At 50.7% G+C, this 57671-nt stretch carries 50 protein-coding genes and 1 tRNA gene (2 of these 51 cut by a window edge); 35 read left to right on the top strand and 16 right to left on the bottom strand.

Features of this window, described 5'->3' with window-relative positions; all coding sequences use genetic code 11:
• The 4 genes in view from tadA to LLG46_05635 are tightly spaced (at most 42 nt apart) and all read right to left on the bottom strand, a layout consistent with a single transcriptional unit that may run on beyond the window.
• Nucleotides 1–1598 carry the 5' portion of a Flp pilus assembly complex ATPase component TadA gene (gene tadA / locus LLG46_05620; GenBank protein ID MCE5322781.1) on the bottom strand. It extends 118 nt beyond the left edge of the window, so only the first 1598 of its 1716 coding nucleotides appear in the window; its start codon is at nt 1596–1598; its stop codon lies off the left edge, out of view.
• The gene (locus LLG46_05625; GenBank protein ID MCE5322782.1) at nt 1582–2229 is read right to left on the bottom strand and encodes a CheB methylesterase domain-containing protein; all 648 of its coding nucleotides are present in this window, start codon (nt 2227–2229) and stop codon (nt 1582–1584) included. The genes tadA and LLG46_05625 overlap by 17 nt, the downstream gene beginning before the upstream one ends.
• A 42-nt stretch (nt 2230–2271) precedes the next feature.
• On the bottom strand, nt 2272–2442 hold the full coding sequence (locus LLG46_05630) for a DUF3006 domain-containing protein (GenBank protein MCE5322783.1): 171 nt from the start codon (nt 2440–2442) through the stop codon (nt 2272–2274).
• Nucleotides 2439–3311 (bottom strand): hypothetical protein, encoded by an 873-nt coding sequence (locus LLG46_05635; protein MCE5322784.1) that lies wholly within the window; start codon nt 3309–3311, stop codon nt 2439–2441. The genes LLG46_05630 and LLG46_05635 overlap by 4 nt, the downstream gene beginning before the upstream one ends.
• A gap of 189 nt (nt 3312–3500) precedes the next feature.
• Here LLG46_05635 and acpS point away from each other — a divergent pair, with 189 nt between their 5' ends.
• The 11 genes from acpS to LLG46_05690 all read left to right on the top strand — a co-directional run bounded on the left by acpS (nt 3501) and on the right by LLG46_05690 (nt 18247).
• Entirely contained in the window at nt 3501–3857 is a 357-nt protein-coding gene (acpS, locus tag LLG46_05640) for a holo-ACP synthase (GenBank protein MCE5322785.1), read from the top strand.
• Nucleotides 3858–3860: 3 nt separating this feature from the next.
• Nucleotides 3861–5471, top strand: a complete 1611-nt coding sequence (locus LLG46_05645) for an NAD(P)H-hydrate dehydratase (protein MCE5322786.1) — start codon at nt 3861–3863, stop codon at nt 5469–5471.
• Between the two features lie 51 nt (nt 5472–5522).
• Complete coding sequence (locus LLG46_05650) at nt 5523–6737, top strand: FHA domain-containing protein (protein ID MCE5322787.1); 1215 nt, start codon at nt 5523–5525, stop codon at nt 6735–6737.
• A 243-nt stretch (nt 6738–6980) separates the two neighbouring features.
• Entirely contained in the window at nt 6981–8519 is a 1539-nt protein-coding gene (locus LLG46_05655) for an FHA domain-containing protein (protein ID MCE5322788.1), read from the top strand.
• Between the two features lie 63 nt (nt 8520–8582).
• Nucleotides 8583–9938, top strand: a complete 1356-nt coding sequence (locus LLG46_05660; GenBank protein MCE5322789.1) for a VWA domain-containing protein — start codon at nt 8583–8585, stop codon at nt 9936–9938.
• Entirely contained in the window at nt 9935–10966 is a 1032-nt protein-coding gene (locus LLG46_05665; GenBank protein ID MCE5322790.1) for an FHA domain-containing protein, read from the top strand. The genes LLG46_05660 and LLG46_05665 overlap by 4 nt, the downstream gene beginning before the upstream one ends.
• Complete coding sequence (locus LLG46_05670; GenBank protein ID MCE5322791.1) at nt 10966–11865, top strand: Stp1/IreP family PP2C-type Ser/Thr phosphatase; 900 nt, start codon at nt 10966–10968, stop codon at nt 11863–11865. The genes LLG46_05665 and LLG46_05670 overlap by 1 nt, the downstream gene beginning before the upstream one ends.
• 6 nt (nt 11866–11871) lie before the next feature.
• Nucleotides 11872–13560, top strand: coding sequence for a protein kinase (locus LLG46_05675; protein ID MCE5322792.1), 1689 nt, complete (start codon nt 11872–11874; stop codon nt 13558–13560).
• Nucleotides 13561–13862: 302 nt separating this feature from the next.
• On the top strand, nt 13863–15197 hold the full coding sequence (locus tag LLG46_05680; GenBank protein ID MCE5322793.1) for a family 10 glycosylhydrolase: 1335 nt from the start codon (nt 13863–13865) through the stop codon (nt 15195–15197).
• 186 nt (nt 15198–15383) lie between these two features.
• Nucleotides 15384–16964, top strand: coding sequence for a phosphoglycerate dehydrogenase (serA, locus tag LLG46_05685; GenBank protein MCE5322794.1), 1581 nt, complete (start codon nt 15384–15386; stop codon nt 16962–16964).
• A 68-nt stretch (nt 16965–17032) separates the two neighbouring features.
• Entirely contained in the window at nt 17033–18247 is a 1215-nt protein-coding gene (locus tag LLG46_05690) for an MFS transporter (GenBank protein MCE5322795.1), read from the top strand.
• Nucleotides 18248–18309: 62 nt separating this feature from the next.
• Here the strand turns inward: LLG46_05690 and LLG46_05695 are convergent, their stop codons facing one another.
• The 3 genes from LLG46_05695 to LLG46_05705 all read right to left on the bottom strand — a co-directional run bounded on the left by LLG46_05695 (nt 18310) and on the right by LLG46_05705 (nt 22469).
• Nucleotides 18310–18642: a general stress protein B gene (locus LLG46_05695; protein ID MCE5322796.1), complete on the bottom strand. Its 333-nt coding sequence runs from the start codon at nt 18640–18642 to the stop codon at nt 18310–18312.
• 526 nt (nt 18643–19168) lie between these two features.
• Nucleotides 19169–22225 carry a DUF4981 domain-containing protein gene (locus LLG46_05700; GenBank protein MCE5322797.1) on the bottom strand — a complete coding sequence of 1019 codons (3057 nt, stop codon included), beginning with the start codon at nt 22223–22225 and terminating at the stop codon, nt 19169–19171.
• 170 nt (nt 22226–22395) lie between these two features.
• Nucleotides 22396–22469 (bottom strand) — tRNA-Gln (locus LLG46_05705).
• Between the two features lie 451 nt (nt 22470–22920).
• Here LLG46_05705 and nusA point away from each other — a divergent pair.
• The 9 genes from nusA to LLG46_05750 all read left to right on the top strand — a co-directional run bounded on the left by nusA (nt 22921) and on the right by LLG46_05750 (nt 30758).
• A complete protein-coding gene (nusA, locus tag LLG46_05710; GenBank protein ID MCE5322798.1) occupies nt 22921–24057 on the top strand; it encodes a transcription termination factor NusA in 1137 nt (378 codons plus the stop codon).
• A complete protein-coding gene (locus tag LLG46_05715; GenBank protein MCE5322799.1) occupies nt 24058–24321 on the top strand; it encodes a YlxR family protein in 264 nt (87 codons plus the stop codon).
• 278 nt (nt 24322–24599) lie between these two features.
• The gene (infB, locus tag LLG46_05720; GenBank protein ID MCE5322800.1) at nt 24600–26549 is read left to right on the top strand and encodes a translation initiation factor IF-2; all 1950 of its coding nucleotides are present in this window, start codon (nt 24600–24602) and stop codon (nt 26547–26549) included.
• 75 nt (nt 26550–26624) lie between these two features.
• The gene (locus LLG46_05725; protein ID MCE5322801.1) at nt 26625–26906 is read left to right on the top strand and encodes a DUF503 domain-containing protein; all 282 of its coding nucleotides are present in this window, start codon (nt 26625–26627) and stop codon (nt 26904–26906) included.
• 29 nt (nt 26907–26935) lie between these two features.
• On the top strand, nt 26936–27292 hold the full coding sequence (rbfA, locus tag LLG46_05730; protein ID MCE5322802.1) for a 30S ribosome-binding factor RbfA: 357 nt from the start codon (nt 26936–26938) through the stop codon (nt 27290–27292).
• The gene (locus LLG46_05735; GenBank protein ID MCE5322803.1) at nt 27270–28241 is read left to right on the top strand and encodes a bifunctional oligoribonuclease/PAP phosphatase NrnA; all 972 of its coding nucleotides are present in this window, start codon (nt 27270–27272) and stop codon (nt 28239–28241) included. The genes rbfA and LLG46_05735 overlap by 23 nt, the downstream gene beginning before the upstream one ends.
• Nucleotides 28226–29137, top strand: a complete 912-nt coding sequence (truB, locus tag LLG46_05740; GenBank protein ID MCE5322804.1) for a tRNA pseudouridine(55) synthase TruB — start codon at nt 28226–28228, stop codon at nt 29135–29137. The genes LLG46_05735 and truB overlap by 16 nt, the downstream gene beginning before the upstream one ends.
• 3 nt (nt 29138–29140) lie before the next feature.
• Nucleotides 29141–29803 carry an alpha/beta fold hydrolase gene (locus LLG46_05745; protein ID MCE5322805.1) on the top strand — a complete coding sequence of 221 codons (663 nt, stop codon included), beginning with the start codon at nt 29141–29143 and terminating at the stop codon, nt 29801–29803.
• Nucleotides 29804–29930: 127 nt separating this feature from the next.
• Nucleotides 29931–30758, top strand: a complete 828-nt coding sequence (locus LLG46_05750; protein MCE5322806.1) for an HNH endonuclease — start codon at nt 29931–29933, stop codon at nt 30756–30758.
• A 16-nt stretch (nt 30759–30774) separates the two neighbouring features.
• Here the strand turns inward: LLG46_05750 and folP are convergent, their stop codons facing one another.
• The 6 genes from folP to LLG46_05780 all read right to left on the bottom strand — a co-directional run bounded on the left by folP (nt 30775) and on the right by LLG46_05780 (nt 38847).
• Nucleotides 30775–32004 carry a dihydropteroate synthase gene (gene folP / locus LLG46_05755; GenBank protein MCE5322807.1) on the bottom strand — a complete coding sequence of 410 codons (1230 nt, stop codon included), beginning with the start codon at nt 32002–32004 and terminating at the stop codon, nt 30775–30777.
• Between the two features lie 783 nt (nt 32005–32787).
• Nucleotides 32788–34080 carry a hypothetical protein gene (locus LLG46_05760; protein ID MCE5322808.1) on the bottom strand — a complete coding sequence of 431 codons (1293 nt, stop codon included), beginning with the start codon at nt 34078–34080 and terminating at the stop codon, nt 32788–32790.
• The gene (locus tag LLG46_05765) at nt 34077–35087 is read right to left on the bottom strand and encodes a hypothetical protein (protein MCE5322809.1); all 1011 of its coding nucleotides are present in this window, start codon (nt 35085–35087) and stop codon (nt 34077–34079) included. The genes LLG46_05760 and LLG46_05765 overlap by 4 nt, the downstream gene beginning before the upstream one ends.
• Before the next feature lie 21 nt (nt 35088–35108).
• Nucleotides 35109–35711, bottom strand: a complete 603-nt coding sequence (locus tag LLG46_05770) for a hypothetical protein (GenBank protein ID MCE5322810.1) — start codon at nt 35709–35711, stop codon at nt 35109–35111.
• Nucleotides 35704–37707, bottom strand: coding sequence for an AAA family ATPase (locus LLG46_05775; protein MCE5322811.1), 2004 nt, complete (start codon nt 37705–37707; stop codon nt 35704–35706). The genes LLG46_05770 and LLG46_05775 overlap by 8 nt, the downstream gene beginning before the upstream one ends.
• A 309-nt stretch (nt 37708–38016) precedes the next feature.
• Complete coding sequence (locus LLG46_05780) at nt 38017–38847, bottom strand: hypothetical protein (protein MCE5322812.1); 831 nt, start codon at nt 38845–38847, stop codon at nt 38017–38019.
• Between the two features lie 135 nt (nt 38848–38982).
• On the opposite strand from LLG46_05780, the gene LLG46_05785 reads away from it, so the two are divergent.
• A complete protein-coding gene (locus tag LLG46_05785; GenBank protein MCE5322813.1) occupies nt 38983–39282 on the top strand; it encodes a hypothetical protein in 300 nt (99 codons plus the stop codon).
• On the opposite strand, the gene cas1 is transcribed toward LLG46_05785, so the two are convergent.
• Together cas1 and LLG46_05795 are read right to left on the bottom strand one after the other, a co-directional pair.
• Nucleotides 39220–40566 (bottom strand): CRISPR-associated endonuclease Cas1, encoded by a 1347-nt coding sequence (cas1, locus tag LLG46_05790; protein MCE5322814.1) that lies wholly within the window; start codon nt 40564–40566, stop codon nt 39220–39222. The two genes, LLG46_05785 and cas1, sit on opposite strands and share 63 nt — an antisense overlap.
• Before the next feature lie 66 nt (nt 40567–40632).
• Nucleotides 40633–41592, bottom strand: a complete 960-nt coding sequence (locus tag LLG46_05795; GenBank protein ID MCE5322815.1) for a hypothetical protein — start codon at nt 41590–41592, stop codon at nt 40633–40635.
• A 100-nt stretch (nt 41593–41692) separates the two neighbouring features.
• On the opposite strand from LLG46_05795, the gene LLG46_05800 reads away from it, so the two are divergent.
• The 14 genes from LLG46_05800 (at nt 41693) to LLG46_05865 (ending at nt 57133) form a co-directional block, all read left to right on the top strand.
• Nucleotides 41693–42271 carry a hypothetical protein gene (locus tag LLG46_05800; GenBank protein ID MCE5322816.1) on the top strand — a complete coding sequence of 193 codons (579 nt, stop codon included), beginning with the start codon at nt 41693–41695 and terminating at the stop codon, nt 42269–42271.
• Nucleotides 42272–42286: 15 nt separating this feature from the next.
• Entirely contained in the window at nt 42287–42781 is a 495-nt protein-coding gene (locus LLG46_05805) for a hypothetical protein (protein ID MCE5322817.1), read from the top strand.
• Complete coding sequence (locus tag LLG46_05810) at nt 42775–45933, top strand: hypothetical protein (protein MCE5322818.1); 3159 nt, start codon at nt 42775–42777, stop codon at nt 45931–45933. Before LLG46_05805 ends, LLG46_05810 begins: the two co-directional genes overlap by 7 nt.
• 349 nt (nt 45934–46282) lie before the next feature.
• The gene (locus LLG46_05815) at nt 46283–49621 is read left to right on the top strand and encodes a right-handed parallel beta-helix repeat-containing protein (GenBank protein ID MCE5322819.1); all 3339 of its coding nucleotides are present in this window, start codon (nt 46283–46285) and stop codon (nt 49619–49621) included.
• Between the two features lie 19 nt (nt 49622–49640).
• Nucleotides 49641–50288, top strand: coding sequence for a hypothetical protein (locus LLG46_05820; protein ID MCE5322820.1), 648 nt, complete (start codon nt 49641–49643; stop codon nt 50286–50288).
• Between the two features lie 54 nt (nt 50289–50342).
• On the top strand, nt 50343–50633 hold the full coding sequence (locus tag LLG46_05825; protein MCE5322821.1) for a hypothetical protein: 291 nt from the start codon (nt 50343–50345) through the stop codon (nt 50631–50633).
• A gap of 27 nt (nt 50634–50660) precedes the next feature.
• The gene (locus tag LLG46_05830) at nt 50661–51317 is read left to right on the top strand and encodes a PEP-CTERM sorting domain-containing protein (protein ID MCE5322822.1); all 657 of its coding nucleotides are present in this window, start codon (nt 50661–50663) and stop codon (nt 51315–51317) included.
• Nucleotides 51318–51339: 22 nt separating this feature from the next.
• Nucleotides 51340–51963 (top strand): PEP-CTERM sorting domain-containing protein, encoded by a 624-nt coding sequence (locus LLG46_05835; GenBank protein MCE5322823.1) that lies wholly within the window; start codon nt 51340–51342, stop codon nt 51961–51963.
• Between the two features lie 22 nt (nt 51964–51985).
• The gene (locus LLG46_05840) at nt 51986–52612 is read left to right on the top strand and encodes a PEP-CTERM sorting domain-containing protein (protein ID MCE5322824.1); all 627 of its coding nucleotides are present in this window, start codon (nt 51986–51988) and stop codon (nt 52610–52612) included.
• Entirely contained in the window at nt 52612–52806 is a 195-nt protein-coding gene (locus tag LLG46_05845) for a hypothetical protein (protein ID MCE5322825.1), read from the top strand. The genes LLG46_05840 and LLG46_05845 overlap by 1 nt, the downstream gene beginning before the upstream one ends.
• A 218-nt stretch (nt 52807–53024) precedes the next feature.
• The gene (groES, locus tag LLG46_05850; protein MCE5322826.1) at nt 53025–53318 is read left to right on the top strand and encodes a co-chaperone GroES; all 294 of its coding nucleotides are present in this window, start codon (nt 53025–53027) and stop codon (nt 53316–53318) included.
• An 18-nt stretch (nt 53319–53336) separates the two neighbouring features.
• Entirely contained in the window at nt 53337–54992 is a 1656-nt protein-coding gene (groL, locus tag LLG46_05855; protein MCE5322827.1) for a chaperonin GroEL, read from the top strand.
• A gap of 340 nt (nt 54993–55332) precedes the next feature.
• Nucleotides 55333–55851, top strand: a complete 519-nt coding sequence (locus LLG46_05860; GenBank protein ID MCE5322828.1) for a hypothetical protein — start codon at nt 55333–55335, stop codon at nt 55849–55851.
• 28 nt (nt 55852–55879) lie between these two features.
• On the top strand, nt 55880–57133 hold the full coding sequence (locus LLG46_05865; protein MCE5322829.1) for a hypothetical protein: 1254 nt from the start codon (nt 55880–55882) through the stop codon (nt 57131–57133).
• Between the two features lie 100 nt (nt 57134–57233).
• Here LLG46_05865 and LLG46_05870 read toward each other — a convergent pair whose 3' ends face one another.
• A protein-coding gene (locus tag LLG46_05870) for a GNAT family N-acetyltransferase (protein ID MCE5322830.1) crosses the window boundary here: on the bottom strand, nt 57234–57671 show its 3' portion. 429 nt of this gene lie beyond the right edge of the window; 438 of the gene's 867 nt are visible here — the last part of the coding sequence; the start codon falls outside the window, past its right edge — the gene reads right to left on this strand; its stop codon occupies nt 57234–57236.

Consider the following 57671-nt stretch of genomic DNA (forward strand, 5'->3'; position numbering starts at 1 on the left):
CGTACCTGGTCGGCAGTAGGGTTATGCAGCGCCAGGCGCCGCATCTCTTCATTTACCGGCATCAGCTCAAAGATTGCAAGCCGACCCGAATAGCCGCGCATATTGCACTGCGGACAACCGACGGGCTTGTAGAACTCCGCTTTTTCATCAATGTCTTCAATACCAAGCAGAGCCAGTTCGTCAATTGTCGGCTTATACGGAGATTTGCAGCGCGGGCAGAGCGTGCGCACAAGTCTCTGTGCAAGCACGCCTATTACGGACGAGCCAATAAGGAAAGACTCGACTCCCATATCGACAAGACGCGTAATAGCGCTGGGAGCGGTGTTGCAGTGAAGGGTTGAAAAGACAAGGTGTCCGGTCATAGCGGCCTGGAATGCAACCTCAGCAGTCTCACCGTCTCGAATTTCTCCAACCAGGATAACATCCGGGTCCTGCCGCAGAATTGCTCGAAGCTGCGCCGCGAATGTCAGTCCTGCCTTTACATTGACTGCTGACTGGTTGATCCCGTCGAGTTCATATTCGATGGGGTCTTCGCATGTCATAATGTTGGTGTCTTCTGACTTGATGTGTGTCAGTGCGGCGTAGAGAGTTGTGGTTTTGCCGCTGCCTGTGGGACCTGTGACCAGTATTATCCCGTGAGGCTTTCGGATAAGGCTCTCAAATACGGCATGTTCTTGCTCTGCGAACCCGAGCTTTTCAACCGAAAACTGCTGCGCTGACTTGTCCAGGACACGCATAACCACACGCTCTCCATATTGGACAGGCAGTGTGGAGATACGCAGGTCGATATTTTTGTTATGGACCCTCAATGCAATTCTGCCGTCCTGCGGCTTGCGCTTTTCGGCTATATCGAGTTCGGACATGATCTTGATACGGCTGATTACCGCTGGTTGGATGGCCTTGGGCAGATTACGAATGTGCTGAAGAGCGCCATCGATTCGATAACGAATTTCCAGATGGTTGGCTCTAGGCTCAAGGTGAATATCACTGGCATGCTGCTTAACAGCTTCCTGCAGGACGAGGTTCACTGTCTTGATGACCGGTGCCTGTCCACTTTGTCTGCGCTCTTCGGCTATATCGTTTGAAAGATCGTTTTCCTGGATTTGAATATCGACACCGCAGACGGCTTCCTCGATGGACGCGGTGATGTCATCCCCGCTTGAACCGCCATAGACCTGATCCAGAGTCGCCATGATGCGCGCTTCACTTGCCAGCAGTGGCTCGACACGCATACGGCTGCTTCTCGCGACCGCGTCTATTGCTTCAACATCCATGGGATTGGACATAGCGACCGCAAGCTTTTCGTTTGAAACGCTCACCGGCACCAGGGTATATGTGCGGGCAATCGATTCAGGCACGAGCCGTGTCACTTCACTTGCAATCGGATACTCACCCAATTGAATATGAGGCATTTCAAGTTGAAGTGCACGTGCTTCGGCTATATCATCTTCAGAGGCCAGTTCCGCTTCGAGCAAAATTTGTCCCAGGCGCTTGTAATTTTGTTTTTGTTTTTCAAGTGCCCAATCGAGTTGATCGCCGGTGAGCACACCTGCTGCGACCAGCATATCACCAAGTCGTGTCTTAGGCAGCGATTGCATCGGCGTTCTCCTTTGCAAGTTCGATAATACGGTCCGCAATATTCCAGAGCGGCAATGTCTCATGGACAACCCCCGCCTCTATTGCATATGAGGGTAAGTCGAAGACAACGCTTGAAGCCGAATCCTGCGCGATGGTAATCCCTCCGGCGCTGTGAATTGTGCGAAGTCCCTCGCGTCCATCGGTGCCGATGCCGGTCAGCAGGACTCCAACAGTCTGTTTGGCGAAAGTACCTGCTATAGAAGTCATCATATGATCGACACGAGAGCGCCTTTCTTCCGGCAGGTCATCAATATCTTCGACGAGCACTCTTATACCCGGCGTGCCGAAATCATCCTTTGTGAACATCAGACGGCAGTTGCTGGGTGTCATCAAAATACGTGACGGTTGCAGTGCCTGTCCATCAACAGGCTCATGAACCGGCAGATTGCACATCTGATTAAGCATATTCGCAAGCACACGTGTAAAACCGTTTCGCATCTGCTGGATGACGATTATCGTGCCTGGAAAGCTGGATGGGAACTGAGGCAGTATCTGAGTGAGAGCTTGTGGTCCCCCGGTGCCGGCCGCAATCACAACGACCGGACCGGTATAGTTAAGCGTTTGTGCTGAAGAATCGGAAAGCTGCATCATATCACCCCACTAATATAGGCGGCGGGGCGAACTCACCGCAGCCTATTGACTGCTATTCACGCGCACGGTTATGGTCAACTCTGTCCCTTCGACTGCCTCAGGAGGCAGTTTATCAACCGGCCAGTCTATCTGGACGCCTTCCTCATCAAGCAGGACAACGGCATATTCGTTTTCGACCCTGTCGACAAACGCGCGCAGTTTTTTCTCTGTCATGGCCGCTCCTTTATAGTGTTCGTGATGATAGTGCGGCCATCGCTTATAATACTTATTGTGCCATCTTTATCGGTCCGATGTAGCGCTGCACCGGTATTTTTTGGGTCAATTCTCTGCAAAATCACCCGGTTTGGGTGTCTGGAGGATGATAATATGCACTGTTCCGGGCGAACTCTCGATAGGAATTCAAGTGTAATCGCATCTGATTTGGCAGCTTTAGAGATGGCCAACACATTGCTTTGAAGGTCGATGCCGGATTTGACCAAATAGTTTTGCGCACTCCCGCCGGCATCGGATGTAAACAAGAACCGTTTGCCCTTGAACGTGAGCCTGACAACCAGTGAGTTGCTGTCCGAGTCTGAGTCTGTTTGTGACAGCAGTCCGGGCGGCGGGCTCAGAACTTCCAGTTTCGTGGATCGAGACAGCCTGATCATATCGCCGCCGCGGATATTTGTCTGGGGAACGTTGTGCTCATTTGCATAGTCGATGGCTCTCTTCCATTCGCCCGACGATCCTGTTTTCTCACCCCGAAGGATCCTTTTCACCTTGAATCGGCTGATGATGGTTTCCAGTGCTCCGCCTCGATTGGCTGTCGGGTTGGTCACAATGACTTCCAGGCTTTTCACGCCCGTATCCTGCAGGTATGCAGCGAGTGCGACTGCCGTCCGGCGGGAACCGGGGTCAATCAGAATGCACTCGTGCTCGGGTGTGCGAACAAGCGCGCCATTGCCAAGGTCGGCATCAAGGAAATCTATTCTGATGACCGGTCCTTTGGGCATATTGTCCTGTCTGGCAGTGATGTAGCCGACATATATACCCGCAGTAAGGGCGATGATTACTATAAGCAATGGCAATAATAGTCTGCGCATGATTACTCCAGTCAGCAACCGAATAATATGTCAGTTCACGCTACAATGATGGTTTTCTGAGAGGGCGAAGCTCCTGCTGAGCCAATATGCCCGCATCTATCTTAATAACTAAACCATGCACAGTCAAATGCAGGAGTTTTCGAGTTTTCGGCGTAAGAGTAAGCGTTACTACAAATATGTGGGGTAAAAATGCCGATACTAGGTGTAGGGACGGATATAGTGGAGACCGCGCGCATACGTGAAGTGCTGGAGCGCGAAGAGGCTTTTGCGCGCCGCGTATTTACACAGGCCGAACTGGATTATTCACTGCCTAAGCAGTCGAAATATCTTCACCTTGCCGCCAGGTTCGCAGCCAAGGAGGCCGTGGCCAAGGCTCTGGGCAGGTCGTTTTCCTGGCAGGATGTCGAGGTAGTCAATAACGCTCTGGGCAAGCCGGAGGTGAAGCTCCATGGCGAGGCGAAAGGTGCGGCAGGCAAGGCGAGAGTGCATTTGAGTGTGTCGCATACGAAGAATTATGCGAGCGCAGTTGCGATTGTGGAGGAATGAGGGTTGAATAATCTGGACATGCTGCCGGTTGTGACGGCACAGCAGATGCGTGACCTCGATAGACGCGCGACTGAGGAGTTCGGGATTCCAAGCATACTGTTGATGGAAAATGCCGGGCGCGCCGTCTATGAAGCTGCAGTGGAACTGCTCGGCAGCGTGGAGCTTAGGAATATACTAATTGTCGCCGGACCGGGCAACAACGGCGGCGACGGATTTGTGGCGGCTCGGTTCCTTTACAACGCAGGCGCGAACGTGAGAATATTTTATTTTGGTGATCGCAAGAAAGCCAAAGGAGACGCGCTCACAAACCTGGAGATAGCGCAAAAGATCGGTCTGGATATTGACTATTCCAAAGATACAGATGCTCTCGGCCTGGCAATTAAGCCGTGCCATCTTGTTATAGATGCTCTTCTGGGAACAGGCGTAAAGGGAGAGTTGAAACCTGAGATTGCACGAGTGGTCGGCGCTATGAACCGCAGAGGATGCCCATTGATTGCTGTCGACATTCCGTCAGGAATAGATGCGGACACAGGCAGACCTCTTGGACCGCCGTTAGGCAAGGAACATATCGGCGAAAGCGCAGTTCGAGCGGATATGACGGTTACTCTTGCACTTCCGAAGATAGGTATGGTGAGTTCAGCCGAATGCGCTGAGTATGTGGGCGAACTGGTGACGGCGGATATAAGTATTCCCGATGAAGCCGTTCTGAGTTCTAATGAGTTTCAGACATGGATGCTGGAGGGAAGCCCATTATTTATCAGCGGCAGACCTTTTGGCGCGCATAAGGGCGATATGGGGCATCTGGCGATTGTTGCCGGTTCAGTCGGCATGACCGGCGCCGCGACTCTTGCCGCAATGGGAGCGCTCAGGATCGGGACTGGGCTTGTAACAGTAGCCGTGCCGGAGTCGCTCAATGATATTATAGAAGTAAAGCTCACGGAGGCTATGACTATCCCTGTGCCCGAGGGCAAATCCCGCGCATTCGGGATGGCATCGCTTGATAATGTCCTTGAGATAATTGAGAAGCGTGATGCAGTGGTGATCGGACCGGGATTCGGCAGGGACGAAGACACCATAGCTTTTACACTGGAGCTAATTAAGAATCTGGATAAGCCTGCAATAATAGATGCGGATGCGCTGTTTGCGATTTCCAGGGATTTGAGCGTCGTAAAAAATTGTAAAGCGCCGCTAGTGTTGACACCGCATCCGGGTGAGATGGCGACGTTGTCAGGAACGTCTGTGGACAAAGTGCAGTCAAATAGAATAGAGGCTGCACGAACATTTGCGCGAGAATATGGCGTGACGCTTGTCCTAAAGGGCGCTCGCACTATAATCGCCGAACCTGACGGGATGGCGTTCATAAATATGTCCGGCACGCCCGGCATGGCTACTGGCGGCACGGGCGATGTTTTGTCCGGCATGATAGGCGGACTGCTTGCCCGTGAGCCGGATATGTTGACTTGGATGCAGGCGTGCAGCGCAGTTTACATTCATGGCAGGGCAGGGGAGTTGGCGGCTGAGAAGCTCGGAGAAGATGCCATGCTTGCCTCCGACTTGGCAGACAATATAGGCGCAGCCATCATGCAAGAATTGGACGAATCAGAAAAGGAGTGACGAGCCATTAACATTTCAAAGAAAGTCCTCATCTGTATTTTATTGCTTATTATGAGCGCATGTGCAGCATGCGCCGCTGTAAAGGTCAATGTCGCAAAAAAAGGCAGCTATGTCTACTGGCTGACCTGCAAAAATGCCCTCGGCGAGACTCAGACAACACTGCCAGAAGTCTTCAAGGGCAAAGGCACCAATCTGGACGCTAAGGATCTGCCGGTCAAATTCACGGATGGCAAGCTCTTTGTGATGGACAAGAAGACCGGCAACATGGTGATAGTGGACTACGCAGCGCCCAAGGACGAAAAGTCTGCCAAGCCGATAAACCTCAAGTCTGACGATTTCCAGTATGTCCGCAATGTCAGGCTCAGGATAGTGACCCAGGACGGTGCGCCTGTAGCGCGCGGGATCGTCCATATCACGGATGGAATGGGCACCGAGATGAGCGCGGTGCTCACACCTGCCGACGAGGGATATGTGATATTTAAGAATGTGGCGACTGGCGAGATCAGCGTAAAGGTGGACGCCGAGGGTCTGACCAAGACCAAGGATTCGGACATCGAGCTTCCCGAAAAACGCGACAGCCTCGGCTTTGAGAGGAATGTAAAAGTCATGGGCGATGTGGATACACTGCCTGTAGAGCCAAGCACAACCACTAAAGGCAATGCACAGCCTGCAACTGCGAAGCCTGGGCCGGGGTCGTATATTCTGCCGAGTATTGTCGGGGTAATCTTCATTGCGATCATAATCGTTGTGTTCTATTCCATATTCAAGTCCAAGGGGATCACTGCAGGCGAAGCGCTCAAGAAAATGGGTGTTGAGCTGCCTGGCGATCAAGCGGCAAATGTGCCCGCTCCCGAACCGCAGGATTCAGTCGACCCGAATATATGCCAGTTCTGCGGTCAGAAAAAAGATGCCAACGGCAACTGTGCATGCACCATTACTGCCGGAGCATCGCCATTCGGCGGGCAGTCTCAATCGGCTGGTCCAAGATTGATAGGAACGCAGGGCGCATATGCAGGCAGAATTTTCGATATACCGGAGGGCAGTGTAATCATTGGGCGCGAATCATCAAACCAGATTGCTCTGACAGATGACAGCACGGCTTCCAGGCGGCATGCCGCAATCACATCTGCAAACGGTGAGTATACGATTCGTGATGAGGGTAGTTCCAACGGCACGTTCGTCAACGGTGCTCGTATTACTGAGCAGAAGCTGACCCCTGGTGATGAAATTCAGATCGGCGGGTCTAAGTTTAGGTTTGAATGTTAGACAACACTAAACAATAATTAGTTTAGCGTTCGGGCGCGATATCTGATCGCGCTCGAAAGAGGATATCGCGATTTGAAATCGCGGAGTTCTTTTTCGGACCGGATCGGATATCCGGTCCGAACTGAGGGTCAAAATTCTGCTTCATGGGATAAGATTTAGTTATGGGTTGTGAGTTGGCGAGTTATGAGTTGAATTCGCGCTAACCCACAACTCATAACACATAACTCATAACAGGTTTTTTCAATGTTAAGGATAGTCAGATACACATTTGCAGGGATGCTTGGGGCGATAATCGCGTGGGCCTTGATGGAGCCAACGCCTCTGATGCCGGATGATGGCGGCTCGATAGGTTATGGCTCAATTGTCGCAATCGGCCTGATATCGGGTCTTGTAATCGGTTTGATGCTTGGTATTGCCGAGGGTTTATCGGGCCTGTCGCCGAGGGATGCGGTGAAAAGTGCTGTGCTGGGGGCTGTAGTCGGAGCGGCAGGCGGCATGGTCGGCCTGGCTATGGGTAATGCGTTTTATAACGGCATGTATCAGCTTGCGGGAGCTGGCGCACCGGCGCAGCAGTTGCCGTCCGATATACCTGCACAGGCACGGCCAGCATCGTCTATGATGCCTGGACCGCTCTCATTCGTGTTGCTGCTGATCGGCAGAGGATTCGGATGGGCGCTTATAGGCATGTTCATCGGCCTCTCCCAGGGAATTGCGACATTTTCGACAAAGAAGATGGTCAATGGAGCTATCGGCGGCATTATAGGTGGCGGCATAGGCGGATCGGTCTTTGAGATACTCGCATGGCTGAACCGCGGCGGCGCGGCAAACTTCCCTCCGGGGATGATCCGTTTTATCAGTTTCGCTATAACCGGCGGCGCAATCGGCCTCTTTATCGGCTTTATCGAGGAAGTGGCCAAGCGGGCATGGCTGGTTCGCTTGGTGGGTCGAAATGAGGGTAAAGAATACTCTCTATATAAGCAAATCACGACTATCGGCCGCAGCGAACTCGCGGACATACCAGTTTTCACAGACCCTGACGTCTCAGAACGCCATGCTTCAGTCGGTGTTGAGGGCGGTCGATATTATGTAGAGGATTTGGGCTCGACCTACGGGACGAAAGTGGACGGCCAGAGCATATCGAAAAATGTCCTCCGAGATGGTGACGTGATCGAGATAGGCAAAACGAAATTTCTCTTCCATGACAAAGCCAGCGCGCCGAAGTATGTGCAGTCCGCTCCGCCGATGGTTGACAATGTCCAGATACCGAACTCGGATCGCATCTGCCCGTTCTGCGGGGCGATAAAGGATGCAAACGGCAACTGCGAGTGCACTGTGGGTGCTCAGCCGCCTGTCCAGAATATGCAGCAGACGATGCAACAGACAGTGCACCAGCCCGTTCAACAGCCGACAATCCAGCCTCAGGGACAGCCACATTTCTTTGGCGAGCCTGACCAGGCTTCCGCGCAGTTTCCGCAGCCGTCTGATCCGCCACAGGGTGCAAGGCTTACTGCCATATCGGGTCCTTATTCCGGCAATACATATATGTTGGGATCAGGTCAGACTGAGATAGGCCGCGATGCAGCCAAACCGATCGGTCTGCCCAACGACAACACTGTCTCGCGCAATCACGCGCGCATTGCGCAGGAAGTGACCTGCTATGTTATCTACGATTCGGGCAGCACCAACGGGACTTTTGTGAACGGCAATCGTGTCCAGCGCCAGGAGCTTAAACCGGGCGATCTGGTCCAGATAGGCAACAGCAAATTTAGATTTGATATTTAGTAATTTTTATTGATTATTGCTTCTGTATGTTGAGGAGCAGGCAGGATAATTGAGGACACAGATATGGATGACAGTACAAAAATGATCTTTCCTGACGATCCGAATAAGACCCGCATCGGCGGTGTGGATCCCAATGCCACACAGATGTCCGGCGGTGGATGGGATGCCAACCGGACTGCAATGGCATCGAATATGGCGGCTGTGAGTGTCGAGTGCATTCCGGGTAATACGTATGCGCTTGCCACTGGTGAGTCACGCGAGCATCTGCTTGCCAAGATAACCGCCAGCGGCGCTGCGATGGGTTCACGGATGCCTATCAATATTTGCCTGATTCTCGACCGCAGCGGCTCCATGGAGGGTCCGCCGATGGACTATATGAAGCAGGCATGCGGTTATGTGGTCGATTTGCTGGAGCCTAACGACGTGCTATCGGTCGTGACATTTGCCGAAACAGCACAGGTTCTTATGCCTGCGCGGCGTGTAGTAAACAAGGCTCTTATCAAGGAGCACATCAACCGTCTGGACGTGGGCAATACTACAAACCTTTATGATGGGATCGCTCTGGGCTGCAGCCAGATCGCGTCTATTCCGGCGCAGGGATATGTCACTCGCGCGCTGCTATTTACGGACGGCGAGCCTACTGAGGGCAACAAAGACTTTCAATCTATCGTAGGCCAGGTAGCCGAGCAAAAGAGCAGGGGGATCACGGTCACTGCCCTGGGTTTCGGCAGCGAGTATAACGAAGAACTGCTTGCTTCCATTGCAAAGCGCAGCGGCGGAAATTATTACTATATCACTCGCCCGGAGCTGATCCCTGAGGTCTTCCGCAAAGAGCTGGAGACATTGATGATGATAGTCGCGCGGAACGTAAAGATGCGCGTGCAGATGTCGCGATGGGTGCAGGTGCGGCAGATATACAACAAGCTGCCGACATTCGGCCACCGCTCGGCGGAGGTAGGTCTTGCCGATCTCGAACGTGGGGACACCACCAGCGCCGTAATTGAGCTTGACCTGGGACCCAGGCCGGGAGGCAAATACAGGGTTGCAAAGATCGAAGTTATCTACGACGACTCCATGACCGGCCGTACAGAGACTGTCTCATGCGATGCCGTATTGGAGTTCACTGCCGATCAGAACCTAATAGCTGCCAACGTGAACCCATTGGTCCAGCGTGAGATAGAGGTTGCCGAAGCGTCGAGGAATTTGGAGAAGACGGTAATGGGCATGCGTACCCAGCAGATTGCTCCCACGGAAGCCATGCATGAACTCGAAAAGACCAGGATGCTCCTAGCCCAGCAGGGAAGGACTCTGCAGGCTCAAGAAATTCAGCAGGCCATCGACTCGATCAAACAAGGCTCCGGCGCTGAAAAGACTCTCGTCGGCACAATTATCAACCTCGACCGGGGGAAAACGAAATGAACGAGACAATGCGTTGGGATCATAACAATAACAAGTGGGAGGGTGAGGCTCCTGCCAAGTCAGATTTTGCGCAGAACAAATGGGAGGGCGAGGCTCCTGCCGAGCCGGGTTTCGATCAGAACAAAACCCAAATCGCAGGCGCGACTCAGATGGTTATGGAGCCGGAGACCAATGCTACTCAGTTCGCCGCCAATGTGACCTGCCCCGTGTGCGAGACACCTAACCCGCCTTCGGAGACATACTGCATAGACTGTGGTTTTATGCTCAGCAGCGCGCCTGTGGCACTTGAGGATATGCCCGAGCCTGAGGATTTGGGCAAACTCGTAACACCTGACGGCACACGTGAGTTCGTTCTTAAATCTGGTGAGAACAGCGTCGGGCGAGAGAACGCAGATATTCTGCTTACGCACAATACCGTTTCACGCAGGCATGCAAAGATAACCGTGCAGGATGGTCATGTGTGTGTGACCGACTTCGGCAGCACCAACGGTACTTTTGTCGACGGCAGGCGGCTCACAGGCGATGAGGCTGTCGAGATAAAAGATGGAGCCGAGCTGATGTTCGGCAGTATGACCGTCAAATTCCAGGCTCCTTTAGCGCCTATAGAAGAGGCATCTGAAGAATCTGCCCTAGAGTCTGAAGAAGAAACTGAGCAGGAGAATGTCGAATCATCGGCAGTCGAGCCTGATGTGGAACCTGAAACCGAAGTAGAGAGTGCCGAAGGTGAACCAGCGCCTGTAGGCAAGCTCATCGCCAATGATGGGTCGATGAGTTTCGATATTGCAAATGGAGAGAACACCATAGGCCGCCGCGATGGCGATAACACAATCGTTATATCCGACCCATACATCTCAGGCCGCCATGCCGATTTGCATGCTGAAAATGGGCTGTTTATTGTCACCGATGTCGGCAGCACGAATGGGACGTCCGTTAACGGTGTCAGGCTCCAGCCGAACGAACCAAAAGATATACTCGACGGCGATGAGATCACAATCGGCCAAAAGGTCTTTAGAATAGAGGTGGCCTGATGAGTGACGAGTGCCGTGAGATAACGGCAAAAATAAACACTGCCGAGCTTATCGAAAAGTGGCAGGAGCGCGCAGAGAATGCGCGTGATATTCAGGTCATCACTCTGCTTGGCGCAAAGACCGACCTTGGCCGGGTGCGTGAGAACAACGAAGACAAGTTCGAGTTTTTCCAACCGGACGACCCTGATGTCCTGGCGATCAAGGGATCGTTTTATGCCGTTGCGGACGGCATGGGCGGCCACAATGCTGGTCAGATTGCAAGCGAACTTGCCCTCAAAACTGTCATAAAGGCATATTATGCGGACTCTTCACCCGTAATTGAGGAGTCTCTGCGTGCATCTTTGCAGCAGGCGAATGCACTCATATTCGATGCCGGCCGCGCAATAGTCGAACGCTCGGGGATGGGCACAACCATGACTGCTCTGGTTATTCGCGGTGAAGAGGCATTTATTGCGCAGGTGGGTGACAGCCGCCTCTATAGGCTTCGCGATGGAAAAATCGAGCAGCTCACTGAGGATCATTCATGGGTCAACGAGCAGGTGAAACGCGGTGGCCTCAGCCCCGAAGAGGCCGAAATGTCGCCGTTTCGCAATGTAATCACGCGCTCGCTGGGGAACGCTCCGAATGTTGATGTCGATATCTATACTGAGGAACTCAAAGTAGGGGATAAATTCTTACTTTGTTCGGACGGTCTTTCGGGCGATGTCAAAGCCGATGAGATGGCGGATGCAATGAAAAAGAGCTGTCCGTCTCAGGCAGCCCAAGATTTGATCGAGCTTGCACTGGAGCGCGGTGGACGCGACAACACGACCGTCCTCATACTCGAAATCGTCGAAATAGTAAAGGGCAAGTGCCCGCCCAAACGCAAGGGCTTGGGCGCTATCTTTACGCGGGGTTGATGCATATTGTCCACCTCATCTACAAACACTCTCGGCAAATACCAGATCATCAGGGAGATTGCGCGCTCAAACGATATCGTCTATGAGGCGCTGGACCCGTCAATAAACAGGCACGTAGCCCTGAAGGAACTCTGCATACCGCCGAATGTCACCGGCGCGCAAAAGCGTGAACGCATAGAGCGCTTCCTGCGTGAGGGCAGGGCTGCGGGTAAACTGGCACACCCGAACATCGTCACGATCTATGATGTCGGCAAGGACAACGACCGCTATTACATCGCGATGGAGTTTCTCACAGGTCAGACGCTGCGCGATATGCTTCAAGCGGGTGGGGCGCTGTCGATAAGTGATGCGGTGAACTATACTCTGCAGCTTTGCGATGCGCTTTCATATGCCCATGCAAACGGCGTGGTCCACCGGGATATCAAGCCGGACAATGTCCAGGTTCTTCCCGGCGGGCATATTAAGCTTACGGACTTCGGGATTGCACGCATGATGGGTGAGTCGTCGATCACTCAGGACGGCCAGGTCTTCGGCACACCGAGCTATATGTCGCCTGAACAGGTCGCGGGCAAGAAACTCGACACCCGCTCTGACATATTTTCGGTGGGTGTGATGCTCTATGAGATGATAGCGGGCAAGAAGCCATTTTCGGGCGACAGCGTGGTCACCATCACATATAACATAGTCAATATGGAGGCTCCGCCTCCTCCAGGTGCGCCGCCGTATCTGGTCGGGATTATCCGCAAGGCTATGGCAAAGGATGTCAATGCCCGGTATCAGAGCATAGACCAAATGGCTGACGACCTGCGTGAACAAAAATCGAGCGGAGCATTTCTGCCCGACCCGACTTCAGTGCCAGCTTGGCCTCCGCAGCAGGTTGGTGGCGTTACGCCTGACCCATTCGGCCAGCCGCCTTCTGTGCCTGTGACGCCGTATGGTACGCCCGTGCCGTCAACGAGCGCAGGCGCTGATCCATCGTCCATTCCCGATCCGTTTGCGCAGAACGCGCCCATGCAGGCACAGATGCCTCCGTCGGCTCCGCCTGCGCCTGTTATGAGCGCGGAGACACGCAATTTCCTGGGTGTGTTCATGCTTGTGATCGCGCTGGTGGGGATGCTTTTCTTTGCAGTGTGGGCGGTGAACTTGGCCTATAGCAGCTATCGCACCAGCATGACGTCGGATACGGCACTCAAATACCTCAATCAAGGCGACAAGCTCTATAAGGCCGGAAACCAAAGTGGCGCGGTCCAGCAGTGGATGAATGCAGTCCGTGTGTCGCCGGACTCCGATTATGCCAAAAAAGCGCGCGAACGCATATACACAGTTGAGGTTGCTGTTGCTCGGGGATATTATGAAACGCGCAATATCTCCTCTCTCAAAGACACTGCCAAAACGCTGATCGAGGCGAGCCCGAACCGTCCAGAAGGGTATTTTTACAGCGCTGCGGCGGGGTATTTTGAGGGCGACATGGATAGGGCGAAGTCTGACTATGCCAAGGCTATCCAATGCGGCGGCAATGATTCATATGCTCAGGCTGCCCGCACCAACCTCGGCACTATCTACATAACCGAAGGCGACAAGTTTGCTGCGGCGGGTCAGAAAGACCAGGCTATCTCGTCATATGAGAATGCCAAGAAGTATGGCGACTCGAACATATTGCAGGCGGCTCAGGACAGAATAACACGTTTGCAGTAACTGAGAGCATGACTGCTCACTATATTTGTCGTGATGGGTAGGGATCTCCGAATCCCTACCCTAAAGCCAGTGCCGGATCTCCGAATCCGGCTTCTTGATGTAAGATTTTGGGGTTCGGAGACCCCATTCTGGCCATAAGGTGACGATTCAGAGATCGTCACCTATCCGTTTTTCATATTTTCCTTATTCGTATGTTTGCCCTGCAGTGACCGGGAACTTGCGGCTTTGCGCTGCGTAAAATATACTACAGCTATATTATGAGGTGAAATCCACTGCGAAAGTTAATTCCGCTTATGTTTTGTATGCTCTGTCTTTCAGCCAATTCAACCAGTGCCGATGAATTTCGCGGCGGGTGGGTCACTGCCTGGAACAAGGGTCTGTTCACTCCATCCGAGGCCGATGCCACCATCGCAGCCGCCAAAAAAGCAGGGCTGAATACGCTGTTTGTCCAGGTCAGGAAGGTGGGGGATGCTTATTACGACTCTTCCATCGAGCCTCGGGGTGAGAATATAGCTCCCGGTTTCGACCCGTTGGCATATATGGTCGAAAAGGGTCATGCCAACGGCATTCGCATCCACGCATGGGTCAATGTCTGCCGCGTGTGGCGGGAAAAGACTCTTCCGACAGACCCATCGCATATCGTAAATCGCCATCCGGACTGGCTCAACAAAGAGTATGACGGCAACATGCATGCAGACGATGGGATGTTTATGGACCCGGGTGTGCCCGATGCACGCGAATACACTGCCGATCTGATAGCCGATATAGCCAAACGTTACGATTTGGATGGCATCCACCTGGATTATATCAGGTATTCGGGGACCGCATGGGGATATTCAGACATCGCTCTTGCCCGGTATAAGGCTGAGAATGGCACGCAGTGCAGACCCAAACCCGATGACCCGAAATGGCTGCGCTGGAGGATGGATCAGGTGACTGAGTTGGTGAGTGTGATCCGTTCACGTGTTCATGCCGTCAAGCCGAACCTCACAATTACCGCTGCAACCATAGCCTGGGGAGACTGCATGCCGACCTTTACGGACAATGCGGCCTGCAAGCGGACCTGTCAGAATTGGTGCAATTGGTTAAACGGCGGGCTGATAGATGCTGCCGTGCCTATGAACTATCGCAGGGAAAACAAAGCCGATATGGCCGCTCAGTTCAGGCTCTGGCTGAAGGGTTTTGCCAAATGGGGAAACGGCAGGCCGACCTATGTGGGCGTCGATTTGCACAACAACAGCACATCGAATATCCTCCGCCAGATAGCCGCGGTCAGAAAAGCCGGTCTGCAGGGCTATGTGCTGTTTTCGTTTAATGATTTTCCAGTCAGAGACGCGATAGTAGCGGCTCTGGCAAAGCAGTCGGGCGTATCATCAAATGAAGAATGCTCCACAAGTGCCGGGTTCTTCGATAAAGGTATCCGGTGCGCTGAGGCCAATCAGTTGGGCATGGCCAAGGTCTACCTCAAAAAGTCAATCGAGATGGATCAGAATAATGCAGAGGCTCACTTCCGACTCGGGCGAGTATATCTGCGCGAGAAAAACTACACTATGGCTAAACAGGAGTTTGATACCACTCTCACGCTCGACCCGTCGCACGAGGGCGCAAAAGTCGAACTCGAATCTATAGCACTTTAACAGACGATATCCAGAAAATACGATGGTCGGGGTTATTCTTGCCCCCGACCGATCTTCCTAGGCATTCTTGCCCATAAACAACCCCTGATTTTTAACTAAGATGCGAAGGTTTTCTTAAGGCAAATGTCTAAGAGTTTCATTGGTAGAATTGTGCAGTCGTGCAAACCGCAATGAGGAGGCTTGACTATGCCTAAGGTTCTTGTCAGCGACAAGCTGGCCAAAGAAGGTATCGATATTCTAAAGCAAGTTGCCGATGTTGATGTAAACACCGGCCTGTCGGAAGACGAGCTTTGTAAAATTATAGGTGATTATGACGGCCTGGTAATCCGCAGCGGCACCACAGTCACCGCGAAAATTCTGGAGTCGGCAAAGAAACTCAAGATCATTGGCCGCGCTGGAGTTGGGGTCGATAATGTGGACGTTCCGGTCGCCACTGAAAAGGGCGTGATCGTGGTCAACAGCCCCGGAGGCAACACGATAGCTGCCGCCGAGCTTACTGTCGCCATGCTCCTTGCGCTGTCACGAAATATCCCGCAGGCATACTCTTCCATGACCCAGAAGGAGTGGAACCGCAGTAAGTATGTCGGCAATGAGGTCTACAAAAAGACACTGAGCATTCTGGGTCTGGGCAAGATAGGTCAGGAAGTGGCAAAGCGCTGCCAGTCATTTGGGATGAAAGTGATCGCGTATGATCCGTTCATCAGCGCTGAAGCAGCCGAATCTCTTGGTGTTGAACTCGTCGAACTCGAAGATTGTCTCAAGCGCGGTGATTACATCTCGCTGCACCTGCCGAAGAATAAAGACACTCTAGGTATGATTGGTGCGAAGCAATTCGAGATGATGAAAGATGGAGTGCGCATTGTCAACTGTGCTCGCGGCGGAATCATCGACGATGCTGCGCTTGCCGATGCTTTGAAGAGCGGCAAATGTGCCGGAGCCGCGCTGGACGTATATATTTCCGAGCCGCCGGACTTTGCAAACGAACTTTTCTCGCTGCCGAATGTGGTGACCACTCCGCACCTCGGCGCATCGACAAAAGAAGCACAGACGAATGTTGCCATTGATGTGGCCGAACAGATTGTGGACGTCTTCCAGGGCAGGTCGGCAAGGAGTGCAGTAAATATGCCGGCGCTTTCATCAGAGGTGCTGGCGGCAGTTGCGCCGTTCCTGCCGCTTGCGGAGAAGATGGCTTCTTTGGCGGTGCAGACGATTGAAGGTAGGCCGTCGCAGATCACGATCAAATATGGCGGTGAGCTTGCCTCATATGAAGTGGGTCCCATCACTCGAAGCGTGCTGGTCGGGCTGTTGAGACCGGCTTTGGGAGAGAGTGTCAACTCAGTCAATGCTCCTCTGATGGCGAAACAGAGAGGGCTGGACGTGGTCGAAAGCAAATCACCCGAAGGCGGGGAATATGCATCTCTGCTCACGATCAGCATGAAAACTGATAAGGGCATCTATGAAGTCGGCGGCACGCTCTTCGGGGCCAAAGACTTGCGCGTGGTGAAGATGGGCGACTATCCGATGGACCTGATCCCCGAAGGCGTTGTGCTGGTTTCAAGGCACACAGACAAGCCGGGAGTTATCGGCAACGTTGGTACTCTCCTGGGCAATGAGGGTATAAACATCGCAAGCATGTTCGTAGGGCGCAAGAAACCCGGTGAGACCGCGATAATGGTCCTGAATGTGGACTCGGAAATCCCTGCAAAGGTGTTGGAAAAAATCTTAAAAATAGAAGGAATCGAAACTATAAAGCAGGTAAATCTATAGCATAGACACCGAACAACCGAACCGTAATAGATCGGCTCGCCCCGGCAAGATGGGGGCGAGCCATAGTTTTGAGGTTAGTTGTGTTCCTGCAAAACAGGGTGCCGCCGAAGGTGCGGGATTCTTATAAGAAAGATGCCTGGACAGGCATTTTGGGTTCCGTTATGTCGGGGCTTACAGTCCCCTTCATCGCAATCATCGCTCGCGAACAGCTCAAGGCGAGCATATTTGAGATAGGCATAATTTCGGCTGTGCCCACCGCTGGCAGCATCCTCTCGCTCTACTGGGCCCATATGATGAAAGGCCGGTCTGCAATGAAGTTTGCAGTCTGGCCGGGTATTATCTGTAGAACTCTGCTCCTGCTGGTATTCTTCACGACAGATTCCTGGTCGTTTGTCACGATCATCTCATTATTCTGGATCATCAGCACAATCCCCGGTCCCGCATATTCCGTGCTTATGAAGGAGATATATCCTGACAGCGACCGCGTTCGGATCATGTCCTATGTGCGCGTGTGCATTGTCATTACAACCATAATTGTCGCCGCAATTGCCGGACCTGTACTAAAGGTCATAAGCTATCGATATGTCTTTCCGGTTGCTGGGATTTTCGGGATAATTTCCGCATTGTGTTTTTATCGAATATCCAGTTCGGCGGTCATCACCGGGTCATCTGAGAGTTTTTTGCATATGATAGTCGATGCGGTACGGGCGCTGCGACAGGACCATGCATACAGATGGTTTTGCGGCGGCGTGTTTATATTCGGCGCTGCGAATTTGTTTGCCATACCCATATACTCGATCTACCAAGTGGATGTGCTGCATGTCGATACTCGCTGGGCGTCCGTATACACGGTAATAGGTCTGGTAGTGGCAACGGGAGCCTATTTCTATTGGGGACCGTATGTCGATAGAAAAAGACCTGCTGCGGTATCGAGCATCTGCACGTTTCTGTTTTGCATCATTCCGATCAACTATCTGTTTGCCACGCAGACCTGGATGCTGATACCCACATGCATAATCGGTGGGGTCGCAAATGCCGGGCTTGAGCTGGCGTATTTCAACAGCATTTTGCACTATGCTCCCGCCGACAAAGTGACGTTATATCAGGGTGTTTTCGCCAGTCTGATGGGAATCCGCGGCATCAGTGTGCCATTCATCAGTGCGGCGCTGGTGCAGGGTGACATAATTTCGATGCATACGGTGTTTATTGTTTCTATGTTGGTGATGGTCTTGGGTGCCTGTGCTCAGGTATACGGCATGCACAGGTATGAGAGACAAAGATGAAGAGCGCACGATAGACGATTCGATGCGCTCTTCAAGACGTCTTCAATGATCCGGACATAGAGCTATTTCTTTTTCTGTTGTTTTTGCTCTTGTGCCATCTTCTCTTTCATTCTTGTGCTGCGCATTTCTCCGCCACGGCGTCCGATTTCGGCGTAGAATTCTGACCCGCGTTCCTGTTTTACTGTTTCTCCACCCTTCTTGCCAATTTCTCGATAGAATTGCGGTCCATATTTCTTTTTGACTGCTTCACCGCCTTTACGTCCGGCCTGTTTGGCGAGTTCAGGGTTTGCGGCGAACCCGCCTGATTGATCGTGTTCATGTGAGCCGCGATGAGCCTCCGAAATTTTCTTTGCGCCGACAGATCCGCGTCGTGGTCCTGGTTTTTCTTCGGCCATGAGGACACCTCCTCCTAAAATGTTGTAACTCGGCATCGAGAACAAAAGTCGAGTGTTGCCGGAATTGTCACAGATACACGAGTATCCGCCTGAGAGATACCCAAATATACCTATATAAAAAACAGATTGTTATGATTATGGATTATTATAGTCGCGATTGTCAACAGTAACAACACAACGTCCGATTGTCGAGCAATATATTGCTTAGATGGAAGTGAGATGTGAGAAGTGAGATGTGAAATGTATGTTCGGACGCGATATCTGATCGCTTCCGAAGCAGATACTTGCAATATCGGATTGCGGAAACCGACAGCAAAACAGCAGTCATTTCAAATGCAGTTCATCGGATAATATCAAGTCATTCCGAACGAATGTGAGGAATCTGCTGTGAACCATACGTTGATATTTCAGAACCGCTGAGGCGCTGAAACATATTGAGACGCTGAAGACTACACACCGTTTGTAGGCTGATTATCTCTTGGCTGAATCGGCATGTGCGGATATATGAAACCTGAATTGCTCTCCGCTATTTTTGAATCAGTCTTATTGAAAGACTGAATTCGCACGGTCTGAGCAGATACTGCTCCCATGGGCCGGGTCCACAGCTTGCAGAGCCGATGCCGTTGTGTCGGTAGTCAAGATTAAGTGTAATCTCATCTCGCGGAACAAGCTCATATGTATGTCGTGCATTATCAATATCTGCCGTAGTGAAATAGTGTGCGCTGAAGTCAAGTGTTGGATCACCAATTGCTGTGAGTCCCTCGCTGCGTGTGTTTGTTAGAGTTACCCAGCTCACATCCGTGCGGCTGCCGTTTTCCTGAGGGAAAACATAGGGCGTATAGAGATCGTCTACACTCATCGAGTGCAGCCCGAAACGTCCGGCCTGTTTCGTGTCAACATAGCATTCGCCCGGTCCACGTCCGAACCAAGTGACCTGGTCCATATCGCTCGGAATGGTCATCTGCAAACCAATCTTCGGCAGAGTATCCGGCCAGTCGCCTATCGGCTTGCCGTGTATGTCTATGATAATCTCACCGTCGCCGTTGATGGTATACGTATACTCACATTCAAACGCGCGGTCATATACAGGCGGTGCAATTCGCACCCCGGCATGAATCCTGACAATACCCGGCTCCGGCTGACTGATCTCAACTGACTTGACCCGATGCTGGAGCAGGTGCAAACCAGCATTATGCCAGGAATCGACCCAAATCTTGTCGTTATCTATCGGCGCTCTCCAGAAGTTGAGCCTGGGTCCCGAATTGAGAAGCTTTTTGCCATTATGCCGCCAGTCACTGATTATTGCATGGATTCGGTCGAATGTTATTTCAAAGTCGCTTCCAGTGACTTTGATGAGAGTATCACTCTCATGTAGACCCAGCGTTGCCGTCGAGGAGATGGTCCGGGATTTAAATCCCCTTTTAGCGCTGACAGGCAGTCTAAATTGTGCCCATGCCACTTCGTGCCCGCACTCAGCCCATATTTCATCATATGCCAGCGCAAATGACATAGTCAGGCAACACTCACCTGACTTTGGCGTATCATAATTAAGTGCGATATCTGCGGACTCATGAGGCTCAACGTGCGGAATTTCGGCTTTACCATTTTGAACTGGTCTACCGTCACATTCGACTGACCATGTCAGCGCCAGATGGTCCAGTGAGCTGAAGTCATAGAGGTTTGTGATCCTGAATCGGCCCGATTCTGGGTCGACCGGATCGACTCTCACAGGTTCGATTACCTTCTTATATTCGATCAGGCCGGGAGAGGGTCTCCTGTCGGGAAAGACAAGTCCATCGCAGACGAAGTTGCCGTCGTTCGGCTGGTCGCCAAAGTCTCCGCCATAGGCAAAATACTCGATGCCATCATCAGTGTGCCGCCTGATCCCATGGTCGCACCACTCCCAGATAAAACCGCCCATCAGTCGCGGATATGCATAAAAAGCATCCCAATACTCTTTGAGACCGCCGGGACCGTTTCCCATCGCGTGGGCATATTCGCACTGTATAAATGGCATTGCCTTATAATCGTGATGCGCACCCTCGATCTCATACTCACCCTTACCTATCTTTATCACATCATCCAGATGAGCATACATCCGGCTGTATACATCAGCCAATTCGAGCTTGTAATCGCCTTCATAATGGATTGGTCGGGCAGGGTCGAGTTCTCGGGCTTTTGAGGCCATAGCCTTATGATTGCAGCCCAGGTTCGACTCATTTCCCAGCGACCACATGATTACCGACGGATGGTTTTTGTCGCGCTCGATCATTCGCACCATTCGATCTACGCATGCGCTTTTCCATTCCGGGTTATCCGCCACATTGCCGCGCCATTCGGGCATATAGACGAACCCATGCGTCTCTAGGTCGCACTCGTCAATCAGATAGATGCCGTAATAGTCGCACAGATCATACCAGCGCGGGTCGTCCGGGTAGTGCGAGGTGCGCACAGCGTTGATATTATGCCTTCTCATCAGCAGAATGTCTTCGATCATAGCCTCGATGGGCACCGCCCGACCACGGTCTGTGTGAAACTCATGGCGGTTTACGCCTTTGATCTTGATCGGCGCACCATTAATGCAGAAGATACCACTCTTGATCTCCACCTGCCTGAATCCAACATTCACCGGAGTCACTTCGACCACATTCCCGCTGCTGTCTTTGAGAGTGACGAGCAGAGTATACAGATATGGCGTCTCCGCGGACCACTTACTGGGTTTGGTGACAGACATATCGGAGTGTATGCGCGTATTTCCATTCTTGCCGACACTAAGGCGCTCCGAGCAGGCGGCAACCTCTCTGTTCGTGTCGTCGAGCAAAGTCGCATCAAGACTAAAACCGCCAGCTGACTCATTGGAATAATTTTTGACATCGCAAGTCAGACTCAGTATGGCATCGCGATAGTCATTATCGAATGTGGTGCGCACGGATATGTCCCAAATATGCGTTTTTGGAACGGCTGTGAGATACACATCGCGAAATATACCGCTCAGCCACCACATGTCCTGGTCTTCGCAATAGCTGCCGTCGGACCACTGGACTACCCGAACAGCTATAGTGTTTTTGCCTGTGCGGACATGCTCGGTGATATCGAACTCGGCCGGAATTCTGCTTCCTTTGCTGAACCCGACCTCGACTCCGTTCACCCAAACGTAAAAAGCCGAGTCGACTCCCTCGAACCACAGAAATATCTCCATGTCTGACCACTCATGGGGTATATCAAAATTGCGCAGGCATGAGCCGGTGGGGTTATCAGTCGGAACATGCGGCGGGTCGACCGGGAACGGATACATAACATTCGTATAATGCGGATGACCATAGCCCTGCATCTGCCAATTACCAGGCACACTGATCTCATCCCATGAGGCTGCGTCGAAGCCCTCGGCAAAGAAGTCAGCGGGTGCGGACTGCGGGTTATGGGAATAATTGAACTTCCATTTGTCGTTCAAGAGCACGAACCATGGTGACTTTTCGCGGTCACCGGCGGCTGCACTGGTCCTGTCGGGGTAGGGGAATATATTAGCTCTTGCGGGCAATCGGCTGCGATGAATGAGTTCAGGGTTTTCCCAGTCGTTTTTCAAGATGTCCTCAATAAGTCCGGTCGGCGGTCGTCAGTCTTCAGTTTTTTCGGAGGAACATTCTCACGAAACGCACCTCCATATAGCAAAATGTATCGGGACAAGGATGTCTCGATACAACAAAACAACAATAATCAATATTAAATACAAAATACCAAATTAAAAATTAATGGTGGTTCCGGGGCCTGGAGTCGAACCAAGACTCACGGCTCCAAAGGCCGTTGTTCTGCCATTGAACTACCCCGGATCACCGGCTTTATTATAATGGCTATTTACCCTATAGTCAAACTTACCACTTAGGCATTTGCAAAAGCATGTCATATAATCAGAGAGTTGAGATGGGGGCTTTGCCCCCAATCTTCCAACCAAGGGCGCTGCCCTTGGATCCCGCCAGGAGCCAAGTGGCCCCTGGACCCCCATAGCGAAGTTGGATACCCCCTGCAGGGGGTATCCAACTTCGGGTCAGAAGGTCAAGGAAACCGGGTTTCCTTGCAGAGTCCAGAGACAGAGTCTCTGGTCAGGAGTTTGAGGGTGAAACCCTCAATACAAATTCTGTAGATTTGACATACACTCGTATTGGTCTTGCAAAAGGCAGTGGCGTCTGATATACTGTATTAGAACTGGTTGGCGACGTTGTAAGAGTGGGAGTTTCGCCCACTCTTTTGCGTTTGCCAAGGTATCAGGAGAAAAAACAGCTAATGAATGCAGATTTCCTGGATGCTCTCCGACAAATCGAAAGAGAGAAAGAGATACCTCTCGAGGTATTGCTTTCAGCTATAGAATCCGCGCTCGAGACCGCGTATAAGAAGAATTACGCGACCACGGGTGATATACGTGTGCGCGTCAGCTCGTCAAAGGGCGGTTTTCACGTCTACTGCGAAAAAGACGTGGTCGAGAACGTCGTAAACGAACACACCGATATCACTCTCGATGAAGCGCGTCAATATGACCCGGATGTAAAAATCGGGGAATCGATCGAGATCGAGGTCACACCGGAGAACTTCGGCAGGATAGCTGCACAGACTGCGAAGCAGGTTGTGGTCCAGAGGATCCGTGAAGCCGAGCGTGAGAGAGTATATGAGGAGTTCGGCGACAGGGTCGGCGAGGTGCTCACATGCACTGTCAGCCGCCGCGAGCAGAGGAATGTGTTCGTCAATCTGGGCAAGATCGAAGCATTGCTGCCGCCTGCCGAACAGGTCTCCAATGAGCCATACAGGTTTAATGACAGGCTGAAGGTATATGTGCTGGAGGTCAGACGCACACCCAAGGGTCCACAGGTCGTTGTGTCGCGGACACACCCCAGCCTGATAAGGCGGCTCTTTGAGTTTGAAGTGCCTGAGATATCCGAGGGGATCGTCGAGATCAAGTCGGTCGCGCGTGAGCCTGGCGCTCGAACTAAAGTCGCAGTCAGTTCCAATGACGAAAAGGTCGATGCTATGGGCGCATGTGTAGGTCACAGAGGTGCCCGAGTGCAGTCGATCGTCAACGAACTGTATGGTGAAAAGATTGATATCGTTCGTTGGAACGAGAATATTGAGAAATTTATCGGCGAGGCGCTCTCTCCGGCCAAGTCGATTTCTGTGAAGTGTGATGAGGAGAGCAAGACTGCTCTGGTCATAATGCCGGACAGCCAGCTTTCACTTGCGATAGGCAAGTCCGGCCAGAATGTTCGGCTTGCAGCCAGGCTCACCGGTTGGCGGATAGATATTCGCAGTGAGTCTCAACTGGCCAAGGCTGAGCTTACGGGCGAGGGACTGGAAGATGAGTCGGCAGTGGTTGCCGAGCCTGATTTGCAAGAGCAGGTGGATGAGCCTGAGGGAGTTGCCGAAGAATAAATGGCAAGTCATGAGCGCAAGGTTCCGATCAGGACTTGTGTGTCTTGCCGCGAATCTTCCGAAAAGAAGCGGCTCATAAGGATTGTTCGCACCTCTGCAGGCGACGTTGTAATTGATCCAAGCGGCAAGATGCCGGGCAGGGGAGCATATTTGTGCGGGGCAGTCGAGTGCACAAGGTCGGCCATTAAGGCAAATAAACTTGCTAGAGCGCTCAGGTGTGAGATTCCTGAGCGCTTAAAGGAAGAACTAAGCAATTTACGCTAAGTGAATTGCACTTCTCAGCATAGAATCCGTATATGTTATAGTGCAATCTCTAATACAAGTTTTGGGCGTAATTTACTTAGACAAACTGGTGGAAGAAGAGCAATGACGGGAAATATCGTGATGATGGGGATATGGTCTATGGAAGCTGAATAACACTGACATTTCGTGTTCTTTAGTCATTAATCCACTCTTATCCTCGCGGCTTCCCCTCTCGTTGCCATATTATCATTCTTCTTATTTCTTACATCTAATAACACTAAATCGGAGGTGGACAAAATATGAGCGAGATCAAAGTGCATCAACTCGCAAAGGACCTGGGGATCAACAATAGCGACCTGCTCGCCGTCCTGAAGGATTTGGGCGTAGAGGCCGCAAGTGGGTCTGCGGTCCTCGACGCCTCCACAGCCCAGACTGTTAAGGAGATGATATCCCAGGATAAGGGTGTCATTGCTCAGGCCAAAACGGTTGAAATACCTCAGTCGCTCTCCGTCAGAGAATTGGCGGATGCGCTTTCAGTAAATGCAGCCGATGTTCAAAAACGGCTTGTCGAGATGGGCATTCTTGCGAGTGTGAACCAGCAGATCGGCGCGGATGTGGCAGGCAAGGTGGCGGAGAAGTGGGGATACTCGGTCAAGGTCGTCGCTAAAAAGGAAGCCCGTGAGCAGAAACCGGCTAAACTGGCACCTCAGCCCAAGTCAAAGCATGCAAGCAAGATGCTGCCGAGGCCGCCTGTAATCACGGTTATGGGGCATGTTGACCATGGCAAGACCACTCTGCTCGATGCGATACGCCGCACAAACGTCACGGAGCAGGAGTTCGGCGGGATCACGCAGCATATCGGCGCATATCAGGTTGATTGGAAAGGAAAGAAGATCACTTTCCTGGATACTCCGGGTCATGCAGCGTTTACAGCAATGAGGGCCAGGGGCGCAAGCGTGACGGATATAGCCGTATTGGTTGTTGCGGCAGATGATGCTGTTATGCCTCAGACGGTTGAAGCGATCGACCATGCCAAGGCGGCCAATGTGCCGATAATCGTGGCCATAAATAAGATAGACAAGCCTGAAGCTAATATTGAGCGCACCATGCAGCAGCTTATGGAGCACGAACTGATGCCCGAGGAATGGGGCGGCGACACAATTGTCGTGAAGACAGCCGCCAAGCAGGGTCAGGGTATCGATGAACTGCTTGAGATGATACTGCTTGTCGCGGAGATGGGGGATCTTCAGGCGGAGGTATCTGCAAGCAAGGTGCAGGGCAGCGTGATCGAGGCTCAGGTCGATCCGCATAGAGGACCTGTCGCCACTGTCCTTATCCAGCGCGGCACACTCAAAATTGGAGCTTCGGTGGTTGCGGGTGAGGCATATGGCAAGATCAAAGCCATGTTCGATGACAAAGGCGAGCGCATCACAAAGGCGACCCCTTCCACTCCTGTTGAGATTCTGGGTCTATCGACTGCTCCTCAGGCCGGTGACAAGCTTGAGTCCGCCAAGGACGACAAAGAAGCCCGGTCCATTGCGGAAAAACGTGTTGCGGAAGCACGTCAGGAGCGTATTACTGCTACCAGCAAAATCACACTCGAAGACCTCTATAAACATATTCAAGAGGGCATGGTAAAGAAGCTCGGTGTTGTCCTGAAGGCCGACGTGCAGGGCTCCGAAGAAGCTGTCAGGCAGTCACTGCTCAAAATTGAGCATGAAGAAGTCCGCGTTGAGATAATCCACTCCAGCGTTGGAAACATAAATGAGTCCGACATACTGCTGGCGACGGCGTCAAATGCAATCGTAATAGGTTTCAATGTTAAGGTATTGCCCGATGCGGCAAGAATGGCTGAGGCGGAGCATGTCGAGATCAGGACATACAACGTCATCTATGAGCTTACCAAGGATGTAAGAGGCGCTATGGCTGGTTTGCTTGAGCCGGTCTTTGAAGAGGTCAAATTGGGTGAGGCCGAAGTCAGAGCCACATTCCGCATACCCAACCAGGGTCTTGTTGCAGGCTGTTATGTGACAGACGGGCGTGTGGTGCGAAACGAAGGCGTCAGAGTCCGTCGGGACAATGAAGTGGTATATGAGGGCAAACTCGACTCACTGCGCCACATCAAAGATGAAGTCAAAGAGATGGCTCAGGGTTATGAGTGCGGTATCAGGACCGATGGCTTCAATGACTATCAGGTAGGCGATATCATAGAGGCATTTACAAAGAAACAGATCGCGCGCGCCATTTAGTGATTGATTTTTTATATTTGATATTTTGCCCGGCGTCCGATGGGCATGCCGGGCATTTTGAATTTGGTGAGTGATATGGTTATAGGGATTCTCACTGTTGACCTGTCCGTTCCCGGCAGCGACACGCTCAAGGACAAACGCCAGGTCATCAAGAGCCTGCTGGACACGATCCGCAATAAATTTAACATATCTGCCGCCGAAGTTGGCCATCTCGATTCGCACAGGCGTGCCGAGCTCGCATTTGCATGCGTGAGCAATGAGCAGCAGTTGGTCAACAGCATGCTCAACAAGATCATGGACCTGATCGAGTCCAACCCACTGTGCGAAGTGGTCGAATCCGATTTACAGTTCGTATAAAATCCGGTCTCGAAAGGAGGCCATATATAATGACTACACGCCAGGAAAAAATACAAGGTCTTCTCAAAGAGGAGATAAGTGATATACTCCGCCGTGAGTTCAAAGACCCCCGTTTAGGGTTTGTGACAGTTACCGACGCCGAGATCACGCCTGATTTGCGGCACGCGCGGGTGTTCGTCAGCGTATTAGGAACAGATGAGGAACGCAGCGCGAATATGGCAATATTAAAAAAGGGCGAGCACTTTGTGCGCCAGGCATTGGGCAAACGTATTCACATGAAGACTCTGCCCGAAATCGAGTTTAAGCTCGACACATCCGTTGACAAGGGCATCAGGATATTCGAGCTTTTGGAAGAAATCAAGCATGATAGCGAAGAACACTCTTAGAGACGCTTGGACGCGCCTTACAAAAGGCACCTCTTTCGTTCTTGCATGCCACCAGCGTCCCGACGGCGATACACTCGGCAGTGCGCTCGCTCTGGCGCATATTCTCCGGCGGATCGGTAAGGACGTAGTCGTCCTTTCCGAGGACGGTGTGCCGGACAATTACCAATTCATTCCCGAGTCAGACAGTGTGCTTACCCAGACAGACAGGCGCGACTTCGACATAGGCGTGCTCGTAGACAGTGAGGGTCTCAAGCGCATTGGGACGGCTAGCGAGGCCATCTCCAGCGCAAAGCAGACTGCCTGCATCGACCATCATGTTCCAAACGGCGAGTTCGGCGATATACGTGTGGTCGACAGAAGCCTCAGCTCGACTGCAGAAGTTATGGCTGAATTTTTCGACGCAAATGATGTCGAGATCGACAAGACGGCTGCCACACAACTCCTTACCGGCCTGATAGCTGACACAGGCGCATTCAGGTTCGCAAACACGACAGCCAGGACGTTCGAGATAGCGGCGCACCTGCAGTCACTCGGCGCACAGCCCTCTGTCATTGCGCGTGAAGTGTATGAAAGCAGACCGTTGAGATCGGCAAAACTTTTGGGCAGGGCGCTGACATCACTTGAGACCGATGAGTCCGGGCAGGTGGTCTGGGCGTCAATCACCCGCAAAGACCTAGACGACCTCGGAGCAACCGATGCCGACACTGACTCCATAGTAAACCATGTCACGGCCGTCAAGGGTCCGAAAGTAGCCATTCTTTTCCGCGAGACGAAACCGAATTCGATCAGGATAAGCCTGCGCTCGCGTGACGGTGTTGATGTGAACCGGATAGCAAAGGTATTCGACGGCGGCGGGCATGTTGCGGCGGCGGGCTGCCATTATGATGGCTCGCTCGAAGATGCAAAAAAAGCGATTGTGGCTGAGGTCTTGAAATGGACGGGGTCGTAAACATCCGCAAGACGAGCGGCCCGACTTCCCACGATGTTGTTTATGACATCCGGCGTATTTTCGGCCAGAAAAGGGTGGGGCACGCAGGAACTCTCGACCCTATGGCGACGGGTGTGCTTGTAGTCTGCCTCGGCAAGGCCACGCGATTTGTCGAATACCTCATGGGCACGACCAAAGAGTATATCGCAGAAATGGTTCTCGGTCAGTCCACGGATTCTGAAGACTCCACAGGCACCATAATATCAGAGACTGACGCATCTTCCGTGACCCGTGAAGCGTTGGAAAGTGCAATCAAGTCATTTGTCGGTGAGATCACACAAATTCCTCCGATGGTCTCTGCTGTCAAACATGAAGGCCAAAGATTATACAAACTTGCACGCCAGGGCAAAAGCGTCGAGCGTAAGGGACGCCAGGTAACCATCCATTCAATCGATCTGCTGGACTTCACTGCAGGTAAACTCGCGCAGGCTCGGATACGTGTAAAGTGCTCCAGCGGGACATACATCCGCACGCTCTGCTCCGATATTGGTGACACGCTAGGCTGCGGTGCGCATATGTCGGCGCTTGAGAGGACCAGGGTCGGCAGTTTTACTATCGAGAACGCAGTGACAATTGACCAGCTTTATACAGCTAAAGACGAAGGTCGCTTGGACAGTTTGGTCACTGATATCAACACGGCTCTTTGTGAGATGCCGTCTGTTACATTATCTGATCAAGGTGCGGATGACATCAGATATGGCCGGCCGGCTGTCATTGGCGATGAACATGAGACCGGCAAAACCGTGCGCGCTCTATCTTTCGACGGCGAGTTGTTGGCAATAGGTGAAGTGGTGGATTTGGACGGAAGCAGGGTCCTCAAGCCCAAGAAAGTGTTGTGTGTGATGGATATGGACTAAGAAATGATGAAGATAGAAAGAATGCGCATACCAGCGGGAGGATACTATATTCCTGCTATTTTTATTATACCCAAAGATCCGTCGGCAAGTGTGGTGCTTGCTCACGGTTATGGCGGCTGCAAGGAAGAAGTGTTGGGGATTGCATGGAGGATTGCCGAGGCGGGTCTGAGAGTCTGCTCAATAGACTTGAGCGGGCATGGCGAGAACCCGAGTGACTTTGGTGTCGGAATCCTTGACGACATGGAAGCTGCAATCGCATACTGCCGCTCTTTTGGCAAAGTGGCTGCAGTGGGACATTCGCTTGGCGGCAGACTGGCGCTCATAAGCTCGGCGGATTATGCGATAGGTATCTCACCGGCAGCAGCGGACTGTTTCAGGGACCAGACATACAAAGTGCTCAAAGCCACACGCAGTTATCGTGTGTGCAACGGCTCCATGAGCGTGCTCAGGAGTGTTCTGAAAGATATTCCTACATGGAAACCGGACAATGCCGGGAATACACTGGTGTTGTTCGGGTCGAGAGATTTGCCTGAAATTTCTGCATTTTGCCGAGTTCTAAATTCACCTAAAATAGAGATAGAAAATGCCCTCCACAGCGATATATTCACTCTGGAGACTACTTTTCGAGCTGTGGCGGAGCAGTTGAATGTCTGGTTTGCTAAATAGACTGCTTTATGTGTGATTCCAGGATGTTGACGTTAATACGAGCGGCTAAAAAACATGCAAATATATATTGCTATTGGTGTATATAGATGTGATATTATAGTGAAAAATATCTGGGTGGAGAATATGTATGGCACGAGATGATTTTCCGTCGGACACGAAAGATTTGTTAGCACACAGAGTTGGAATGCGTTGTTCAAATCCAAATTGCCGCAAGCCAACTAGCGGGCCACAAGATGATCCTGGTAAATCTATTAACGTTGGGGTGGCTGCCCATATTACGGCTGCTTCAACAAAAGGACCACGATATGATGTGCGTTTAAGCAAAGAGGAACGTTGTGCATCTGATAATGGAATCTGGTTGTGCCAAACATGTGCAAAGCTGATTGATAACGATGAATTGCGTTATACAGTTGGGCTTCTGCAAGAATGGAAACGGCTTTCAGAAAAAGCAGCTCATATGGCAATCGAATGTAATTCAGAGGAATCAGTGTCTGGAATTACAGACAACGAAATTATAAACTTTTTCGCGGTATGTTTTGACAGACCTGCTTTTCAGGACGTGTTTATGCAAGAAGGCTCAATGGAGTCTTTTGATAGAGCAATATCAGATACAATTACAGCAATTAACACAGGTTGCCTTCGCGCACGTGATGGAACTGTTTTAACTTGTGCAAAAGGAAAAGCTTTCCTTCAGAACGTCAAATGGCGTGATCGGATGGATGTAATTGTGGATATGTTGCGAGCTATTCGATCCAGATACGAAGATGCATGTAAATCAGGCGCGATCCACTTAGGAAGTGAGCAAGATGGCTATAGCTTTTATTGTATCAACGACCATGAGGTTGCATGTTGGATGGATAATACACGATTTCAAATACTAGAATTATTCTCAGAGATAGCACGAGAAGCTTGCGTAAAGCCGTTTGCCTTTCCACGATCACATCGGCGATGGTGAAAGAGTATCATTTTTGCTACTTCCTCACAATCGCGTCTGACATCCTCGCCACACGTGCCATCTCTTTAACATCGTGGACCCTCACAATATCCGCACCGTTCGCGATAGAGATAGCGACAGTTGCGGCAGTGCCCTCCAGACGTTCGTTGACGGGCAGATCACCCAGCACCTTGCCGATAGTGTTTTTGCGCGATGTGCCGACCAATATCGGGCGGCCTATGGATGTGAACTCACGCAGCCTGCGCATCAGCTCCAGGTTATGATCGACAGTCTTGCCGAAACCAATTCCTGGATCGACTATAATCATGCTCTCATCTACTCCTGCTTCGACAAGCGCACTCATTCGGTCACGCAGGAAGCCATGCACCTCGCCGAGCAGGTCGTCATATTGCGGGTCGATCTGCATATTCTTGGGCGAGCCTTTGATGTGCATGATGATTACCGGGCACTGCTTTTTTGCAAGCAGCGCGGGCATATCCGGGTCGAATGTGGCAGCACTGATGTCATTTACTATATGCGCCCCCGCGTCCAGTGCGGCTTCCGCGACCTCGGCCTTATATGTGTCTATGGAGATCGGCACATTGACCCTGGCGGCGATTTTGTTGATGACGGGGACCACGCGCACGATTTCTTCATCGGCGGTTATGGCGTCCGAACCCGGTCGGGTGGACTCGCCGCCCACGTCTATGATATCCGCACCGTCTTCGACCATCTTTACGGCTGCATCGACAGCAGATTCCACGTCGGAAAATCGCCCGCCATCTGAAAATGAGTCCGGTGTGAGGTTGAGGATGCCCATCACCAGAGTCTTGGAGCCGATTTTGCTGAACATTTCGACGAGCTTTGAGTCTATGGCAAATGCAGATGTGGGCACGATGGGCGTGGTATCGAAGTGCCTTATCGCCGACTCGATCTCAGCGGCAATTTCCTTGCTGCCGAATCCCTGTTCCAGCAATGAGCGCAGGACATAGTGAAACTGCTTTCGCGTGCCCATCAGGATCATGTCGGAATTGGCGACCTTGGCCACTATGACATCTTTGTTGATGGCGGCATCTCCACCGGCGGATAAGAACGCTTCTTTGAGGATATGTGCGATGGGGAGACGCACATTTTCCAGCTTGACCAGAAAGTGCTGCGCTTTAGGCAGCATATGCCGGATTCCGGCCTCTTCGGCTCCGACAAGCATAATCTCACGGTTTATCTCGGCGTCATTTGCAGGGCAGATTACTCGCGCTTTATGAGCCATAGTCACCACCTCAAGATACAATTCTGCAAATTGGCCCCACATTCCTGCTAATTATGCTTGGACCCGTGGCACGCGCTTTGCATAATATTAGATAGGACGGAGGAAAATATATGATAAAAGTGAGGATTAGAATTAACCGTGCCAGGAAGAACGGCGATCCTGTCATTCAGAACGTCTGGACAAAAATGGCAAAGACACTCTCGTCCGTTTGGGATACCGGTAATTACGAGTAATAATCAACATAAAGTCAAAACGAACTGAGCGTGAAATCAGAATTTTTGAGCGTGGGCAGTTCGTTTTTACGCATTATTCACAAGGAGTGTGAATAATGCTCTCAGAGCTCATATTATGCGTTTCCCGCATAATACGGGGTAGCGGTTTTATTTATATCTACAATTCCTTCCTCTCGCGAAAGTGCGAAAAGACGAAAGCACGAAAAAATTGGTCATCAGCAAAGATATCCTCTCATAATTATAAGACAACAACTTGCCCCAAATGTGGGGGTATAGAGATAAAGGCCGTTCGACAACACTTCTGACACCACCTTGGGGCTCAAGTCTATACCCCAAGAGAGTGCAGTGTAATCAATCGTAGTCAACAGTTTCGGCAACACCTGCCACCAGGGCTGTCCTATCTGCACAGCGTCATTCCGAATACTTCGCCAAAGCCACAGACTACCACAGAGAGGTCGGACGGTTGAGAAATGGATTCCCTGCTGGCTTATTCATAACTTTTCTGGCTCAGGTAGTTTAGTCATTCTCTACAAGTACCAAGCTATGTGAATCATCGTCTTGGAGATGCATCAAATACGACAACACTCTCTCTTAACAGCGGATTCTTTCGATAATCATCCCCCAGCCGTTTTCGCCAATGATGGCTGGTTGTTCGTAAGTATCTAAGAACTCCGACTTCACGCAAATGCCAGCCTACTTTAGAACCAATATCCGCAATGATTAAGTCCACGGGAATCTCGACTCCAGCATATGCCGACGTTGCTACGACCAGCCAGAGACTCGCATCGACTCTTGCCAACGATCTAAGCTTCTGCAAAATGTGCTTAATGTCTTCAAAGTAAGCCGGTATCATAGGTAACACTTTGTCGTTCCATAGGTACTCAGCACGTTCCTCAATCTGCTTATAACTCTCGTTATATAGTGAGCCAAAATCAGTTTCTACAGCATGCTTCCAGTTGGCTTGTACGTGCGAACGAATCGTGCTCAGACGCAATGTGGTGAGTTCGGCATTGTTGCTTACAAATTTGCCAAGAAACAGTTCTGGGCGGTACACATCGGAATAGTCAAACGAGTTTAAGTATGGAGGAGAAGTCACGCACAACTTGAAGCCTTCTGGAATTGCGTTTGCCTCCATTAGACGGGAATCGCCCAATCTTATACTACTAGAAGCCGGTAGTGACAAACATGCTAAATCGTCAGATATTTGAAAAATGCGTTTACCATATGCTCGTAAGAATGTATCATGTCCGAAGCGTCGATACTTCCAGTCACGTCTATACCGAAGACATTTACCATCCTTGATAGCGTTACAGCTATCCATAGCTGCACCTATCAGAGCAAGCCTACAAATATCTCCTACCGGCTTATCCAATTCTTCGGAGGCATTCCATCCACCTTCAAAGGCTCTGAGGACTTCGGCATTAAAGAGCCATTTCGGTTTCTTTGATGCCTCAGAAAATGTTGATATTCCCTCCAGAGGGGATTCCATTCCCCGTTCTGCTTTGTAAAACACATGATGACTAGCTGCTTCTAATTCCACTGGGCTTACATTTAGCAACTTAGTTTGGGACACAAATGCAAGAAATGGGTTTACTTCAAGGCTTGTGGAGTCTATGCCTGTCTCTGAGGCAACTAAAGGCACCGTGCCACTGCCGCAAAATGGATCAACAACGACATCGCCGCTCTTGCATTTCGCATGTTTGAGAGCTTCTCGCACAAGGAAAGGGGAAAAGGCTTCCTTTACAAAGTACCACCTGTGGCGCGCCAAGTCTACAGACCCAACAGCTCGTGAGTAGTCAAGGTCTCTCAAATGGTAGTCATCAACAATTTGCGGAATTATCATCTTTGCTTTGGCTCCAAATACAAACGAATCGGAGGAGCAAAGTCATCTCGAATCTTATGATACTCCGGGCTAAAAACGATCTCTCGCCCAGAATACTCAAGGTGGTTCCTTGCACCGCGACGAGCATCGAATACCACTAGATACCCTCGTGTCCAATGAAGAGGATTTCGGCGGCAGTGCCTTTCAAGGTAATCATCCAGTTGATTAGCACCTTCACGCGCCCTTGCATCAGTATATGTAACGGAATCTCGTCCATCACTGTGCTTGGATTTACCTAACCATTTGATTTCAACTAAGGCGGTGCGATTACAAAACATCCATTTGAGCCTCAAGTCAACAGGCTTTGGTGTAATAGCGTCAACATTCTCCTCGGGATTTACCTCAACATCGCGGATGCGCCCGTCAAGAAAGCTATAGAGCGAATCCCTCATATGATCTTCAGGCCCATTCCTTAGAAACAGGCGGTCTTGGTCATGCCAGATTTCAGACAATAGAGTACATGTAGACCGCCGTGCCTTCTTAGCATAATAATGCTCAAGTGCATCCCGCACGTCTTTGAACATCGGCAAGTAACCCGAGCCTAACTCACAAGGGAATACAGAGCTGTGACCATTTGCAAAGAAGTGTTCACCCGCATTAGTGTATTTATAGACGATGGAACTCCGAGAAAGGTCGTCGACACTCGGAACATAATCATCCCACAAGAGGAAACGACCATTTGGGAGAGCTTGCAGTGTAAATGGTGAGCGGGCATCGACCATGTTCGAGAGCAATGTAGCATCAGCCACATCCCGTGGCACCCGGCCATCGAATGCCAGGGGTTCATTATTTAGACTGGCGAAGATAACTATCGGGCTAGCGCATATTTCCGGATCAACATATTCATATATGCGATGCAAAGCTTCCAGCAAGTCTTCGTAGATAGCAATCCCGTTATCGCCGCACTCCTTATAGATCATGAGTATCCAGTGACCACGAGCAAATTGGAGCAACCCTTGTTTATTCACACCCGCAAACTCCCCATCATCCTAACTTGCATACTTCTTACCACCAGAACACTCAAGCATATAGCTCAACCAAATAACGGCAGGAACCGCAAGATCATGAACATCAACACCAATGGCTTCGCTTATTGCAGCAAACTCATCATACATCTCACTCACTCGCCCATCCGGAAGCAAGTAGCGGGTCGAGTTGAGGTGAATTGCGTTATGCAAAAACGTCTCTTGAGATACAGCTGTTTTTATGAGTCCTGGCGGCAATGACATAGTGCTGGAACAAGCTCCGTCAATAAACTCCTCGCGTGTGTGTAGTGTAGATAGAGTAATCAACGATTGGAGCATCTTCATACCTGCATCTGTAATCAAGAAACCAATCTCGTTGTCATGCGCCAACAGACCGAGTCTCTCCATCTCATCGATCACTTCTGCAATCGCCTGGCTAAACGGTGAGCCAGTAGGCGAGCTGATGAACTTATATTGCCATTCACTTGCTGGACACTTCCGATAAAGCGAAAGAAGGCAAGATAAGTATGCAAACAGGTGGAATTCACCCACGCTGACATTTCCGTATCTGTCTTGCAGACGAACTCCAATGGCTAGACAATCAAACGTGGCATACGGATTAAGCACCGAGACTCACCTCATGCTTTGCGAATGCTGCGTCGATCTCCGTGTATGCATCTTTGAAAGCTTCTTCTTCCGCTATCTGTACGTCTGATAGTTCCGTCCACGATGTCATTGGCGAGAACTCCATCTTTTCTCTCCCGCACCGCTGTGCCAATGACTGGATCAGTCGCGAGGTGTTGATGTTTGCGGTCATTATTATGTGATGACCATTGCTAACGTAAATAGCAAACATGTCACCAGCACGTTTCTCATAGGCGATATCCAGTGAGCCTTCAGGAGTATCAATGAACAGGCTGGAGGTAGATGCAGGGTCTGCCATATACTGTGACAAAGCCATTCTTAGAGCTATATCAACAAAGAAACGCTGACTTTCCGACAATTGGTGTGGTTGCCGACGCTCTGATCCTGTGATCTCCAAGACCAAGTTGAGCTCCGGTGACGAACGCGGCGTTTCCAGTCGAACATCTAGATCAAGTCCTAAAAAATGTCCGGCCAAATTCTTGAATAACGGCACGAATTCCATCTCTGCCGCTGTGTACTTGCTCTCAAGTTCATGCTGGAGTTTGGCAAGCTCTCGTCGCTTCTCATCCCTACGGGCATACCAGTTCAGTTTGTTCTTTATTAACAGAGCCATTTGCTGTCTGTACTTTTCCAGAACGACATCCAAATCGCTAGGCTGTCCGTCAGACCGGTTCAATTGCTGCAGAGCATCCTCGTTTGCACGTTCAAATCCACACAATTCCTCAACGGCACTCTTCAAATCCGCCAACGCCGCCTCCTGTTCTAGTTGCAGGCGTTGTTTCTTTTGGACTAGTGAATCGAGTTCTTTTTGAGCGTTACCTATCTCCGTATCGATATTCTGCAAGTGAACTAGTAAATCCGCACCGTCAGCACCATCAACATTCTCATTATTGCATAGCGGGCAGATATTGGACTTGGACCGAACCTCTATCGCACGCACTATAGATTCCCCTTCAGCGCCACACAATTCACAGCGACCTTTGCCAATTGATAGACGTATCAAGGGATGATGCTGCACATTAGAATGAATGTTGAAATGCTGATTGAAGACTACCTCATACTCGGTTCGCAGAGACATATGACGTGCGCTCAATCCTTGGAATTTCAGATCGGCGTCACCGATTTGGTCTTTTAATCCATCAACAATACGCTGCCTTGCATCTATCAGATCAAGAAGTTCGCGATGCTTTTCTGCAAGGTCAGGATCAGGACTCTCATCATTTGGATTCACTTCTTTCTCTAGTTCACCAATCTTGTTGCGTAATTCCGTAGCTCTCCAGCTATCGTGGCGAGCTTTTGAGTCGAAATCCCTTTCTTCACGCCTGAGTAAATCTGCCCGTTTTGCAACATTCTGATCCATTGCAAAGGCAATATATAGAACCTGCTCCAGAACACGCTGATGCCAAAAAAGCAAATGCCTGCTTTCGTCAAAAGTTAAGAGGTAGTTCTGTAAGAAAACTAGCTGTGCATAGCTTGCTAATCCCGTGTCTTCGGTAATCGACTCGGCATAGCGTTCGTGTCTTTCGCCGGGGGAGAGCAGCGAAGTATCAACGCAGACGGTAGCGACAGAATCAGACACTTCATATATAAGAAGTTCACGCAGTTCTGTTGGCTCAAACAAGCCCCTCGTAATTCTGTACATGCGGCTTCCGACACTAAGCTCAACGGTTACTTCTGCAGCTTTTCTATCAGGTTCACTTATACGGCCCGAGAAATAATCACCCGCGTAACTAAGGCTGGAGGCGTAGCTCTCTTCAACTGACTGGAATTTCGGGTTTGGCTCACAAACTACTCCTGTGATTGCATAGTTGATAGCAGATAGGAAAGTGGATTTCCCCAGCCCGTTTGCTCCAGCCAGACAAAACACCCCTTCTGGAAATGTCAGCTCTATGACTGGTGCAGACTTGTATAGCGAAAATTTTTCGAGTCTCACCTTTGTCACTCGCGGGAATCGCAATTTCATCTCAACATCTGGCATTTACTGTTGTCCCCTTCGTTCCCCAACCAGCGCTGCAGTATCATTATCGGATGAGCGTACTTAGTATTCCTTAGCCACGCAAGCATAGTTATCCTGCTGCTTGGTCTACAGCGCTGAAGTGACACACGCCAAATTCTTTCCTTAACAACGGTTTCAGAACTTTTAGCTTTGCGAATCACCCGAAGCTTATATTTGCTGATATCGGTTGGCAAGTCACTTTAGCAAGGCTCCTGAACTGTGATCGAATCTCATCAATTGTTGCTTTCGGACGCCCTCGTGAGGGCACGGTCAGTTCTTCCAGTAACCACGTTATCCCTCGGCAGTCCTGCTTGTAGAATCAATGGCTTTCTTAACCTGAGTTTGCGGCATACCCAAGATGGCTGAGATACTCCTGATTGTTTCCCCCTGCTCATATAGCTCACGGCACTTTTCGACATTCGAGACACGCTGGCTGGGTTCAACATACCACCAGTGGTACAAGACCGCTTTATTAGCAATGTCGTTAGCTGAAAGGGTGTCCTCTTCTGGGAACATCTGCTGTGCCATGAACTGACGCCTTGCATCGCTCTTGGCCTCGGTGAATCGCTCGTGTCGCGCCATCTGCTCAGCAAATTTGAACTGCCGGACACTTTCCTCAGAAGATCGGAGTCTCCTGTCATTGCGCAGAACAGCTTTTGCATCCTCTATTGCCGATGTGATGGCTGAGTCTACATCGTCGTACCAATGCTCTGCGGCGAAGAATTTGTGGATGACTCTTTCACCAAACCAGCATGCCATTGCGCAAGCGGTTTGGCCCGCATAATTGTCCCATTCACGCAAGCGTTCATGCAGACGTGTACGGAACCAGGCTCGTTCCGTATCACTCAGCCTGTCTGTTCGATACTCGTTCATCTCCATAGATTCCAGTTGTTCTATTGCCATGTCAATCTCGCGTTCCGGGTCGTAGCTAGGCCCACAAAGGTACAAGACCGATGCTTTAGCACGGACTGCGAAGTCAAGATATGACTTCCAACAAGTGTTGGGCCAAACTGCTATGACGCGCAGTTTGTCCAAATCCGGCATTGCCGGAAAGACCACAATGTCCAAAGCCTCCGCTGCTTCCTTAATCTCCTCGAAAACATTACCATTGCTTTCTGCCATAACTACCATCCTTTCTTGGATACACACAGTTCAGTTCAGACAGTAATGTCATTCCACAAACCCAACTATGTAGTAGTACCATCGTCCGCATGCTTTGCGATAATGACACAGATTATCGGAACAGGTGATGAGAGTATGCCACGAGGTTCTCCGCGCTTACGGACTCCAGATAAGAAGATGAATCAGCTTGGTCTGCGCGTAAAGAACCGCCGCCACTCCCTGAAGCTGACACAAGATGCGCTGTGCGCGATACTTGCTCGTGTCACAAACGGCGGGTGGATTCCCGCTCAGGGAGACATATACCGTATTGAAAACGGGTCACGCATTGTCTCCGATGTGGAGATTTTCGCGTTAGCTGAAGCACTTGAGTGCTCACCCGTCTGGCTCCTGATCGGAGAGCGAGACGATCTCCTCCCGCACCCACTTGATGACTGATTGGACTTTCGCTTCGCTAACACATATCGCCGCTATCCTCCTTGCCATCTCAGGATTTAGGCGACATATCCCTTTCGCAGTCAGTATGAAGTCGCTGGGAGTGAAGGTGTTCATACGCAATAGTTCGAGTATTACCCTGTCAACCAATGCCCGGAGTGGTTCCATAAGGTCGTATACCAGAGCCACACGGCCCGGTCTGCTCGCATGCAGATAGCCTATTGCGGGGTCAAACCCGGCTGATGTGGCGGCTATGCGTATCTGACTTTCGAGGACGCCATAGGCATAGTTTAGAAGCGCGTTCGCCGGGTGAGTGGCGTTGCGGTTTGTGCCGCTGACAAGCGACTGCCGACCTCCTACCATAAGCCAGTCCATCGGTATGGGATGACGGCCCGTTCCTTTCCAACGCATAGGTAGGGATTGCCATACATCAAAGTAGGAAACAGCGGCCCTGGCTTCTATCATTCGGAGGGTTTCTACATCGGGAACCGGCCCGGCTAACTCCTCCAGACATCGGTCTATCTTTTCCAGTGCCCGCTTCTTCAGTTTGCTGTCGGGGAAGATGTCCAATGTGGACTTGGAAGCGGCAATCTTGAGCTGTATAAGTTGAATAGCGAGCTTCAGACCAATGCCGTTAGATTGTGCCGCGAGCTGTAACTGCCGGAGTCCGAAGTCCGCACTCAGGCTGTCGCCACCGATGCAGGTAACCACTTCCCCCTGCCAGTTCAGAGCGACAAGCGGAATCCGCTGCTCACAGAGCCATTGCATAACGCTCAAGCTGATGTAGCCGTCAACGTCAAGCAATACAATCCGTGAGGGAAGAGACTTTCTGCTGGGATAGAACCGCCATTCCCGGCGGGTCTGGGGGTAGTGAGTGAATCCGTCACGAACAACCAAGGCCCCGCGTTCAGTTTTGAGTTGAACACCGTGCCCGGTCAGGATTAGCGGCTTGGAATCAGGCTGGTGCTTGGGCTTTGATTTGAGGCTGAAGCAGTCTCGCTCGTCAAGCCAGAATCGAGACCGGGCAAGCCACAGTTCACCATCGCTCACCTGTTCCCGGTCATAGTCGTCGGCAGTTCTGGTTCCGTGCTTCTCCGCCCAATACTGGTCTCGGCGGGTGTGAAGTTTGGTCTTTACGTGTTCGCGCCAGTACTGATTCCAGCATTCGCGATTGCAGAACTTCTGCGTGGATTTTAGACCGATCAGGGGTTTCCCACATTGGGGACACCTTGACGGGTCAGTGAGGGTTGCACATTCGTGAGAATGTGCGCTATACTCTTTTTGCATGCGGAAGTATCCTTTCCGTGTGTCACGCCCCCGGACTGTTCGAGCAGTCGCGGGGGTATCTAATATTTACTCTGCATTATGTGTGCCAGACTCGCGTTTTGCGTTCATTTTCCTGGCATTTTCTACAACCTCATCTATGTTACAGCCAAGCCCGGACTTACGAAGTCGAAGCATAAAAAGAGCACCTATACAAAGCCCGAAGCTGTCTAGCTCTATATGCTCAATGATCGGCATGCCGGGCAAGTCTTGCTTCTTCAGGCCGTCGTTCAGATTAGGCAACGCACCGAAAATGGCTAGGAAGTCCGAACGTGCTCTTTCCAACTCTTGTTCCGCAGCCTCGTCCAATGCCTTCACGAGAGCACTTACCGATATGTGTTTCTTCTTGGCAAGCTCAACCAAGTTTTCCTGCATATCAGGCATCCATCGCCCGACTTCTGGAATCTTGGTCTTTTCCATCCAATCTATGCCCATACCAGTAGGGAAAGTCTGAGCTAGGCCCAGTTCATCGGTATCCGAATAGTTGCGGCTAAACACCGGACACCCTCCAAACACAAGCTGAAAAATGGCTGTTATTACAGATTCCACTTCAGCGGCGCGTTTGAGTCGCTTCTTCATCGACTTGCCCAATTCAGTGCGCCGGAATGAGGGTAGCGCCTTGGCAGTCAAATTCTCGGCATTGTCCAGAGCGTCATTGCCCGGTTGCTGGAGTGTCTCCAGCAATCCAAGAACCAGTTTCTTCAGATCAGCTTTCAACTTGTCCGTAGGGATGGAGTAGCCCTCCAACCACAACTCCAACCGGGCTTGAGAGAATGACCTCTTGCGGTCGAGTTTGCGCTTTGTAGCAAGCATTTGTCTCATGGCGCATGCCGGATACTCTGAGCATGTTCCCTTGCCTTTTCCAAGAGGAATGACGTGTGATTGAGGGATAAGGGCGGACTTTTGCCAACGTTCCCGTTGCCATTCCGAAACGCCGTGTTCTGCGGCAAACTGCTTCACTTCATCTGCGGGAATCCATTGAGTTTCCATTCCTCAATTATACATCCATACACCAGTGCGCGAAACTGCCTGTTTCCTGAATTCCGCGTGTGATATGCTCCCTTCAAATCACATACAAGGAGGCGCACGAATGCCAAGACAACGTGACTACAAAGCAGAGTATGCAAGCAGAATTGCCCAAGGGTTGGCTAAAGGGCTGACTCGCGGGCAGGCACGGGGACACCCGGAAGCGGGCAAAGTCCTAGCCTCAGCGAAACCAACGGCAGGTTACAACCCCAAGCTGGAAGAAGCGGTTAAGCATTTTCGGCGGGGGGAATCACTGAGTTCCGCCGCCAAGTCCGCCCACGTTTCCGCCGAACGATTGAGCAGCTACGTAGCTTCGGAAGGAATCGCCACAAAGACGGGCGGACGCTGGCGGCTGGGGGCTGATGACCGAATACGCCCGCCAATTGGCATCTTCAGCGAGGGACAGGAGATCGAGGTTACTGTCAAGGGTTACGAGCAGGCGAAACTCGCCAGCGACTACCTGAACGCAGTCAAGCGGTTCATCACCACCAATGACCCTTCCCACCTTGACCTGTACCGTGGGCAGTCAATAGTTGATGTTCATGGAAAACGCCATGTGTTCGAGACGGATGAAAACACGCTGTATAGGCTGAACGAGTCCGGCGATCAGCCATACGAGAGTATGTACCGGATGGTTCAGTGAGAGGAGGTCAACACAATGGAACCATTCTACGATTCGAGTGATTACGAAGTGCGCCGCCAGAACGACTATGAACGTCTGGAAATTAGAGACCCTGCGTGCAGTAAGTGCAGCGAAACCCATCCTGCCGCATTGACGGGTAAAAACCCCGACATTCTCTGCATCGAACACCAGTGCATGGAACAGGAGAGATCACCCGTGCAGAAGCATCACCCAAGCGGACATCACAACGACCCGGCATTCACCGTTAGCATACCCGCCAACGATCATGCCACCTTGACCGACCTACAGAGAGATTGGCCCATTAACACGTTACGCAATCCTCATGGAAGCCCATTGCGGAAAGCAGCGGCAGCCGTGCGCGGGTTTCTTGACGTGCTCAGGCTAATCATAGACCGCATATTTGGTTGGGTTCCCGATTATCTTGAGTCGTTGGACAACAAGCTCACGATTCGCATAGGCCCCGAGTGGTGGAACACCCTCGGTTATGAAGGAGAAAGCACATCATGTTAAGTAACAGCAAGTCACCCCTACAAATTGCCCTGCGTGCATACGCAAGGCCGATGAAGCAAGCGCAGAAACACCCCAAGAGGGATTCCACAATTGGATTCTCAGAATACCGCTTAGTGTTCGACACTGAAACGACCGTAGGTACTTCACAGCGGTTTCGCGTCGGTTCCTACCAGGTCTACAAGGGAACCCGACTTCGCACAAAGGGGTTCTTCCACGACCCGCAGGCATTCTCGTCAGATGAGTTTGACCTGCTTACAGAGTATGCCTCGCAGTATCGTTACGACGTGCTCACGAAGGATGAGTTCATCTGGAAGGTATTCCTGCGGTATGTCTATGAACTGCACGCCCTGTGCATCGGCTTCAACCTGCCGTTCGACATAGCCCGGATAGCCCGGCGTCATAACACTGCAAAGAAACGCGGAATGCGCGGAGGGTTCAGTTTCTGTCTGAGCGAGAATAGGGCTTGGCCTTACATTGTCGTAAAGCACCTGAACAGCCGTATGGCGCGTATCAAGTTCGCAGTGCCGTGGAAGCAGAAAACCCCAAGAAGTAGGCGCAATAAAGGAGACAGCGTGCCTGCACATCCCGGCTACTTCGTGGACGTGCGGACACTGGCAAGCGCACTGCTCAGCGGGTCATGGTCGTTAGAAACACTCGCAGACCATCTGGAGACAAAACACCGCAAATTGGAAACCGGCGAACACGGCGAAAGCCTTACGGCGCGTTACCTTGAATACCTTGCCCAAGATGTTCAGGCGACCTGGGAGTGCTTTGAGAAGTTGCATGCGAGATATGTGGGCTACGGATTGGCAAACACTCTCGTCAACCACATCTACAGCGAAGCCAGTTTGGGAAAGGCTTACCTGCGACAGATGGGCATACGGCCCTGGGAGGAGGTACAGCCGGGCTTTCCGCCTGAACAGACCGGCATTATAATGAGCACGTACTATGGCGGGCGTTCAGAAGTCCACGTCCGCCGCGAAATTACGAGGGTTGTCTACTGCGACTTCCTTTCAATGTACCCGACAGTTTGCACCCTCATGCACTTGTGGTCGTTCGTGACAGCTCAAGGAATCGAGTGGTTTGATTCGACTGAAGAAGCACGTACTCTACTCGATTCTATTGATGCAGCCGACCTGCGGAACCCGGAAGTGTGGAAGAGCCTGGCCGTGTTTGTGAGAGTTCAGCCGGATGATGATGTGCTTCCCGTTCGTGCCAAGTACAACAAGAAACAACATGAGCCGAAACAGGCACAATACTCCATCGGCGTGAACCATCTGGAATCTAACGAACCGGTGTGGTATACCCTTGCCGATTGTATCCAATCGAAGATTCTTACCGGGTGCAGTCCGAAGGTGCTGCAAGCTGTAGGCTTCCGACCGCTAGGCGTACAGCAGGACTTGCACCCCATAGCGATAGCCGGTAACCCAGAGTTCGTTGTCAATCCGATAGAGCAGGACTTCTACAAACGGCTTATCGAAATGCGCAGTGGAATCAAGGCGAAAATGAAGTCATGCCCGCAAGAGGACAAACCAAGGCTGGACACCGAACAACAGGCTATAAAGCTGTGCGCAAATGCCACGAGCTACGGCATATTCATGCAGTTGAATGTTAACGAAAGAGCCAAGCGGGAACAACTGGCATGCTTCGGTAACACCGGCGAATGCTTCCCAGTCGAACTGCGGAATGTGGAGGAACCCGGCGAGTTCTTCCATCCCTTGCTTGGAACACTCATAACAGGTGCAGCCCGGCTTATGCTTGCGATTGCGGAAAGACTCATACAAGACGCCGGGCTGACTTGGGCGTTCTGTGACACCGACAGCATGGCATTAGCCAAGCCGGGCGATATGCCGGATGAAGAGTTCCAGAAGCGTGTAGCACGGATTGTCGATTGGTTCACGCCGCTGAATCCTTACGACGCACCGAAGGATAAGCAGCCGGATTCCATCCTGAAGGTCGAAGATGAGAACTACCGGCTTGACAGCAGTGGACAGGTAACCAAGGAACCGGAACCGTTGTACTGCTTTGCTGTATCCGCGAAGAGATACGCACTCTTCAACATCGGCCCCGGCAGCTTACCAATCATCCGCAAGGCATCGGCTCATGGGCTTGGGCATTTGCTTCCGCCCTACGGGGAGAAAGACGCACCGGATAGCATACCTAAGCCGCAGGTTCGACTAGACAAGATGGGAGTGGAACGCTGGCAGTATGATCTATGGTATAGAATCGTTCAGGCCGCATTGGAAGGACACCCCGCCCAAGTCTGTTATAATGATATGCCCGGATTCGACAAGCCTGCGGCTACACGCTATGCGGCTACAACCCCAGTTCTACTGAAGTGGTTCGAGGAGCACAACGCCGCCCTGCCGTATGAGGAACGGGTCAAACCGTTTGGCTTCGTGACGATCTTCCACCCGAAGCGCCAACCTCATAAGAAGGCAGGAGCATCGTCTCACCTTCGCGTAGTTGCACCCTACGACAAAGACCCGGCTAAGGCCGCACAGAACTGCTTTGACTGCATCACCGGCAACCACATAGCCATAGAGCAATTGCAGACCTATCGTGAAGCCATAGCTCAGTATCATCTACACTGTGAAGCCAAGTTCGACAATGGCGATTACACCAATTCCGGCATGACCTATCGAAAGCACGTCATAGTATCCGGTACTGAGTGCATCGGCAAGGAAGCCAACCGCTGGGAAGAACAAGCGTACCTTGGAGTAGACCCGGAGGAACAAATCATCTACGGCATATCGGCTCAGGAGTTTACCGCCCAGTACCTGCCAGTTCTTGACGAGTGCAGAAAGCACGGCGTTCGTAAGGTAGCGACTGCATCGGGCATAGATGCGGCCCGAGTATCGCGGCTATTGGTGGGCAACGCAAGAATGACGGCTCGGATAGTGAAGAAGTTGCAATCGGCACTGGTGAGGCTTGCGGATAAGACACGGCAGGACGCAGCAGAAGCGAAATCCCTATTCTCTGCAGTGAAATCGCACTGTGCATCGGAAGACATATCAATAAGGGAGTTCGCCCGGCGTGCCGAGGTGGACCACGGAAATCTTCTCAAAGCGTTGACCGGGAAACGGAAGGTGAGCAAAGTCATGCTGTCGAAGCTGGAATCCTATCTACGGGCTGCAGACGATTCGCATTGAGGTGAACCAGGCACACAGCAATATGGGCCGGGCTGTCAAGTTCGGCCCTTGCTATCTCTGGTAACCCTACGAATGGCGGCAGTATGGTGTCAGAAGTGTTGTCGGATGGCCTTTATCTCTATACCCCCTTGCCCCAAATGTGATGAACATGCCATGATATTTCAGCTAAATGTTGTTCGCGGGCTGTGAATAGCGCAAAGCTGTGGCATGTCGCTAATATCACCCCCCCTACTCAATATATGTGTAATTATTCAACAATATTGCTTGACAACCCCACGCCTATATGCTAAATTACGAACAATCATCGAATGGCATGAAAATTGCAAATTGGGTATGTGAGGAGAATCGGATGACAAGGAGATGTTTGGGCGCAGTTCTTGTAGTTCTACTCTTATTTGGGTCTGTCTCATTGTTTGCATCGACCCAGCAGACATTGACAACTGATTGTGTTCGCAGCGCAATTACTCAGCCGGATGGCACAACGGTTCGTCTTCCTGCTGTCTTTGTTGAAAAGGTGAGTGGGGATTATGCTTTTGTTCGAGACACATGCAGCACAAGCCCGCAAATAGCTCTGTCTGTCTACCTCAAGACATTTATAGTACAAAATGGCTGGACGCTGAATATTACGGGTAATATGGCGACAGTCGGCGCTTACCGCGTGCTCGTGGCGCAGGACATTTCGGTATATACAGACTCCGATGGCAAGGAGTTCAGTTTTCCCATCCCGATCAAAGATGAAGATGACTGGCCATATACAAAAGATGCTAAAGTCGGAATATCGATAATGGATAGCGATCCGACTCTTCCACCCGTGCCGGAGTCCGAACCGGTTGAATCCGAGCCATTAACTCCTGAGGAAGGAACTATCGCGTATGTGAAACTCAACGGCGATGAAGTTGATATCACAGGCAAGCTGGTCACGGCTGTCTATTATGATAACGGCTTGGTTTCATTCTTCTATATCCAGGAGCCTTTTACGGGCGGTAATGGAATAAAAGTCGTGCCGCAGGTGTCGGTCCCAATCGAGCCTGGAAATATCGTTGCGATCAAAGGCAGTCTGATAAGCGGAGAACTATCCGGCGAAGCGTATATCAGCGCGGCCAGAATAAAGTGTACGGGTTCGATGAAACGACCTGGTCCGGCAGGGCTGATAGGCCGGTCTACCGCAGGCGGCGAGTTCGGAGAACAACCCGCACTATATCTGGACACTTCCAACGTATCCGCTTCCGGCGGGTTGAGCGCAGTCGGAACGCGCGTGAGAGTATGGGGTATTGTGCTCGATACCACGACAGAAAATGGCCATGCAGTCTGCTGGATTGATGACGGTTCAGCGCTTGCGACTACATCGCATACCGGCTTGAAAGTGGTCTACTGGAACCTTAGTGATGCTCCGGGCAGTCAAACATACGTTGAGGGCGTGACGGGCGTTCTGGGAGCCGAAATGGCTGACGGCAAGCCGGTTCCCGTTGTGCGCGTGCCTGATAGTTCCATGGACGGGATACCGAACTGCGTGAAGTATGTCACGCCGGGTGGTGTCGATATCGGAAGCTGGACAAACTGTTACAGTTCTATTCAGTCGGCTATTGAAGCTGCGAGTGCAGAAAATCAGATGTGTGAGGTTTGGGTGGCTGCTGGAACTTACAGCGAATACATCAATATTTTGGGTGATGTAGCAGTATATGGCGGGTTTGCGGGAGGCGAATCTCTTCGCGAGGAGCGCAACTGGGCGCTTCATGAGACAATTTTGGATGGGACCGTATTACAATATGGTGACTTTGTTGCATTTCAAGGTCAATCGCGAGAGACAAGGTTGGATGGCTTCATTATCCAGTATTCAAAAGGGGCAGGCATATCCTGTGGTGAAGGGTATTGTGTCATCGCAAACAATACGATCAGAAACAATTCGGGGAACGGCATATACATCTACGATGGTTATCAACTGGTTTACAGTAACAAAATATCCGGCAACACAGCCGGATTCGGCGGCGGAGTGTATTGTTCAGGGGGTGGTGCGCAACTGCTGAATAATGACGTTTCTTCAAATGTTGCCAGCCAAAATGGGGGTGGTGTGTATATTTATGGTTCAAGCGCACAGATATTATCAAACAGTATAACTGATAATACGGCAAGCTCATCGAGTGGAGGAGGAATCTGCTGTTATGGCAGCAATCCAATCATATCAGGCAACACCATACAAAATAATACTAGTGCAGATTATGGCGGTGGGATATATTTTACAAGTGAACCCAACAAAATTACAAGAGTTTCTAGCAATGTGATTATAGAAAATACATGCGCAACGGCTGGGGCAGGTATCTATTGCGATGACAGTGCATGCGATATTATCAACAATACAATTGCATGGAATGGCAGCAGTGGAGTGGGCGATGGTATATTCCTTACCGGTACATCCTACACCTATAAAGTAATAAACAATATAGTAGCCAATAATCAGGGTGCAGGCATAAAAGGCGTGTCGGGCATAAACATCACTCTCAACAACAATGACAGTTTTGGGCATGGTCAATACAACTATGTTGATGTGGGAACGGTTGACAACTCGAATATCTCCGTCGATCCTTCGTTTGAGATCACACCTGCTCACAATATACATCTTCAGGAAACCTCACAGTGCATAAACGTCGGGTTGAATAGTGTTGTGAATGTAGGAGATGTGGACATAGACGGCCAAGCCCGTATTATGGATAACACGGTGGATATAGGCGCAGATGAGGTAACTGGGTGTATTTCGCATATCGTAATCTTAAGTCCCGCGCTTTCATGGGCGTTTACCGGGTCTGTTGTATGCCTAAATGCGGCTCTAACTTTTCCTGTTGGCGGAGTGCGAGTGAATTTTTCAATCGACGCCGGCCAGATTGTCTCTATTTCTCCCGGTGGTTATATTGATCCGGGTGGTCAGTCGGGATACGGGTTTAGCGATTCAAATGGAGTCGTCAATATCTATATAACCCGTGCTGATGTGGGTGATGTTAATGTAACTGCCTATGTCTCACAGTGCGGGGGTATATCCGAGGATGAGGCTAAAGTATGTTTCTATGATCCGAATACTCCTTCCGATGTTGTGTTTGTCGTGGATCGTTCCGGTTCCATGCAGGGACATGAGGCATCAGCAAGTATTGAGTCGTTTGTGCGAGATGTCTACTCTGCCATTCCTGACCCCCGGTTCGGCGCGGTTATGTTCAACGAAGGAACGCCCATATCTCGGTCTATCAGCCTGTTTACGGGTGAAGATGCGGTTGATGCGTTTTGCGAATGGGTCAATTCATTTAGTGCAGAGGGCGAAACAGATGCAAATATTGATGCACTGAACCTTGCTGCACAGGATCTGGAAGACAACTTATCTACTTCCAGACGGCGGTTTGTAGTTTATGTGACTGATGCCGGTGAGGAAGCCTGTGATAGTGCGACAGAGCGCCTGCAACTGGTGCAGCGGCTTGATGCGCTTACAGCTACTAAAGGCAGCGGGGTATTTGTATCGCTGTGGGAAGATCCATATTCGATCCCTCGACCTTTGTATGATTTCTACAGCTTCGGCTTTACTAACGACCCAGCTTATCTATCTCTTGCAGTGAACGGCGCATTCGATAGTATCGACTGGAATAATCAGAATCCCGCATCACGCTATCTGTTTGACAACCTTAAGAACAGGGTTCTATATGGATTATAACCGTTTAAGGAGGAAATCTATGCACCGATATATCTTGATAATTGCATTATTGATATTGCCTAACGCTGGATTCAGCAGCGTTTCTGACTGGCAATGGAGCTTCTCGCATTCCCGCTTCTTCGGCACCTCGACAGGTGCTAATGATGGTTATGATGGGCTAGACATCCTTACTCCCGAAAACTGGTCAGGTTGCCTTATCGGGTTTTACCATCAACTGGGCGTGAGTGGCTGGACTGGTACAACTGGTTTCTACGTAAATGACATTCGTGCTCCATTAGGGATGACTCCCGGCACTTCCAAGACGTGGCGAATATATCTCTGGGCTGACCCGGACTATCCAAGCCAATCCATTGGTCTATCCTGGTTTCCAAGCAGCGGCATATCCCAAGAAGTCCTGGACACAATAGAATTCCGTATGACCTATATCCGTTCTGCAGTGGGCGTCAGTGACGCTCATACGGTAGGAGAGTATTGGATACTAAATGACTATCCGGATGGAGGTGGCACTGGGAGTTTCACGACCTGCCATGTAGAAAACGGCCTAGATGGCTACATATTCGATCTCACCGCAACGGTCATCCCCGAACCTTCCGGCCTCCTCGCTCTTGTGTGCGGATTGGCTGGAATCAGCGGGATTGCCTGGAGGCGGAACAAGCGCAAATATTGATGCACTAAACCTTGCTGCAACTCATCTACTTCCCGCAGGCGGTTTGTAGTTTATATGACTGATGCCGGTGAGGAAGCCTGTGATAGTGCGACAGAGCGCCTGCAACTGGTGCAGCGGCTTGATGCGCTTACCGCTACTAAAGGCGGTGGGGTATTTGTATCGCTCTGGGAAGCACCTGATAGTACAAGGCTATATGATTTCTACAATTCAAGCTTTACCAATGATCCAAACTACCTATATCTCGCGGTAAATGGCGGGTTGGATCAAATAAATTGGTATGCTACAACTCCAGAAGATAGATATCAGTTCAATAACTTAAAGAACAGAATTCTATACGGGCTATGAAAGGATAATAATATGTGCAGAATACACATGATTCATTTCGTGCTGGCTATATCTGTTGTTCTTAGTTCTTCAGCATATTGCAGTTCAGATAATTGGCAATGGCAATTTATGAACCGCGCTTACTTTGGAACAAATATAAATGCATCTGACGGTTTTGATTCATTGGATATCATGTATGACCAATCGCAGCAATACCACATTGCTGTGTATCACGAGTATGATCTTGATGGTTGGTCGGGAAGCACGGGATACTATTCTTACGACATACGTTCACCGCTAGAGCAAAGCGTAGGCGCATCAAAGACATGGATTATTTACCTGTGGGGCAGTACAAGCATTCCAGAAGAAGCATGGTATCTATCATTGCCTTGGACATTCAGTGGAGACATTTCTCAGGCTTCTTTTGATACGATTAGCTTCAGTCTCACATATGTTCGACCTGCAATAGGTGTGACGGGTGAGTGGACGCCTCCACTTGGCTACTCGCCGCCAGTAGGAACAACGATATCATTAAATGATTACACAGAGGGCAACTGGCTTTTCCCTATTTACCGCACGGAACAGGGCTTGGATGGTTACATTTTTTCTCTCACCGCAACAGTCATCCCCGAACCCTCCGGCTTCTTTGCTTTACTAGGAAGTTTGGCATGTATGGGCGGAATAGCCTGGCGGCGGAGAAGATAAGTGTTGGTATAGAGGAACGATAATGAAAACTTTACGCATTATTCTGGCTGCAGTAATGATTATGACCTTATGTCATATGGCACAGGCTTACACATTGACATTTGATGACGTGCCGACAGGTGTATCTCCTGGAACCTATTACTTGGCAACTTATGGCATAAGTCTTGAATTTCCTAACGTTCAGATTGAATGTCACAGTGGGTCGGACTGGGGACCACCGCATTCAGAAAATAATGTCCTTGTGGCATCTAATAGTTTCCAGGGTAGTAAATTTACCTTCATATTTAAGTGGGCTGATATTGGTCATATGAATGACCCTATGTATTATGTCAACTCGGTGGGTGCGTATTTCTGTACTCAGCAGGACGTAGTCTTACAGATGGTCGGTTATGACAGTGATTTGGAGCACCCTGTTGCCAGCGCGTATATAGGTGCAACCGGAGAGTCCTGGAAGAATAGGTATGTCGAGATTTCTTCTTCAGGTAATATCAATGCGGTTGTATTTTATTCCATCAGCACAGATGCATTTCATAAATTTTGTATGGACGACCTGACTGTTGATCCAGTTCCCGAACCCTCCGGTATTCTTGCCATTCTTGGTGGTGTTGCAACCCTTGGCGGAATAGCCTGGCGGCGTAGAAGATAAGTGTTGGTATAGAGGAACGATAATGAAAACTTTACGCATTATTCTGGCTGTAGTAATGATTATGACCTTATGTTATGTGGCACAGGCTTACACATTGACATTTGATGATGTGCCGAGGGGTGTAGAACCTGAAGTCTATTATTCAGATACTTATGGCATAGGTATAGAATTTCCCAACGTTCTGATCTCATATCACGTGGGGTCAGATTGGGGACCACCACATTCAGAAAATAATGTCCTTGTTGCATCGAATAGTTTCCAAGGCAGCAAAATCACCTTCATGTTTAAGCGGCCTGATAGTGGTCATACGAGCTATCAACCTTATTCTGTCTACTCGGTGGGTGCGTATTTTTGTACTCAGCAGGATGTAGTCTTACAGATGGTCGGTTACGACGGTGATTTGGAACACCCTGTTGCAAGCGCATATATAGGTGCAACCGGAGAGTCCTGGAAGAATAGGTATGTCGAGATTTCTTCTTCAGGTGATATCGGTATGTTTGTGCTTTATTCCATCAGCACAGATGCATTCCATAAATTTTGTATGGATGACCTGAATGTCGATCCTGTTCCCGAACCCTCCGGCTTCTTTGCTTTACTAGGAAGTTTGGCATGTATGGGCGGGATTGCCTGGAGGCGGCGGCGTGCATAATGGATAAGGATCAGACAAGCAATCTCATAGATAAACAAGCGGAGAATGAGGAGCCAAAACGGGGACCGGAGGGAGTACCGGAGTCATATAACCTGCATCGCATGCAATCGAGCGGAACAGTCCGCGAATCAATCAGAGACTGGCCCAGTGATGGTCCCTGCGATCCTTTCAGAAGGAGGTCGGACGACGACTGAATTTTTTGAACAACGTTTTTGGCTGCAAATCGCGTGTTTTTTCGGGTTGGGTCGGTATCCAGCCCGATTGATTTATTACAATTCCTCTTACTGCTATTGACGCCTGCTCCCAAAGCTAGTAACATGCATACTTGGCACTCGATAGCGTCGAGTGCTAAACATGAGCAATACTCAATCTAAATTACTCAATACTATATTAAATGGGGGGTTTTGAGTTTATGCTTAAGCCTTTAGGTGACAGGATTATTGCGAAGGCTCTCGATGCTGAGAAAGTGACGGCGGGCGGAATCGTGCTGCCGGACAGCGCCAAGGAGAAGCCTCAGGAAGCTGAAGTCGTGGCGGTCGGACCGGGAACCCAGCTCGAATCGGGTAAGGTTGCGCCGATGGACGTCAAGGTTGGCGACAAGATCATTTATGGTAAATACGCCGGGACGGAAGTCAAGGTCGGCGGTGAGGAGTATGTCATTCTCCGCCAGGAAGATGTGCTGGCTATTATGGAAGGCAAGAAATAATCGGAGGGGAGTGAATATATGGCAGCAAAAGAACTGAAATTCAGCGAGGAAGCCAGACGAGATATGGAGCGCGGTATAAATGCGCTTGCAGACGCCGTGGGCGGTACACTCGGTCCGAGGGGCCGATATGCCATGATCGAAAAGAAGTTCGGCAGCCCCAGCGTTATAAATGATGGTGTGACCATCGCAAAAGAGATTGAAGTAGAAAACAGGTTTGAGAACGTGGGCGCGCAGCTTGTGCGAGAAGTCGCATCCAAGACGAACGATGTGGCGGGCGACGGAACGACCACTGCGACTGTCCTCGCACAGTCTATAGCCCATGAGGGCTTCATGAACGTTGCAGCGGGTGCAAACCCGATGGCGCTCAAGCGTGGTATAGAGAAGGCCGTGGCGGTGGCGGTTGATGAGATCAAGAAGATAAGCATTCCGGTCGAGGAGAAGGCTGCGATCACCCAGGTCGCGAGTATTTCGGCTAATGATTCGACCATAGGCGAGATAGTTGCCGATGCTATGGAAAAGGTCGGCAAGGACGGCGTAATTACGGTCGAGGAGTCCAAGAGCACAGATACCGTGCTGGAATGGGTTGAGGGGATGCAGTTCGACAAGGGCTACATTTCTCCGTATATGGTCACCGATGCCGAGCGCATGGAGGCCGTCTACGAGGAGCCGATGATCCTGCTCTATGAGAAGAAGATATCAGCCATTGCCGATATCGTCCCGATCCTTGAGAAGGTGATCCAGATGGGCAAGCCTCTCGTTATTATTGCCGAGGATCTCGAGGGCGAAGCGCTGGCGACACTGGTCGTAAACAAGCTCAGAGGCACGCTGAATGTCGCGGCAGTGAAGGCTCCGGGGTTCGGCGACAGGCGCAAGGCCATGATGGGCGATATCGCAATCCTTACCGGCGGCACATTCATCACTGAAGACCTCGGGATCAAACTTGAAAACGTCGACCTTTCTATGCTGGGTCAGGCGGCCAAGGTCCATATCACAAAAGAGAAGACCACTATCGTCGAGGGCAAGGGCAGCCACGATGCAGTCAAGGGTCGAATTGCTCAGATCAAGGCAGAGATCGAAAAGACCGATTCCAACTATGATCGCGAAAAGCTCCAGGAGAGGCTTGCCAAGCTCTCCGGCGGCGTTGCAGTGGTCAGAGTCGGTGCTGCGACCGAGACCGAGCTTAAGGAAAAGAAAGCCCGCATTGAGGATGCTCTTTCAGCGACTCGTGCAGCGGTCGAAGAGGGGATAGTCCCCGGCGGCGGCACAACACTCATTAACCTTATCCCTGCGCTCGAGAAGATTAAGGTCGAGGGTGACGAGGCTGTGGGTGTGAAGATTATCCGCAAGGCGCTTGAAGAGCCTACAAGACGGATTGCAGCCAATGCAGGTGCTGAGGGCTCGGTGATTGTGCAGAAGGTGATGGCGTCCAAGCCGGGTGTCGGCTATAACGCAGTCACAGGCGAGTATGAGGACATGATAAAGGCGGGAATTGTCGATCCTGCCAAAGTCACTCGTACTGCTCTCGAAAATGCTTCCAGTATAGCTTCTCTGCTTCTTACAACAGAGGCAGTTATTACAGAGAAGCCCGAACCCAAGAGTGCTGCTCCCGCGATGCCGGGAGGCGGCGGTGGAATGCCGGGAATGGGCGGCATGCCCGGAATGGGAATGATGTAGAAATAGCCCAGACGCTAATTAGATAGGGGGCACTGAACTGCAATGATTCAGTGTCCCCTGATTTGTTTACATGTAAACACTCTGATATCCCCAATCTATAAAGCCATTAGAATCCTCTCCATCCAATGAAGCCAAGCTTGCTGAAGTCGAATTCACTATTGTCACGCCCTGTATAGATATGCGGGTCTAAATTTAAGGTGTAGATACCGGTGCAAATACCCGATTGTCAAATATATACATTCTTCATTGCAGTCATGTGATATACTACTATAAGCAAACAGCCGAGTTAGTTAATAACACTGGGTTACTGCTTCATCGTTATCGAATACTGGAGGCTAAAATGACAAATAGAATCGCTTATTTATTATGTGTGTGCCTGATATGTTCCGTGATGATTTCGTCAATGGCACCGGCTCAGACACGAACCACTCCCGTTGAGGTTGCAAACACTCCCACTGTGGAAATTTCTACGACCAACAACCTGGTTCAGACCCAGGCAAAATCTTTGAAAGTATCGCCTCTGTCCACATCGCTTACAATCGCTGCAAATAGTTCAGTTTATATTCCTGACGTGGACTGCAGCGGTTACAAAGAGGCGAGGGTAATGATGTATTCCAGCATGGCGTACACTGTTGCACAGGAAGTGTCCTTGACGTTTTATTATGATGCAATTTCAGTGGGAATCACTCCATGGTGGAGTTCGGGGAGCCAAAATCAACTTGGCTTTCAGCCTATATGTAGCTCATTCTGCGCCATCATACCTGTTATGGGAAATGTTCTAAAGATCAAGCTGACTAACAGCTCTGATTCTGCGATTACAATCAATCCCAGTTCCTGCTGGGTGTATCTGGTCAACTAGATCGAGTATTAAGCCAGGGGAGTACGTTATGAGATCAGTAATTACGATGGTGCTCACGCTTAATATGCTGGTGGGAGCAGTCATATGCGATGCCGCAACCTATTTGGACCCGATGCCATTCAACAATGCCATTTCTGGTTTTGGTTTCAAGAAAACATTCAATCTGGATTCTCTTGTGTCTGGGACAACGGTCACATCCTGCGGCATGGTGAGCATTGGCAGTAATGGCCTCGCTTCCGATGGCGAGACCTCGCTGACACTTATGCCCATCGCGACCGATGACTACTCCACATATTCGTCTCCGATATCGATTGGAGTATCAGGCTCAGAAAACCAGTTTCTTGCCGGTAACAGCGACCGGATTATATTTACTTTTTCGCGTCCGGTGCATGCTTTTGGACTGTATCTGATAGGCAATCCCAGCCCTACGGGCGATCCGGCAATACCGTTTTGGAAGATGCATGTGTCCAATTCATCAGGATACGATGCCTACAGCGCCACTGATCCACTCACTACGCTCAGCGAAGGTAATGATGCATATTTCCTGGGTGTCGTATCTACTGGAGACCCGTTTACGCAAGTCAACCTCTATTCGGACAATGATTCAGCCGCTGTGTACAGTTTCAATGTTGACAACATTACCATAGCGGCGGATGTGCCGGTTGTCACTCCTGTCGAGGCTAAATCTGTCGCATCCGGTGATGTCGTGATACCGGATGTGATAGTGACGAGAGTCCATTCTGACAGGTTCAATGTAGAGACGTCCAACAGAGTCGCGGGAATGGCTGTTATCGGCGATGGAACGTCGCGTGATAAAGCTGTTTCGATCTTTGGGACGGTCCAAAGCACGAGTGATGATGAGCGCGTGATACAACTGGTGCAGTTGATAAGCGAGGAAGATTCTGCTGCCCCAGCGCCGCTCGGCATAGATGGCAAGTATGCCGGTGGTGCTTCAATGGGACTGCAGACCGGATGCGTGGGCAGTGCCGGTCTTAACAATATTGGCCTGGATGTGGTTGTATGGGGCAGGGTGACCGCTTACGACGAAAGTATTCAGCATACATGGATCACAGTTGATGACGGCTCCGGTCGAGACAGTGGAATGGGTTCACTGGGAGTCAAAGTCGAAGGCCCGGCCATATGGGGCAACGGCAAGTATGTCGGTGAGATAGTGAGAGTACAGGGATCAAGTTCTATATTTAAAGTCGGTTCCGAGCATTATCCATTGATCCGTGTGGCGGAATGGAGTGATATTGAAACTCTATACTATCCTCCGCAATAACCAGATGCAGGCTTGGTTTGCCCGTGTACGCAATATAGGTAGGCACTGAATCTGGATTTTGTAATGATTCAGTGCCTTCTTACTACGCCACAATCTTCTTTTAGTTTAGCGGCATATAGAAGAATACCTCATCAAAAGTGCTATGTTCGCCCCATGACTCGGTAATACCATTTGGGAGACGTCCATACTCAGTAAACCCAAGTTTTCGATAGACTGTTTCCGCAGTCGTGCCGCCGCGAACGGATATGCATATGGTGTTTTTGCCATTCTTCGCTGCCAGTGCTTTACATTCCTCGAATAAACTCCGCGCGATACCCATGCGTTGGAAACCGGGGTTTACGACTACATCATGAAGTGTGCAGATATGAGACCTTAAGGGATGCTCATCGAATGCTATATACATTGTGGCGATGACATGTCCGTCTACTTCTGCCACCAGCGGAAGCGCCTTGTCTTCGGAATAAGCCCACAGATTGCCGGCAACACGGTCTTCGACCTCATTTAGTGTATTTCGAGAATACACATTTTCCCATAGGTC

Source organism: bacterium (genome assembly GCA_021371935.1).
Classification (GTDB): Bacteria; Armatimonadota; UBA5829; order UBA5829; family UBA5829; genus UBA5829.

Bases quoted from the DNA above. Each gene is read 5' to 3' on its own strand.
- LLG46_05625 (MCE5322782.1), bottom strand. From the start codon at position 2,229: ATGATGCAGCTTTCCGATTCTTCAGCACAAACGCTTAACTATACCGGT.
- LLG46_05630 (MCE5322783.1), bottom strand. From the start codon at position 2,442: ATGACAGAGAAAAAACTGCGCGCGTTTGTCGACAGGGTCGAAAACGAA.
- LLG46_05635 (MCE5322784.1), bottom strand. From the start codon at position 3,311: ATGCGCAGACTATTATTGCCATTGCTTATAGTAATCATCGCCCTTACT.
- acpS (MCE5322785.1), top strand. From the start codon at position 3,501: ATGCCGATACTAGGTGTAGGGACGGATATAGTGGAGACCGCGCGCATA.
- LLG46_05650 (MCE5322787.1), top strand. From the start codon at position 5,523: ATGAGCGCATGTGCAGCATGCGCCGCTGTAAAGGTCAATGTCGCAAAA.
- LLG46_05655 (MCE5322788.1), top strand. From the start codon at position 6,981: ATGTTAAGGATAGTCAGATACACATTTGCAGGGATGCTTGGGGCGATA.
- LLG46_05660 (MCE5322789.1), top strand. From the start codon at position 8,583: ATGGATGACAGTACAAAAATGATCTTTCCTGACGATCCGAATAAGACC.
- LLG46_05665 (MCE5322790.1), top strand. From the start codon at position 9,935: ATGAACGAGACAATGCGTTGGGATCATAACAATAACAAGTGGGAGGGT.
- LLG46_05670 (MCE5322791.1), top strand. From the start codon at position 10,966: ATGAGTGACGAGTGCCGTGAGATAACGGCAAAAATAAACACTGCCGAG.
- LLG46_05680 (MCE5322793.1), top strand. From the start codon at position 13,863: ATGCTCTGTCTTTCAGCCAATTCAACCAGTGCCGATGAATTTCGCGGC.
- serA (MCE5322794.1), top strand. From the start codon at position 15,384: ATGCCTAAGGTTCTTGTCAGCGACAAGCTGGCCAAAGAAGGTATCGAT.
- LLG46_05695 (MCE5322796.1), bottom strand. From the start codon at position 18,642: ATGGCCGAAGAAAAACCAGGACCACGACGCGGATCTGTCGGCGCAAAG.
- nusA (MCE5322798.1), top strand. From the start codon at position 22,921: ATGAATGCAGATTTCCTGGATGCTCTCCGACAAATCGAAAGAGAGAAA.
- LLG46_05715 (MCE5322799.1), top strand. From the start codon at position 24,058: ATGGCAAGTCATGAGCGCAAGGTTCCGATCAGGACTTGTGTGTCTTGC.
- infB (MCE5322800.1), top strand. From the start codon at position 24,600: ATGAGCGAGATCAAAGTGCATCAACTCGCAAAGGACCTGGGGATCAAC.
- LLG46_05725 (MCE5322801.1), top strand. From the start codon at position 26,625: ATGGTTATAGGGATTCTCACTGTTGACCTGTCCGTTCCCGGCAGCGAC.
- rbfA (MCE5322802.1), top strand. From the start codon at position 26,936: ATGACTACACGCCAGGAAAAAATACAAGGTCTTCTCAAAGAGGAGATA.
- LLG46_05735 (MCE5322803.1), top strand. From the start codon at position 27,270: ATGATAGCGAAGAACACTCTTAGAGACGCTTGGACGCGCCTTACAAAA.
- truB (MCE5322804.1), top strand. From the start codon at position 28,226: ATGGACGGGGTCGTAAACATCCGCAAGACGAGCGGCCCGACTTCCCAC.
- LLG46_05745 (MCE5322805.1), top strand. From the start codon at position 29,141: ATGATGAAGATAGAAAGAATGCGCATACCAGCGGGAGGATACTATATT.
- LLG46_05750 (MCE5322806.1), top strand. From the start codon at position 29,931: ATGGCACGAGATGATTTTCCGTCGGACACGAAAGATTTGTTAGCACAC.
- folP (MCE5322807.1), bottom strand. From the start codon at position 32,004: ATGGCTCATAAAGCGCGAGTAATCTGCCCTGCAAATGACGCCGAGATA.
- LLG46_05760 (MCE5322808.1), bottom strand. From the start codon at position 34,080: ATGATAATTCCGCAAATTGTTGATGACTACCATTTGAGAGACCTTGAC.
- LLG46_05775 (MCE5322811.1), bottom strand. From the start codon at position 37,707: ATGCCAGATGTTGAGATGAAATTGCGATTCCCGCGAGTGACAAAGGTG.
- LLG46_05780 (MCE5322812.1), bottom strand. From the start codon at position 38,847: ATGGCAGAAAGCAATGGTAATGTTTTCGAGGAGATTAAGGAAGCAGCG.
- LLG46_05785 (MCE5322813.1), top strand. From the start codon at position 38,983: ATGCCACGAGGTTCTCCGCGCTTACGGACTCCAGATAAGAAGATGAAT.
- cas1 (MCE5322814.1), bottom strand. From the start codon at position 40,566: ATGCAAAAAGAGTATAGCGCACATTCTCACGAATGTGCAACCCTCACT.
- LLG46_05795 (MCE5322815.1), bottom strand. From the start codon at position 41,592: ATGGAAACTCAATGGATTCCCGCAGATGAAGTGAAGCAGTTTGCCGCA.
- LLG46_05800 (MCE5322816.1), top strand. From the start codon at position 41,693: ATGCCAAGACAACGTGACTACAAAGCAGAGTATGCAAGCAGAATTGCC.
- LLG46_05805 (MCE5322817.1), top strand. From the start codon at position 42,287: ATGGAACCATTCTACGATTCGAGTGATTACGAAGTGCGCCGCCAGAAC.
- LLG46_05810 (MCE5322818.1), top strand. From the start codon at position 42,775: ATGTTAAGTAACAGCAAGTCACCCCTACAAATTGCCCTGCGTGCATAC.
- LLG46_05815 (MCE5322819.1), top strand. From the start codon at position 46,283: ATGACAAGGAGATGTTTGGGCGCAGTTCTTGTAGTTCTACTCTTATTT.
- LLG46_05820 (MCE5322820.1), top strand. From the start codon at position 49,641: ATGCACCGATATATCTTGATAATTGCATTATTGATATTGCCTAACGCT.
- LLG46_05825 (MCE5322821.1), top strand. From the start codon at position 50,343: ATGACTGATGCCGGTGAGGAAGCCTGTGATAGTGCGACAGAGCGCCTG.
- LLG46_05830 (MCE5322822.1), top strand. From the start codon at position 50,661: ATGATTCATTTCGTGCTGGCTATATCTGTTGTTCTTAGTTCTTCAGCA.
- LLG46_05835 (MCE5322823.1), top strand. From the start codon at position 51,340: ATGAAAACTTTACGCATTATTCTGGCTGCAGTAATGATTATGACCTTA.
- LLG46_05840 (MCE5322824.1), top strand. From the start codon at position 51,986: ATGAAAACTTTACGCATTATTCTGGCTGTAGTAATGATTATGACCTTA.
- LLG46_05845 (MCE5322825.1), top strand. From the start codon at position 52,612: ATGGATAAGGATCAGACAAGCAATCTCATAGATAAACAAGCGGAGAAT.
- groES (MCE5322826.1), top strand. From the start codon at position 53,025: ATGCTTAAGCCTTTAGGTGACAGGATTATTGCGAAGGCTCTCGATGCT.
- groL (MCE5322827.1), top strand. From the start codon at position 53,337: ATGGCAGCAAAAGAACTGAAATTCAGCGAGGAAGCCAGACGAGATATG.
- LLG46_05860 (MCE5322828.1), top strand. From the start codon at position 55,333: ATGACAAATAGAATCGCTTATTTATTATGTGTGTGCCTGATATGTTCC.
- LLG46_05865 (MCE5322829.1), top strand. From the start codon at position 55,880: ATGAGATCAGTAATTACGATGGTGCTCACGCTTAATATGCTGGTGGGA.